Genomic DNA, 57,671 nt, shown 5'->3' on the forward strand with positions numbered 1-57,671 from the left:
ATTAGCGTATTCATCTCACCGTCGGCGGTGTCTGGGGCTGTCGGGATGATTCCGGACCGGCAGAGGTGTCGTCGTCATCCTGGGACTCCTTGTCCCGGTTGGGCGGGGCGCCGAAAGTGACGTCGATGTCTTGGAAGCCAATGCTGCGTTGAGCTGTGGCCTGATCGGTGTACGCCTGGCGGTCGGCATCGGTGAGGTCGACATCATCGGTGAACGGGGTCAACAATGCCCGCGGATGCAACCGATCAACCCGCACCACGTTGATCTCCACGCACAGCACCACCACGGTGGCGGTCAGGTACAGAAACGCCAGCATCCCCAACACCAACGCGAACACCCCGTTGGTGGCGCTCGCACTCTTGACAACGTGCCCGACGTACACGGCGCCGAAGGACTGCAAGAGCTGCCAGCCCAGCGCGGCGATCACCGCTCCCGGCGCGACCTGTCTGACCGACAATTCCCGATCGGTGCTAACGCGGAACGCGAAAAGGAACGCCGCCGCGTTCACCGCGATCGACGCCGCCAGGACCGCCACCTTGACCACGGCGCCGAACGCCCCCGCCCCGCCGCTGATCGCCGAAAGCACCGTGGTGCCCAGCAACGCTCCGCCGACGGTGACCAGCAGCAGCAGGCTGCGTCCCCGCGCCACGAAGGGATCGGGCCGTTTGTTCTTCGGGACCGCCCAGAGCGTGTTCATGGCGTTTTGCAGGGCTTGGCCGACCCCGAGACCCCCGTACAGCGCGCCTAGTACCCCGACGACCACCCCGGTGATGCCGCCGCTGAGCTGTTTGGGTTGCCCAAGTTGCGACCCGATCACCGGAAACTGACTCAACGCCGAATGCAGCACTTGATCGTGCACAGCCGGATGACCGACCAGCACCCAGCCCAAGACCGTCGACGACAAGAGCAGCAACGGAAACAGCGAGACGAACGCGTAGTAGGCGATCAACGCCGACAGATAGCTGCCCTGATCGTCGATGTACTTGTAAAGCACCGCCAGCGGAAACCCGAGCACGGGATGGCGCCGCTGCAACTCATCCAGGCGGTTGGTTATCCCCATTAGCCGTCTCCGCTCCCAGATTCGCCGACTGGCGCAAATGTGTAGTGGCGCGTACCCACCCGGTGACGGTATGAACCTCACACGATCGGCAACCGTGGTCGTGTCGCGCGCCCGCGTCCGGTTCACGAGGGTGGCGCACCCCGCACGTAGCAGCTGCTATTGCCTCCCTAAGCGGTTACCGCTGGTTCCGTGAACCTGTATGGGTTCTTACATGTTGTGCTACAGCATTTTTCGTTATCTACCGATTCCCGACAATCATCATGCGGCTGCGTTATGGCCCCTCCCAACCGATTCGGGCCGCCGTCGTTAGCGGATCGAATCGCCGCCACCGTTTACTCACGGTCGTCCCGGGTACGTTTCCGTCGTCTACCGTTATGTGTTTAAGGTGTCCGCATTGTCTTTAACGTTGTCCTGCGGCATATTTTGCGCGTACTTCGTCCTCGAAAGCAGACATCGCGACCGTCATCGCCGATGTGTTGTCAGACAGACATTTTCAGTTTGCTGATCTTCGCAACTTCTTCATCGAGTAGCAGGCGGCGCCAACTGCTTTGCCAGGTAAGGCGCCGTACGGCTGTGTTTCGCACCTGCCACCTTCTTTGGCGGTCCCGCCGCAACGACCCGGCCGCCGTCGCTGCCGGCTCCCGGTCCCAGGTCGATCACCCAGTCCGCACCCGCAACCATCCGCATGTCGTGTTCGGCCACCACGACGGTATTGCCCGCGTCGACCAGGCGGTGCAGTTGCCGGTCGAGCAGATCGACGTCGGCAGGGTGAAGCCCGGTGGTTGGCTCGTCGAGGACATAGAGCGTATGCCCCCGTTGGGGTCTCTGCAGTTCGGAGGCGAGTTTGATCCGCTGCGCCTCGCCGCCTGACAGCTCGGTCGCAGGTTGTCCGAGACGGAGATATCCGAGTCCGACCATCTTCAGTGTGGTCAGACTCCGCACTGCGTTGGCGACGTCGGCCAGAAACTCCGAGGCCTCGTCGACGGTCATCGCAAGGACGTCGGCGATCGTGTGGTCGCGATAGCGCACCTCGAGTGTCTCGTCGGAGTAACGCGCTCCGTGGCACGCCGGACAAGTGGCGTATGTGCCTGGCAGGAACAATAATTCGACCGATACGAATCCCTCTCCCTGACAGGTCGGGCAGCGGCCTTCGGCCACGTTGAACGAAAACCTGCCCGCCGTCCACCCGCGCCTCCGCGCCTTTGAGGTCGCAGCGAATTCGCGGCGCACGGCGTCGAACAAGCCGGTATAGGTCGCCAGCGTCGAGCGCGGGGTGCGTCCGATCGGGCGCTGGTCGACGGATACCAGCCGGTTGATCTGCTCGACCCCTGCTGCCGTCACGCCGGCGCTCGCGTCGTGATCGAGATCGAGGATCCCGGTGTCGGCTTCGTTGTCGTCGGATTCGGCCGGCTCGACACCGCGTCTGGTGCCGAGGTGGCGGTTCACGACATCGCCGAGGACCTTGACGACGAGCGTCGACTTGCCGGAACCGGACACGCCGGTGACGGCGGTGTAGACGCCAAGTGGCAGGTCCACGTCGAGGTCTCTTAAATTGTGGAAGCAGATTCCGCGCAGCTGCAGCCGCCCGGACTGCGTGCGGGGCTGACGAGACGGCGGCCCGGCCTCCTCGAAGAGGTATCTACGAGTGACCGACTCCTCGATGTCGACGAGCCCTGGCACCGGCCCGCTGTAAAGCACCTTTCCGCCAAACTCTCCCGCCCCCGGTCCGACATCGATGATCCAATCGGCACGGCGTACCACGTCCATATCGTGCTCGACTACGAACAACGAATTGCCCGCGCGCCGCAGGCGATCAAGCACGTCCAGTAGCGGTTCGGCGTCCGCGGGGTGCAGTCCAGCGGACGGCTCGTCGAGCACATAGAGCACGCCGAACAAGCCGGCGCGCAGTTGAGTGGCCAGCCGCAACCGCTGCAGTTCACCTGGTGACACCGTCGGAGTGCGACGATTCAACGTGAGATAGCCGAGGCCGAGATCGATGAGTATCTGCAGGCGTGCGACGAGGTCGGCGGCGATCATGGTCGCCACTTCCGTCAGCTCACCGGATTCCGTGGACTCGTACGCGGCGGCGGCATCGGTCCGAGAAGCCGTCGGGCGCAACGTGTCAGCGAGGTCGGCCAACGGCATCGCCACGTAGTCGGCGATGGTTTGCCCGGCGAAAGTCACTTGCAACGCCTCCGGCCGCAGCCCGGAACCGTCACATAGTGGGCACTCGACGCTGTCGACGAATTGCAGCACGCGGCGACGCATCATCGCGCTGTGGGAGTTGGCCAGCGTGTGGCGGACGTGGCGTTCGGCGCTGGAGAACGTGCCGTTGTAGTAATAGTCGGCCTGCACGGGATGCTGGCCCGGATCGATTTCGACTGTTGGTTGCTCGTCGGTGAACAGAATCCAATTGCGTTGACGCTTAGCAAGTTTTCGCCACGGCTTGTCGATGTCGTACCCCAGCGTGACGAGAATGTCGCGTAGGTTTTGGCCCTGCCACGCACCCGGCCAGGCGGCAACGGCGCCTTCGCGGATGGTCAGCGACGGGTCGGGTACCAGTGTCTCTTCGGTCACCCGATGGATCCGCCCCAGCCCGTGGCACTCGGGGCAGGCCCCAACCGCGGTGTTCGGGGAGAACGCATCGGAGTCCAGTCGCTCCGTGGCCCCCGGCGGGTAGGTTCCGGCGCGGGAGAACAGCATCCTCAGCAGATTCGACAGGGTGGTGATGGTACCGACCGTCGACCGCGACGTCGCCGAACCCCGGCGCTGCTGCAATGCGACAGCGGGCGGTAGCCCGGTGATGTCATCTACCTTCGGCGCGCCGGTTGGCAAGAGCAGGCGACGCGCGTACGGAGCGACCGATTCAAAGTAGCGGCGCTGGGCCTCGGCATAGATGGTCCCGAACGCCAACGACGATTTGCCGGACCCGGAGATCCCGGTAAATGCGACCAGCGCATCACGCGGCGCTACTACGTCGACACCTCGTAGATTGTGGACCCGCGTCCCGTAAACGCGCACGAAAGGATCGATGTCTTCCGTGCTTCGGTGGGACATCTCTGTCATCGCGCTCAGATGAGTACCCATGCTGCGGCCGCACAAGCATAATGTTTGCTGCTCGATCGCGGGGTCCGGCGTAGCAATCGTTCCCCGTTGGCTACGTGCCGGGAGTTGTTGCTTGTTCACCGAAGCCTAGTCAATCCGCGCACGGACTCGGCGTGTCGCCGGACCTTGCTGATCTTCGCTGCATAAGTCCAGTTCAGACGATTTCCTCGTTCGGCCGCACCCGCCGCCTCAGGCTGACATCCGTCTCGGGCGAGAGCCTCTGCCTGCTCGCGGGTTACCCGGTGGCTCCGAGGATCAGCCGCACAGTCTCCTCGGGCCGGTCCCAGTGGGGGAAGTGGCCACAGTCGGAGAACCAGTGCAGGGAGGCGTCGGGAAAGGCTCGCATCGCGGTGTCGGCTTCGCTCGGCAGGGTCACGCGGTCGTTGCGACCCCAGCCGATCGTGACCCGCCCCTTCAACGAACCTGCCGGTGCACCTTGCTGTTTGGGCCCGTGCACCAGCGCTCGCACCGCGTCGTTCAGGCTCGGAGAGCTGTTGAAGTTGCGCAGTTCCCCCAGCACCAGATCCGCGGGGAGTCGCCACGGTTTGGCGGAGAACTGCAGCAGCAGCGCGGTGCGCCCGACGGCGCTCTTGGTCAGGGCGGGCAGAAGCGGTTGAATGCGCTTGACCAAGGCGAGCGACGGGCCCACGGTGGCGCCGAAGATCTTGACCTGCCGGTCGGACCAGAATCCTCCCGGATCGAGCGCGACTACGTCACCGGCATGACCGCGGCGGGCCAAGTCAAGCACTATGCGAGCGCCCATCGAACTACCGACCACGTCGACGCCGCCGAGATCCTGCTCCGCGATGAAATTCTCGACGGCATCGGTGAGGGAGGCGATGGAGACTTCACTGGTCAGGGGTGGGCTTTCGCCGAAGCCGGGAAGGTCGATGGCGATCACCGTGCGTTCGCGGGCCAGGGCAGGCACGACGAGGTCCCAGTTGTGCAGGTTGGAGATGCCGTGGACGAGTAGGAGCGGTTTGCCTGATCCGGTGCGAATTGAATGCATCCCCAGGGGATACCCCGGCCAGACGAGTTTATCGGCTCGACATTTCCTCGCGGAGTAGACCTCTGGGCACGATGACCTAAGCCGTACCGCGGTGCGCACACCGAATCTGACGTTTGTCGCCGCTTTTGCAGAATCGCCGACGCGCGAGCCCTGCGAATCGCCCGCGAAGCGGCTTGCAGCTACCGGTGGTGACTGTCCTGGAATGCGGCGACCATCGCGGCTACCCGTGGGTCCGTGCGTAGCTGTTCCAGGCTGTGCGGCAGCGGGATTCGCCAGTTAGGGTATTCGTCGACAGTGCCGGGCAGGTTGGGTTGTCGAGGTTCGGCGAGAACGTCCAACGGCGAGACCAATTTCAACCGGCTCGGCGTTGCGGCGAGCAACCGATGCATGGCCGCGATGATCGTAGCTTCGTCCGGCTCGGACCCGTTGTCAGTCGGCGGCAGCAGACCTTCGGAGCCCAGCAATGCCAGCAGCTCGGTTCGTTCCCGCTCGGCGGCGGCCAACTCGGCCGGCACGTCGTCGAGGAGGCCGCGATCAGCGCGCGCACGCACGTGATCGCCCCGCAGAAATCCCGCAGCGGTGGGTAAGTCGTGGGTGGAGATGCTCGCGGCTGCGCGCTGCGGCCACTTGGCAGGCGGCAGCAGCGGTTGGTCGGGCGCGGCCTCGTCGCGGACGAACCAGGACACGGCGCATCCGAGCATGGCGTTGTCCGCCAGCGCCTGGGTGACCTCCGGTTCCACGGTGCCCAGGTCCTCGCCGATCACGATCGCGCGCGCCTGGTGTGCAGCTAGCGCTAACACGGCCAGCATTACGTCGGAGTCGTAGTGCACGTAGGTGCCGCGATCAGGGCCGTCCCCCGGTGGGATCCACCACAACCGCCACAAGCCGGCGACGTGGTCGATCCGCAGACCGTCCGCGTGAGCAAGCACAGCGGCCAGCATGTCGCGTAGCGCGCCGTAGCCGGTGGCGGCGAGGCGGTCCGGACGCCACGGTGGCAGCCCCCAGTCCTGGCCGGGCGGGGTGTAGTTGTCGGGCGGCGCCCCGACCGTCACCCCGGTGGCCAGCACGTCGGCCAAAGCCCACGCATCAGCGCCGTCGGCGTCGACCCCCACCGCGAGGTCGTGTATCACCCCCAAGGCCATGCCAGCGGCGTGCGCGGCGTCCCGAACGCCGACCAACTGCTCGCTACACCGGTGTTGAATCCACGAGTGGAATGCGACCCGTGGCGCCAGCTCCCGGCGCGCCGCAGCCACCGCCGGCCCAGCGACGTCACGCAGCGGCTCGGGCCAGCGGCTCCAGCGGCCCCCATGGCCTTCGGCCAGTGCGCAGTACGTGGCCCAGTCAGCTAGTCCCGGTAGTGGCGAGCCGCCGTCGCCGGATGGCCGACCCTCGGCGCGCCAAAGCAATTCCAGCGCCGCCCGTTTCGCAGACCAGACGAGGTCGTAGTCGATGCGCTCGGTGCTTGCCGAAACCCGCAACGCGTCCACTTCCGCGCGGGTCTCGGGATCGGCCCGACGGTAGGCCTCGAGATCCTCGATGCGCAGCGCAAGTGGATTGGCGAAGCGCCGGCTCGAGGGCGTGTAGGGCGACGGCTGCACCGGATGCGTCGGACCGGGGGCGTGCAGCGGATTCAGTAGGACCGCGCCGGCATGGTGCTCGGCGGCGGTCCAATCTATGAACTCCCGCAGGTCTCGCAGATCACCCACGCCCCACGAACCGGCCGAGCGAAGTGCGTAGAGCTGCAACATCCAACCCCAGGTGGCCGGCGGCGTCCGCAGCCGCGGCGGGGCGGCCACCAGTGTGGCTTCTTGGCCGTCGCTGGTGTGAAGCCGGTACCAACCAGGCGACAGGTCACCGGGCACCTCCCCGCGCAGGGCCGTCTCGACGCCGTCTTCGGCTACCAGCAGGGCCGCACCGGGTATCGCCCGCGCATGCCCACCGACCCGCACCGCTATTGTCGGCGCGAGACGATCGACCCGACCGTTCTTGGTGAGGCGGGCTAGCTCGCGGCGCCGATCAGTCTGGCTGCGTGCGTCAACCTCCAGTAGCCCAAGCACTTTCACGACCACATCGAGGTCGACCTCGACCAGCTCGCGTCGCTCGTTGCGATAACTGGTCGCTACCCCGTGGGCGGCAGCCAACTCGCGCAAATCTTCGGGCACCGGTTGAGGCGTCACTCGACGAACCTTTCAGACGTCGCCCAGCCGAATGTCATCCGCAGCCGGACTTACACCTCGCCGCTATACCCACTCCGCGAACTCTCACACGGTCGACCCGTTGCTGTCCGCCAACCTGTTGAGCCTCAACTTTTCTCGGCGACGGGACATCATTCGCGGAAGCTCGAACTCGTGGCGCGGAGTCGATCCGTTGCAACGACCGCCGGGGCGTCCTCACGAGGCGACGGGGGTTGTCTCCGATGCAGGGTTAGGGGCTCTTGTAACTACCCGCGCCAGCCGGACGCGGGAAGCGGCCAGGCCCAACTGCAGCGCGCCGCCGATAACGTTTGTCACCGCGAATGTAAAACAGTACCGGCGATGGACGTCCTTGCGATCTCGGACAGCGCTCCGCCGGACGTCCTTCTTCCGCGCCACGCCGGCCAACTGTTGCGGCACCGTGCGAACGGTGCCTGATCCTTCAATCAGACTTCTAGACAACTCTTTAGGCCCAACGCGGCCTCGGCGCGTGGCTCGTGAAACATGTGCAGTCAGGGTCGCGCAAACATACCGCGCTCGTCCCGGCCAACACTTTGTTATGTGTTTACATCTGAGCCATGAAGTGTCACACTATCGTCTTGGGAGGTGGTCGCACGATGCCGACCGTCATGAGTCGTACTCTGTTACCTGACAGCCTTATAAGCCGCGTCGACCTACGGTCTCTGCACGAGGATGGACTCCGTGGCTTCCCTGCCGCGCAGGGGTTTCGGCGATGAAGCACTTCGAGGTGGACGGTGTCGACTCGGAATTCGGTGCCGACAGCAAGTGCGCGAGACTCTCGCGCTCGCTCGGGGCGATGGATTGCACCGTCGCTGTCATCGCGGACGACGTCGCAGACATCGTGCACTCCGCTGGCGGGTGGATCTTCGACCGGGTCCGGGCCGGCTGGCGGGTATCTGCGTGGACCACTTCGCCTTGTGATCTCACTCCGCTAGTGATCCTCGGAGTCAGGCCGACCTCGATTTACACATCGTGGCTTGCGGAATTGTCCGAGGCACAACCTGCCAGCCTCGCGATTCAGAGCGACTTGTTGGCACCGGAGAGTCCGCTCAACATCGAGGTCCAGGAATTGATGCGGTGCCCCACGACTGAGGTCACCGTCTGGGGTGACGGAAAGCTGTTGTCCGAGCGTCAATTCCAACCTGTACAGCACACGCTGAGTCCGGCAGCGCGGCGGTTTAAAAAGCATGCGCTGGAAAGGGTAGAACGCTCACCGGCAACAGACGAAACGGAATACTTTCGATGCCGCGCACCCTGGTATCCGCTCGACGGAGGAGCTGATCTTCAGCAGGTCAGCGCAGACCAGCCGACAATTGTCCAAGCGAACTAACGAACCAGGAGTACCCGGCACGCGTTTGCGTCCAACTGTGCGCAACGGCAGACCACGTCGTGGCTAATGCCAGAGTAGACACGCGCTATCGAACGTTATCCAAAGCAGGCAGCTTGCCCGCGCTGACCACCGACTGCAGCTCGGTGTACTCGGCCAGACCCTCCTCGGCGAACTCGCGCCCAATTCCGGAATGCTTGAATCCGCCGAACGGACAGGAGATGTCGAGCATGTACATGTTGATACCGTAGGTGCCGGTGCGCACCTGACCGGAAATCTCCAGTCCGTGCGCGACATCGTTGGTCCACACCGAACCAGCCAGGCCGTAGTCACTGTCGTTCGCGATGCGGATGGCGTCCCGTTCATCGGTGTACTTGATGACCGTGAGCACGGGTCCGAAGATTTCTTCGCGCGCGATCTTCATCTCGTTGGTGGCGTCGGCGAACAATGTCGGTCGGACGTACCAACCCCGCTCCCTCGGTGAATCGTCGCCGCCAACAACCAGTTTCGCGCCCTCGGCAACGCCGGCACGAATGTACTCCTGCACGCGGTGTTGCTGACGTTGGGTAACCAGGGGGCCGATATCAGTCTCGGAGTTAAACGGGTCCCCCACCACCAGCTCCGACATCAGGTCGGCCAGCGCGTCGACGAACTCGTCATGCTTGCGCTCGCTCACCAGAAGCCGAGTCTGAGCCACACACGCCTGACCATTGTTCATCAGGCTGGCCATCTTGAGGCCGGCGACTGTCTTCCCGATGTGCGCGTCATCCAGAATGATGGCGGCAGATTTGCCGCCGAGTTCGAGGCTGTATCGCTTGAGCTGTTCCCCGCACAGCGACGCGATGCGCTGTCCGGTCACGGTATTTCCAGTGAAGGCGATCTTGTCGACGCCAGGGTGGCGTACCAACTCCTCGCCTACCGCACGGCCGCCGGGTACCACCGAGACAACACCCTCAGGCAGGCCGATCTGCTCGGTCATCTGCGCAACCCACAGCGTGTCTAGAGGCGTCTCCGGGGCGGGCTTGATCACCACGGTGCATCCGGCAATGAGCGCGGGAATCAGCTTGGGCATCAGCAGGTTCTGGGGCACGTTCCAGGGGATGATGATCCCCACCACGCCTACTGGCATCCGGCGCAGATGCACGTCGCCGAGAACGCCCGTGCGGCGCTCAGTCCACGGGAAGTGTCGCGCGGTTTGCGTCGCGAGGTGCATCATCGATGCCGCGCCGGCGGCCTGTCCGAGTCGGCTGAAGCTCGTTGGCGAACCCATTTCGGCGGTGATCAGATCCGCCATGTCATCGATGTGGGTCGAGTACACACCGGCCAGTCTCTCAACCGCCGCGATCCGTTCGGCGTGGCTCAGCCGTGGCCATGGACCCTCGTCGAACGCTGTGCGTGCCGCGCGAACGGCCGCGTCGACGTCGGGACCACTGCCGGCCGCGGCGTGGGCGAGGACCTCCTGGGTGTGCGGCGACACCACGTCGATGCGGCCTCCACCGGTTGCGTCCTGCCACCGTCCACCAACGAATATCTGTTCGTAGGAAGGAACTTTCACCGCATACCGGCCGACTCGGCGTAGGAGCGCTCGGCCCAGCGCCGAAATTCGGTGATCGCCGACTCACCGCGGGCAAGAGCCGGCTTGTCACGGTATATCTTTGCCTCCCAGATGGGGATGTCCTGCTCGATCTGCGTGCAGAAATCGCGCGCGAATCCCAGACCCATACGGGATTTGTCACCGGTCTCCGGGTCAAGGGCGACGAAGAAGGTGTACCGCGCGTCAACGTATTCACCGTCGATGGGCGTGACTGTCAGCAGGGTGCACGACCGGCCCAATCCTCGGTGCCGCACGACGTCGATGCCGATGCCGAACAGTTCAGAATCCACCGCGCCCGAAACCGGGCCCCGGGGGGTCTCGAAGTTGACCTCGGCGACCGCACGAAAGAGGTGTCCATCGTGTTCAACGTTGAGACTACCGAAGTCCGAGACACCGTGAACGGTCGCGAAATGCGCGATGTCAACCGTGTTCTCGAACACTTCCTGCGGATGCGATCGAAACTTCCAGCGGGCTGACTCAGGCGCGTGAAACGCGAATGCGGCGTCTTCGGCCTCGGGGACCGTCGGCAGTTCCCACTCGGGGTCACCGGCCTCGGGCGAATGCCAGACGAAGACCATCCCCGCCCTCTCAACCGTCGGCCACGCCCGCAGTTTCGCCACCCGGTTGGGTGCCTTCGTATACGGGATTTCGACATTGGCCCCCTTGCCGTTGAACGTCCAGCCGTGGAACGGGCAGATCACGCAGTCCGCCCGCACCGTTCCTCCGGCCGAGATGTCCGCGCCCAGGTGCGGACAGTAGGCGTCGAGCACGTAGGCACTTCCCGATTCCCCTCTATAACAGACTAATTGGCGACCGAAGTAGTGCAGCGAGATGACTTCTTGCTCGGCTACGTCACGGCTGTACGCCACTTGGAACCACCCCTTCGGGTAGTTCGAGAACGGGAAGCGCTGTGCCACCTCTGACATCGCACCACCTTTCCAGACGGGGCCCGTTAGACCTATAGCGCTAACATAGCAATAAAAGACAGATCGAACGAAATTTGTAACGTCTGCGACCGTGCGTCCTGAGGGCGGCCAATGACCGGGGCAGCTATTTGGTAATCTTAATAATGATAGCTTTTTACTGACGTGCCGATAGTTGTGTGCCCTGCGCGAGGTGGACGGCGGCGACCACCGAGCAACCGAACCGCCGCGGATGGGCAGTCCAGGATGACGATTGGGGTAGACCGCGGAACTGCGCCGCGAATGGCCTCACCGCGAATCGCCGAAGTAGTCGCCCACGAATTACGCCGCCAGATCTTGGACGGCGAACTGGCCGACGGCGACTTGCTTCCCCCACAGGCCGTGCTCGGCAAGAGCTTCAATGTCAGCCTAGTGTCGCTGCGGGAGGCGCTGCGAATACTGGAGACGGAGGGACTGGTATCGGTGCGTCGAGGCAACCAGGGCGGCGCCGTGATACGCACGCCGACAAAGGCCAGCGCGGCCTACATGCTCGGACTGCTCCTCCAGAGCGAACACGTCCTGCTCGACGACCTCGGTGCTGCGCTTCGGGACCTGGAACCAACCTGCGCGGCACTGGCTGCGCAACGAGAAGACCGGGTCAGCACCATCGTGCCCGAGATGCGACGAATTAACGTCGCAATGTCGGAGAAAATAAGCGAGGCAGCGCTTTTCACCGATCTGGGGCGCCAGCTTCACGATGCCGTTGTGCACGGATGTGGGAACTCGACGATGATAGCCGTCGTCGGCAGCCTCGAGGCGCTGTGGAGCAGCCACGAGCAACGCTGGGCGACAACGAGTGCAGCAGTCGGCGAGTACCCGTCGATGACCGAACGCAAGGCTGTTTTGAAGACACACACCTCATTGACCGACGCCGTCGAGCGCGGTGAGCCAGAACGCGCGCGGCGGCTCGCTTCGCGACACCTGGCAGACGCCCAGGCATATGTGTTGTCCAAGAACGGTTCTCAGCGCATCGCCGCGACCTCCACGCACGTCGTCATGCGCACCGACGGTGTGCACTCCTAACAACCGAAAACGGAGGGATAGATGGATTCACCCGGGCGCACCGCCCGAAACGCGGTCATTACCGGAGGCAGCGGCGGTATTGGAAAAGCCTGCGGCCGTGTGCTTGTCGAGCGCGGTTATGACGTCATACTTACTGCGCGCCGTGAAGGCCCGCTGCGTGCCGCGGCTGAGAATATCGGTGCGCGGTGGCGGGTTGCTGATGCTTCGGACCCCGCCGCGTTCGGTGCGGCAGTGGCCGAACTGACGCGAATCGACCTGCTGGTCCACGCCGCGGGCACACTTGGAGGCACATATGCACGCAAGCAGAGTGTCGAACAATGGCGAGTGATGATGTCCGCCAACCTCGACTCCTGCTTCGTCGTGACCCAAGCCGCGCTACCAGTGATGCAGCCCGGCTCTCGCTTCGTTTTCATCTCGTCCTCGGCTGCACACGAGCCGATGCCGGGCCGAACCGCGTATTCGGCATCAAAAGCCGGGATGAACGCTTTCGCTAGAGCGCTGGCTCTCGAGGTTGACCGCGATGGAATCAACGTCAACATCGTGACGCCCGGTCCAGTGGAAACTGAGATGCTACAAGACGTTCCGTTCGAGATGTACGCGGTCACGACCAGAGATGTGGCCGACACTGTTGCGTGGCTGGATACCGCGCAACCATCTGTGGACCTGCCCGAGATCCGACTCAACGCAATCACCCGCGGTCCCCTGGCGCGTCCTCCGGTCGTGCCGCTAGAGGCTCAGCGGCGGGGGGTGCGAACCTAGCTAGCCCGCAGCGGCGGCAGACGTCGCAATTATTTACCGTCGTCGTTTGCTTCGCTACCTCTGCTACGAAAGAGATTTGGATGCAGATCGGACCCAACGCAGACCAGCTCGCGCTGCGCAATTCGATGCGCGCGGTCCTGGCTGCCGAGTGCCCCTTATCACTGACGCGAGCGTCTTACACGGATTCCCAAGCGTGGCATCCGTTGTGGCACAAGGCGGTCGAGCTCAGCTGGACGTGGTTGGCGCGCCGCGGATCCGACGATGACGAAGATCCGGGCCTGGGCACGCTCGATCTGGTGCTGGCCTTGGAGGCCTGCGGGGCCGTACTCGCGCCGCTCCCGCTGCTCAGTAGCGTAGGACTGGCCGCGGGAGCGCTTCGCGCCGGCGGCGCGGCCCTGACGGAGGTTCTCGCCGAGATCGCCGACGGCCACGTTGCCACCCTGGCCGTCCAACCCGCGACGCAGCGACTGCCGGGTGTTTGTATGAGCCTGCGCGACGGTCGGGTGCGCGGAACCGCTGTCGCCGTCCCCGATGTTGAGCATGCCCGTCTCGTTGTGGTGCTATGCGACAACGGCGACACCGTATCGGTTGCGGCGCTGCGACCGGGTGACGGGGTGTTGGTCGAACCTGCCGATTCCGCCGACCCGTCGCGTCAATTGGCGACCCTGATAGTGGACGCCCCGATTTGAAGGGATGCCGCTGTTGATGCCTGAAACCCCGCACTCACCCGCCACGGAAAACCCCGTCGGGGAAACGCCGTACGGCCGTCAGCTCACGATGCGAGCGCTCGCCGAGGCGGACGGCACAGCGCTCACCGTTATCGCCAAGGACTCTTCAGAGACGACGCTGGATTGGGCCGCTCTCGAACGCGCGGCCAACCGGTGGGCACGCGCGCTGGAGTCCTCTGGGGTGACCCACGGTGCGATGGTCGCGCTGTCGATTCCCAACTCGATGGAACTCGTCGTCTCCGCCCTTGCGGCGTGGAAGGTGGGCGCGGTGCCCATCCCGATGCGATGGGACCTGCCGGCCTGGGAACACCAGCGGCTTCTCGACGTCGTTCAACCTGCGTTAGAAGTCAGCGAGGGCAACCTGGCGGCTCTGGCCGACGTCGCACGTAGCCAGGATGACACTGCGCTCCCGGACATTGTCTCGCCCGCACTCAACGGTATCTGCAGTTCCGGATCCACCGGCCTGCCCAAGATCATCCTGAACACGGCACCAGCGATGTGGAACCCGGAATTGCGCGTGCCGTTCATGGCGCAGTGGACGCCGGTGAGCCAACCACAGAAAATTCTGGTGCCAACGCCCATGTATCACACCAACGGCTTCAACACCATGAACTACCTTCTCGGCGGCGACCAGTTGGTGGTACTCGAAAAGTTCGACGCCGCACTGGTTCTTGACGTTATCGAACGACACCGGATCACGACCTTCACCGCCACGCCGACGATGCTGGCGCGCATTGCCGACATTCCCGGTGTCGAGGACCGCGACATGTCCAGCATTGAGTGGATCCTGCAGGGCGCCGCGGTCATGCCGCAGAGTCTTCTTCGCCGGTGGTTCGAGTTGCTCGGGCCGGAGCGAATCGTGCTGGCCTACGGCATGACCGAGAACCTCGGACTGACCGCACTGCGCGGGGACGAATGGCTGCAACATGCCGGCAGCGTTGGCAGAGGATTCCGCGACACCGAAATACGGGTGGTAGACGACCACGGCCGCGTCGCCGCGCCGGAGGCGTTCGGCGAGATTTACCTGCGCGCTCCGATGAACGACCAGTACCGCTACATTGGCGGCGCGCCGCCGCTTCCGACGACACCGGACGGCTTCACATCGGCCGGCGACATCGGCTATCTCGACGCCGACGGCTACCTCTACATCGCGGATCGTCGAACCGACATGATCGTCACAGGCGGCGCCAACGTGTTTCCCGCCGAAGTGGAGTCGGCGCTGATCGACCATCCCGAGATCGCCGACGTCGTAGTGATCGGTGTCGCCGATCCCCAGTGGGGACGACGCGTCCATGCGGTGGTGCAGGCATCGGACGTTGCTCGACCGCCAACCCAGCAAGACGTGATCCGCTATGCCAAGGATCGGCTCGCCGCATACAAAGTGCCCAAAACCGTCGAGTTCGTCGACGAAATACCCCGCAGCGCGGCGACCAAGGTCAACCGCTCGGCGATGGTTCAAGCACGCGGTGGCTGAACGTCGTAGTGGACTGTTGACGACCCAGACGCCGCAAGGCGTCAGCAGCGGTAGATGCGCTCCGCGTTAGCGGCGAAAAGCTTGTCCCTGTCCCCCGTGCCGAGGCCGGCGACCACCGCCGAGTAGGTGCCGTACAGCTCATCGAAAGTGCCGTGCATCGCGTCCACGGGAAAGTTACTCGCGAACAGGCAGCGGTCGACTCCGAACGCGTCGATGGCGCGCTCAAGCCATGGCGCTAACACGTCGACCGACATTGACGCCAGCGGCATCGCCAGACCGGAGAGTTTGCACAGTACGTTGTCGCCAAGGCCGGCCAGGGCGTCGATGCCCTCGGTCCACAGGGTCCGCTCGTCGTCGCTCCCGTTGCGGGGCCAACCAACATGCTCGACGACCACAACAAGGTCGCTGTGCGCCTCCAGTCCCCGAGCCACCGCAAGCAGCTGATCCGGATGCGTCATCACCTCAAACAGGAGACCCCGCTCGACCAGCGCGCGCAACACCTCGGCCGGGGGCAGCGGAGCCTCGAAAACCCCCATGGGGCGGACGCCGCGAAAGCGCGACGCCGTCAGCTGTTCGTCAACGAACGCGATTGCCTCGGCAATGGATTCGGTGTAAGGCAGGCCGCCGACGATGGCGTCGGGCTGGCCGTCAGCCGCCGCCCGTCGATCGAGTTCGAAGGTTTCCTGAATCGAGTGCTCGCCGGTGGCAGCAGCCACGTTGACCAATTTCTCGACGTTCCAACCAGCCGTCTCTGCCCGATAAGTGGGAACGTCGAACCGGCGGGCCATCCCTGAGACATCACCCATGTTCAGTTCCGCGTGGCCCGCCGACAGGTATGGGTACCAGTCGGTGCGGGCAGGATCCCACAGATGGACATGCGCATCGACGATGCGCTCAGGCCGCGGCGGTGCGGTCGTCACTGCGGCGCCACCACCTCTCCCAGTGCGTCGTCGAACCACGACGGCACCGTCGGTCCGCCGAAGTTGATGCTCCCGATCGGGCGCGGGTGGCTGCGCAACCCGAACCACCCTGCGCCAGAGACTAGTTCGGCGCCCACGAGTCCATCGGCGCTCGCGCTACTCAGCAGGTGGGCCGTCAGCACGGCTGGGACGTCGTCGGACTCAGCACTGACGGCGAACGGCAGTACCAGACCGCCGGTGGCCTCACGGCCGGCGCGAGCCAGTTGTGCCGAAGCCTGCGCTCGGCTGCGGCCACCGGCCGTGGTGGCCGCGGTGATGGTGACCAGGCGGACGGGCCGGTCGCTCGAAGAGGCCGTTTCGGCGACCGCACGAGTCCACCGGGCGTCGGCGAGGATCTGATCGACGACGCCGTCGTGCTCGGCGAGGATGCGCTTCCACCCCGAATCCGCTTCGGTGGCTGCGGCGGGTGTACCCGCGAGGGCCACCACCACGGCGTCGGGTGCGTCGAGATCGGCCAGCGCCGCCGGGTCGTTGATCCGGTACGACGACACTCCCCGTGCCTGAAGTGATTCCGACAGTGCGGCCGCCACCTCGGATCGGTCAGCGACGACAGCGCACGACCGCGCGGCATCACCCAGGAGGGGGTCGGTGGCCGACTGCTCGAACACCGATCCGAAGCGAGCGTTGCTGCCGCCGCCGCTGACCTGGCGGCTCTCGGCACGGGCCAGCGCGATGGTAGTAGCGGCCTCCACCAGATGGGCGGGGGACGGAACGTCATCGCTGCGGACCACCTCGAGCAGCCGCGGCTCGTCAATCACTGCAACTTCCGACCCAGCGGCGAACAACACCCGCCCGCGGCAGGCACCGAAACCGCCGCCTACCAGGTGAGCGCCTAGCGGGCCGAGTTGCTCTGGGGTGGGCATCGAACCCAGTGACAGTCCGCCAGTGGCCGAGCCGCCAGTCTTCGACGTCTGTCCGAGAGCGGCGGCCACCATGCGGGTGGCGGCGATCGGCGAGATGGCGTTGATTACCACTCCTGCGGGAGCGTGCCGGCCCAGCTGCCAGGTGAGTGAGGCCACGGCACGCTTGGCACAGCTGTAGGCGCCGGCGTCGGCGGATCGCCAGCCCGATCCGGAGGTGACCCCGAGGACGTGACCACGGCCGGCCGCCGCCATGAGCGGCAGGGCAGCGCTGAGCACGTTGCGGTAACCGTCGAGGTGCACCGACAGGACGCTGAGCCAGTCGTCGTCGAGACCCCGCGCGTAGCTGGTGGGACGGCTGATGCCCGCGACGTTGACTACGGCGTCGATTCCCCCGAACTCAGCTGCCAACTCGTGGAACAGTTCGCGTACACCCGATACATCGGTGACGGAAACGCGCGAGGCACGCGCGGAACCACCTGCCGCGACGATGCGGGCGGCAGTGGTGGCCTCGGTCTGCGGCAGCGGTTCGGTGCCGTCGACAGAAACGAGCGGGTCCATGGTGACCACGAAAGCACCAGTCCGGCCGGCTGTTTCGGCGATCGCGGCACCGATCCCGCCGCCGCCGCCGGTGACAACCACCACACGCTGCCGCTCGGTCACGCCAGTTCCAGCCCCTCGAAATCGCCGGACGCGAGCCACCCTTCGAGCAGTTTTCGATAAGCGAAGTAGTCACCGAATCCGCGGCCGAAATTGGTGTCGCGAGGCCTTACGCCGCCCGGGTCGCCTTCGTTGTTGATACGGGACGGCGTACAAGCAGCCATGACGGCGCTGGGGTCGATGTAGGTGTCGACGATCTGCCGTGTCCAGTCGGCCTCGGCCTCGGCGGATACGTCGAACCAACGGGCTCCCTTTTTCTCCAGCAGCGCAACGGTTTCGGAGACAAACTCGGCGCCCAACACGGCAATCTGGGTGTAGTTGACGGTCACGACCGCTTGTTGGCCGGGCGCCGGCATAACGAACATGTTCGGGAAGCCGCGGCTCATCATGCCAAACAGGCTGGCGGCGCCGTCGGCCCATTTCTCGGCGAGAGTGACGCCTCCCTGCCCGATGATGTCGTGGCCGACGCGACGCTGTAGCGGAGTGGTTTCCGCTTCGAAGCCAGTGCCATAGACGATGCAGTCGACGTCGTATTGCCGGCCGGCGACGATCGGCCCCCGGTCGGTGATCTGGTCGATGCCGGCGGGGCAGTCGACAAGGGTGACGTTGGGCCGGTTGAACGCATCGAAGTACTCGTCATGGAAGCAGGGCCGCTTGCAGAGGTAGCGGTAGTAGGGCTTGAGCGCCGCTGCGACGTCGGGGTCGTGAACCAGCTCGTCGATCCGTCGTCGGTGCTCCTCCATGATGCCGAAGTCGAGTTCCTCGGCGGTGCGGATGAACTCTTCGCTGGTCATGCCCTTGCGCCGGGCCGGGTTCTGTACCGCGGCGTAGTGATGGGTCCATCCGTCGTCGGTGAGGTCCACCTCGGCTGGGCGACCAAGCATGATCGATTGAAAGTTGTCCATCCGTGCTTTCTGCCAACCCGGCTGGAGCCCCTCGGTGAACGACGAATCGGTGGGACGATTGCCCCGCACGCCGATCGCCGAGGGCGTGCGCTGGAACACGTGCACGTGCTCGGCCGCCTCGGCGAGGGGGGGCAGAATTTGCAGCCCGCTCGCGCCCGTCCCGATCAACGCGACGACCTTGTCGCTGAGGTTGGTGAGCGCTTGACCCGGACCGCCTCCTGTGTAGCCGTAGTCCCACCGCGCGGTGTGAAATGCACGACCTGCGAACGTGTCCATGCCCGGGATCGCAGGCAGCTTCAAGAGATTCAGAATTCCTACGGCCAATACATAGTAACGACACGACAGCTTGTCGCCCCGATCGGTTTGTACCATCCAGCGTCCGGTGTCGTCTCGCCACACTGTTTGCGTGACACTGGTGTGGAAAAGTGCATCTGACACCAGGTCATAGCGCTCTGCAATCGTCTGCAGATGCTGCCTGATTTCCTCTCCGAAGGCGTAACGCCGGGTCGGGATGTAGTCCAGTTCCTCGAGCATCGGAAGGTACTGATAGGACTCGACGTCACACATCACCCCCGGGTACCGATTCCAATACCAGGTGCCGCCCATCCCGCCGGCCTGGTCGACGATCCGGATGCGCTCGACGCCGACCTTGCGCAAATGAGCGCCCGCGAGAATACCGGCGATGCCTCCGCCGACAATCACCACATCGGGTGCGTCGACGATGGGCTCTCGCGCGGTGTATGGAGTGAACGGGTCGACGCGGTAGCCGGCAACGTACTCGTCGCGGGTGAGGTCTCGGATGGCCGCGCGACCGGGAACGAGGCGCTTGTCACGCTCGGCCAGATACTTGGCATGCACGACTTCGGGGTCGAAAGCCATGGGTCTCCCTATCGACGGCAAAAGTCTACTTTACAGCTGTTGTAGCATATGTAACTAGCCTTGCCGGCCGATAGGTAACCGTTACGGGCTCCCGGCGCGCGGTAGCTTCGGACGCTGAATCCTTGGCAGCGCGTTTGAATGCTATCGCGCAACGCAATCCGCTCACCTGCCTACAACCCGATTCCGTCTGCCACCGCCTGAACTGGTCATTACACATGGCGGGCAAGATGTCACCAGAATTGGGGTTGCCCACATTCATCAGTCGTGCACCGAAGCCCTGACACCGGCGATGATTATGTCCAGTCCGGCGCGAAAACGCGCGGCGCCCCCACGTTTGCCACGAGAGCATCGAGTTCGCCATAGGCCCGCCGGCCTAGGTCAATACCGAAAGCTTGCCCACGGGAAGCAGTTCCACCATGACGCCGTCGGGATCCGTCACGGTGGCGGCCATTCCGCCACCTGGTGTGGACATCATGCGCGGGCTGCCCCCAAGTCCCATCTCGTCAAGCCGGGACAGCACCGCGGCCACATCGACCTGCAGCGAAAGCAGGAAGACGCCGCGGACCGGCAGACCCGGTTGCGGTTGCGCCTCGGCGACGCTGGGCAATCCGAGGTCGAGCAGCTCGACCATTCCGGAGTCCGGCTGCTCGGCGTCGCCGAGGAACACGGTGCGCACTGCTTCGGTGTGGACCCCCAGAAGCGACTCCAGGTTGGCGTTGAGCACCTTGTCCGCCAGGACGGTCAGCTCAAGACCATCGCGATAGAAGCGCAACGATTGCTCCATGTCGCAAACGCAGATCCCGGCGTGATGTGTGGTGCTCACGGAAGCGAAATCCCCTGTGCGAGGCCGCGTTCGCGCGTCTCACCAAGCGCAGATGTCTCCGCATCGCCGAGACCGCCGTTGCCGACGAGATCGGAAACGCGGGTAAGCAGACCGCGCAGTTGAGGCGCCGACCGTCGTCGCGGAAGGCGAGCTTCTGGCCGATCGAGTCGAACTGCTCGAACTCGACGGGTCAACACTTCGTCAAAATTATGCTTACGGCGTGGCGGTTTGGGTGGATCTCCCTGGCAGAGCGCTTCGATGTCCGACGCGACTTTTCCCTCGATGTCGCAGAGTCTGTCCTGCGCGTGTCGAGGCGCACTGGTGTCTTTCGAGGACGGAGTGGCAACAGAAATGAACTGGCTGCAGACGGTGGCGTACTTTAGGTTGGTCAGCCGCCACCTGAACAAAATGCTTATGTCGAACTCCCACGCGATCTTGCCCACCACCAAGCCCGTCATTGATCGCCGGCGCTGCGTCGAGCGACTGGCACCGTGTGACTGATGTCCGGGTAGCCAAGTCGCGATGAAGACCGACTCAGTGTGACATTATAGGCTCTCTATGTAAAGCGATTGGACGGTGGCTTTTAATGACAACGGACACCGAACCGTCGATGCGGCGCCGCATCCTCGACGCTACTCATATCGTCCTGTCACGAAGCGGACACCAAAATCTGCAACTCTCTGAAGTCGCCGCTGAGGCCGGCGTCTCCCGCCCCACTCTGTATCGCTATTTCGGCTCGAAGGAAGGTTTGCTGGAGGCGTTCATGCTGTACGAGCAGGACATCTTCGACGCCGGTATCGCCGCGGCGATGGCGGGCTTGAGCGGGCCGGATCGGATGGATGCCGCGCTGCAATTCATCGTGGAGTTCCAAGACTCGTTCTCGGCGCGATCAGTCGTCGACATCGAGCCCGGGCACGTACTAGCCCAGATGCGGCGGGTGATGCCGATCCTCCGCGCACGGCTGCGTCAGATCATACCCGGCAACAACGCCGACATCGCCGCGGCCGCCATCGTACGTATCGCGGTGTGCCACTACCTCGTTCAGGGTGGAACGCCCGAAGAGTTCCTGGCTGAACTGCGTCACGCCGCGGGGCTCGAACCTCGCCGTCGTCGCGTTCCGAAAACCGCAGCCAGTTGATCAGGCCGCGATGCGCTGATCCCCCGCCGTCCCACCTGCGAGTCCTCGAGGTGCGGACACGCCCAAGACACCAACCCACTTCCGGCAGGACCGGGTGTTCGATGAACCGCTCATCGCGGCACGATTGTCCGGTAACGGATCGCCGAGTTGTCACACAATTGGACCGTCAGGTCTAAGCCGTATCACGAACCCGTGGGAGAGTAGTCCGGCGTCCCACTGCGTCGTCGGTTTCGCCGACGATCAACACATCGGAGCTGTCCGGCGGCACGGACCCGATGGCAGACCGATAGTACCTCGACGGCTGTATCGCAGTGGGCGATGATATTACATATAGTTGACCCTGTGTAACAGCTCCTTTGACAAGGAACACGCTCGTTACCAACGCGCTCGGTTGCGTTTGCCATCGGTGGTCACCGTCACGGGTTGCCCGACGAGTTCACGCAACTCGGCATCGGCGAGCAGCGACCCGTCGTGGACGCGAGCCAACGCCCGCCCCTGCTCGGTATCGAGCACTACCAAGCCCTGCTGTGCGGCACCGTCGCGGCCGTGCGCCACGGTATAGGCGCATACCGTCGCGGGCCCCGACCACGTCGTGAGTAAGTCGCGGTGTGGTTGCGCGGCATCGACTTCGGCCTGCACAACGGCCGGATCGGGCGGCGCGTTGGATAGACCAGGCGTCGACGCCCAGACACCCGCGACGTGCTTGGCCATGTGCATGCCGACACCGGTGATCAGCACGCGGTCGGGACCCGGACCGTCGCATAGCCGATCGTAGGCACTGGCGATGGCGTGCATCTGGTAGCCGCTGGCCGGTCCGCCGGCATACGGAAGGCCGCCGGTGATCGTGAGTCCGCGGGGATCGTCGACGGCGAGTCCCAGTGCGTCACAGGCGAACCGGAGCGACGATGGAAAGCACGAGTACAGGTCGAAAGCGTCGATGTCGTCGAGCCCCACGCCCGCTTGTGCCAAAGCGTGTTTGCCGACGGCAGACATCGCGGCCGACTTCGACATGTCCGCGCGCGCGGCGATACTCGCTGGGTCCTCGGCGTAGGCCCACCCACTCAGGTACAAGCGTCGGTCCTCGCTGACCCCCAGCGCGTCGGCCTTTTCCCTGGTGGCCACCAGCACCGCGGCGGACATGTCGACGTCCATGACCGCGACCTCGTGTTTGGTGTAGGGCCAGCCGACGTATCGGTTATTCGCGCTCGCGGTCTTGATCGTCGCGGCATCCAACGCGACCGGCCGCCAGGCGTGCGGGTTGCCGGCGGCGACACTGCTCATTGCGGCCATCATTGCGGCGGCTTCGGTCGCGTCGTCGGCGAGGGTTTCGCCATGTCTGGCCCGGCGTGCGGTGTCCCACAGTGGGAATGTCTCCCACGCCTGGAAAACCTCGTGATTGACTTCGGCAGGATGTGGGGGCTCCCAGGGGAACGGGGATGACTTTCGGTGACTCCACGGCAGCCGGGTGCCTGCCTTCTTGGCGGCGCGCGTAGTCGCCAGTGCCTCGGCACTGCAGATCAGCGCCAGGTCCAGTTCTCCGCGCCGCATCGCCTCGGCGGTTCGGTTCGCTAACTCTTGCGGGGTGGTACCACCGATCCCCGAGTAAATGCGATGACGCGGCGCTGCGCCCAGTGCCGTCGCCAAGCGGCCCGCGGGGTCGTCGTAGGGCCAGGTCTGGCAATACACAATTTGCAGTGAATCTATTTGTGACAGCACATATTCGATGCCAGACTCGGCAGCGGCCTCGCGGGCCCGCTGCTCCCAGCTGATCAGGGGTTCCGGTGCGTCGGAGCCCCGAACGGTGTGCTGGGCGGCCCCGATGACGCATAGTTGGCGCAGGTCGCCGGCCGAGCCCATCAGGAACCGGTCCATTTCGGTGGGCGCTTCTCGGCGAACGCCCGTGGACCCTCCTTGGCATCTTCGGTGGCGAAGACCTCCTTGGAGATTCGAGCTTCATTGCGATAGGCCTCCCGCATGTCGAGCTTGAGCCCTTCCAGGGCGCTTCGCTTGGTGGCCTGGATGGCCAGCGGCGCGTTCTTGGTGATCCGCGCGGCATAGTCAAACGCCTTGTCCAGCAGTTCTTCCTCGGAAACCACAGCGTTGAGCAGGCCCATTTCATAGGCTCGCTGCGCGTCAATGAGATCAGCGCACAGCAGGAACTCCATGGCCTGGGCGAACGGTATCTGGCGGGGCAATCGCACGGTGGTCCCGCCACCCGCGAACAGGCCCCGGGCCGGCTCCAGTACGCCGAATGTGGCGTGCCGCGCGGCGATTCGGATATCCACGCCACCGAGCATCTCCATCCCGCCTGCCACGCATGGCCCGTTGACCGCCGCGATGATCGGCTTGTAGAGCTTGGTGCCTCGCAACACGGCATCGGTGCCGTCGGAGAGCGAATAGCCTTTTACTGAAGTCGCCGTCCCCGCGCTGAGTTCCTTGGCCAAGGCGGTGATCTCCGGGACGTAGGTCTTGAGGTCGGCACCCGACATGAACGACCGTCCCACACCGGTAAAGATCGCTACCCAGGCGTCGTCGTCGGACTCAAACCGCTTCCATGCCTGCGCCAGTCGGTGAAAGTGTTCGAGGTCGCAGGCATTCTTGACCTCCGGGCGGTCAAGGGTGATGAGCACCACGTGTTCCGCATCGGGACGCACTCCGAGTTCGTAATGGACCGGCACAACGGTTCCTTCTTTCCTGGTCTTGTTTGATCTTCAGGGCTAGCCAGAGGACTGCGGGTGGGCGTCGATCCTGCCGTGGGCAACGAATTCCTCGCGCAGCTCGTCGCGGTCGGCCAGGGTCATCGGGACGTATGCGGACGACCTCGGAGGCCTCCACCACACGGGATCATCGCAGAGCCACGCATCTCGCCGGAGCGGTTTCTTGTCGATTTTGCCTTGACTAATCACCGGCATCGCCGGCACCAACCGCACGAACCGGGGTGCCCATTTTGTACCGAGATCCGGCTGAGCGTCCAGGAAGGATGCGAAGGCGTCGGGGTCGAACGACCGGTCCGGCAATAGCTCGACCGCAACCAAAATCTGGTCGCCGGCAACGGGATCCGGCACTCCGACGACGGCGACAGCTGCAGCGTCCGGAAATCGCCCGAGGATGCGCTCGACGGGGCTGACGGCGAAGTTCTCCGAGTCCACCCGCAGCCAATCCCCGGCCCGGCCGGCAAACCAGAACACGCCGTCCGCATCGCGGTACGCGAGGTCACTGGACCAGAACCAGCCGCCGTGCACCCGGGCGGACTCCGCTTCGGGATTGTTCCAGTAGCCTTCGAAATCGCCGCCGGCATCGCGACGAACCAATTCTCCGATAGCTTCGGCGGCGTTGCGCATCTTTCCGTCGGAATCGAATCGGGCTACTTCGCATTCGACGCCTGCTTCGTTGACGACCGCGATATCTGCACCGGCAGGGGCGATTCCAAGTGATCCGGGCTTGTGTGCGGGCACAAGCGCGATGCCGCCCTCGCTGGATCCGTATCCACTCAGCACGGTGACCCCGAACCGCTCCTCGAATTGCATGGTGTCTCGCGGTGAGGCCTCCGGTGCAAGTACCGCCCGCAACCGGTGGTCGCGGTCGTAGGGGGTTGGCTCAGTGGCCAGGATGTACCCGAGGGCGCGCCCGACGGTGCTGGTGAACGTGACGCCGTGGGATCGGATGTCGTCCAGCCATGCGCCCGCCGAAAAACGATCGCGCAGAACTAACCGGCAACCGTTGGCCAGCGCGGGAAACAGCGCGGAGTTCAACGCATTCCCGTGTGCCAGGGTCAGCGCACAGTACAGCACCACCTTCGATCCGACACTGAGTTGTCCTGCCGTACCGGCCAGCCGTGCCTGGCTGCACTTGGCAGCCTTGGGTGCCGAGGTCGAACCGGACGTCAAGAGCAGGAACAGCAATGCGGACGGCGGCGGATCCTGATCCGGTAGTGAGACATCTTGAAACTGCGCCCACGGCGCGTCCTCGACCCGCACCGCATCGTCGATAAGGTCCCCGTAGGCCGCGTCGGCGACAACGAATTGGCATGCGGTGTGGTCGATGTCGCGCGCCAACTCCGCACCGCGTCGCGTCGAATTGATTCCGACGATGCAGGCCCCGGCCAGTGCCGCACCGAAGATCTGAAAGACATACTCCGGCACGTTGGGCAGCAGCACCCCGACGTGCGGTGGACGCGCACGGTCCAGGGTTGCGCGCATCCATGCCGCCCGTGTCGCCGCCTCGGCGACCACTTCACGCCAGGTCCACGACTGCTCCTGGAAGATCAGCCCCACGTTGTCGTCGTCGGCGCGTGCCCGGACCATCGCGGCCACCGTCTGCGCCTGCGTATCCGGCGGCGTGTCGGTCCGATTCGCCTCGACATCGTTCTTGATCATGTCGGTCTTCTTCCGTCAACGAATACCGTGTATGCGCATCGAGATCGCTATTTGACCAACGGGTCTCGGGGCAGACCGAGCAGCCGCTCGGCAATCGTGTTGCGGATGATCTCCGAGGTGCCACCGGCGATGGTCAGGCAGCGGGCATAAAGATACTTGCTCCTCGGTGAGCGGCAGCATCGAACTGCTCACGGCGAACCTGCGCATGAAGCGACTCGTCGAATTGCCATCACGCCCTCCGGCAGTCATGCGGTAACTGTTATCGTTGTTCTTACCGTAACGATAGCAAGGTGCAGATGGCAGCCCGGGATAGCCTGGCGGGCGTTGTCGGGAAGGCATGTTTTATGAAGCTGAACGACATGGTGTTGGTAAGCGTCGACGATCACGTCGTGGAGCCTCCGGATTTGTTCAGGGGACGGCTGCCCGCGAAATATATCGACCGCGCACCGCAGTTCGTCACTAATCCGGACGGCACAGATGTCTGGAAGTACAACGGGGAGACCGTCGGCAATGTCGCTCTCAACGCGGTTGCCGGACGCCCGAAAGAGGAATACGGCATCGAACCCACGTCCTTTTCGCAGCTTCGTAAGGGCGCCTACGACCACGACGAGCGGGTCAAGGACATGAGTGCCAACGGCGTCCTTGGTTCACTGTGCTTTCCGTCCTTCCCCCAGTTCTGCGGACAGCTGTTTGCCCGCACCGAGGACAAGGACGTCGCGCTGGCGATGGTCGAGGCCTACAACGACTGGCATATCGACGAGTGGTGCGGCAGCCATCCAGGACGGTTCATCCCTTGCGCGCTGCCGGCGATTTGGGATCCGCAAGTGATGGCTGCCGAGATCCGGCGGGTTGCCAAAAAAGGTTGCCACGCACTGACGTTCAGCGAGAACCCGTCCAAGCTCGGCTGGCCGTCCATCCATTCGGATCATTGGGATCCGGTGTGGCAGGCCTGCAGCGAGGAATCTGTTGTGGTGTGCATGCACATCGGTTCGTCGTCGCAGCTGACCATCACCTCGCCGGATGCCCCGATGGATGTGATGATCACGCTGCAGCCGATGAACATCGTGCAGGCCGCGGCCGATCTGGTGTGGTCGAAGACGCTGCGCAAATATCCCGATCTCAAGGTGGCGTTGTCCGAGGGCGGCATCGGCTGGATTCCGTACTTTTTGGAGCGCATCGACTACAACTACGACCGCCATCACGCTTGGACCGGCCAGGACTTCGGCGACAAACTGCCCAGCGCGGTCTTCAACGAACATGTGTTGACGTGCTTCATCGACGACAAGTTCGGGCTAGCCAGCCATGAGCATCTGAACATGGATATGGTCACCTGGGAGTGTGACTATCCACACTCGGACTCCAATTGGCCCGAGTCGCCCGAGATCTTAGAGCAGTCCGTATTGGGACTTTGCGATGACGACATCGACAAGATCACGCACGTGAATGCGATGCGACACTTCCAATACGATCCGTTCGCGGTCCTCGGAGGCCGTGACAATTGCACGGTTGGTGCGCTCCGCAAGCAGGTCGAAGGCCACGACGTCGCGATCCGGGCGCAGCGGCGTTCAGGTGACGACGGTTCGCATTCGACCAATGCAACCGATTTGATCAGGCTGGCAATGTCACAGTCGGACTAGCGTCCGGAGAGGCTACAACCACCCGGATTGGCCGACAGGCTCCGTCCAATGGCCAATTACGGTAAGGGCTACCGTTGTCGGCACCACTCGTCCCGTAGTATTGAGCCCGAACTGCCGAGCACGAGGTGGTCCCACAACACTGGAGTGAAGATGGCCGAATCCAGCGCAGCGATGGAGTCCGCTTCATCAAACGCGCGCGGCGCCAAGGCAAAGCGCCGCCCTCGTGGATCGCTTGATCTCGAGGAAATCATCACTGGTGCATTCGAATTGGCCGAGGAGGTATCGATCGCCGGCCTGAGTATGCCGGTCCTGGCCAAGCACCTCGACGTGCCGGTCACCAGCATCTACTGGCACTTCCGTAGAAAAGATCAGTTGCTCGACGCGATGACCGAACGCGCTACCCGGCAGTACCACTTCACGAATCCGTTTGTCGACGGCGGCACCTGGCAAGACGCATTGCGAAATCACTTTCGCAAGATGCACCTTGTGTTCCGGGAGAATCCGGTGCTCTGCGAACTCGTTCTGATGCGCACCGGAGAGCTCAGCCCGGAAGCGACCCACACCTCGGTCAACAACCTGGAAACGGTGATCAGGACGATGGTGGATGCGGGCTTCAGCCCGGACGATGCCTTGAGCATCTACCTCGCGCTGTCCGCGCACAGTCGAGGCACCTCGATGATCGAACAACTCAATGCCGGTCAACGCCCCAGGGGTATCCGACCACCCACCGGGGTGCGGACCGATCATCCATTGCTATACGAGCTCGAATACCGGGGCCATTCGATCGACCAACTCGAGTTCGAGTTCACCCTGGACGCAATCATCGCCAGAGCCGAGGACATCCTTGCGCACTCCGGCAGGAAGAGGCGCTCCCGCAGCAAGTAAGTGGCGCCGTCGCGTTCATTAGCGCGAATATTTCACGCTTCCGGTTCGGGCCCCGTCACCGCGCCACCCGAACCGGCACATTGTGCCAGCCGATCACGTTGGTCATGGCGACGCGCTTGAGGCCTTCCCGCACGACCTCATAGCGCGGCATGAAGTCGAGCAGTCTGTCCAGCGCTACGGCGCATTCCATGCGGGCCAGCGCGGCGCCCAGACAACTGTGCACCCCGTAGCCAAAGCCGATGTTCTGCGCCTCGCTGCGGTCCCGGTTGATATCGAAGGTGTCTGCATCGGTGAAGGTCCGCTCGTCCCGATTGGCCGAACCCACACATAGTAGAACAGCATTTCCGGCGGGAATCGTCGTACCGTGCAGCTCAACGTCTTTCATGCTGTACCGGACCAAATACTGGGCTGGTGCTTCCCAGCGCAGCAGCTCCTCCACCGCCGCGGGAATCCTGCTGCGATCATCCAGCAGCATCTGCCACTGGTCCGGATGCTGGAAGAACGTCACTGCCGCATTGCCAACCAACTTCGTCACCGTCTCGGCACCAGCGCCACCCAATAGCGAGGCGAAGCCGGCGATCTCGACATCGTCGAGTTTGGTTGTTCCACCGTCTCGCTCGAGCTCGACCGCAATCAAGTCGCTGATCATGTCTTCCTGCGGCTCGGCGCGCCTCTCCTGGATGATGTTGTAGTACATCAGTCCGGTCTCGATACCGGCCTGGATCCCTTCCTCCGGCATTTGGACCTTGCCGTATTCCCGCTCGAGTTGTTTGTCGAGCAGCAGCCGCACCTGCTGCCGGAGCTCCACTGGTACGCCCAGCATCTGGGTGATGACCTCGACCGGGAACAGTGCGGAGAAGTCCTGCACCACGTCGAAGTCGTTGGGGTCCACCGCGGCAAGGAATCGATCGATCTGGTCCACGACCATTTGCCGTTGACGTTCAATAGCGCGCGGAGTGAAAACCTTGTTGACCAGACCGCGCATGCGACGGTGCTCGGGCGGATCCATCATGATGATCAGGGGAGGCGCCGGATTACCGGACTGAACCATCTCTAGATCGATGCCGCGCGTCGAGGAGAAGGTCGCAGTGTCTTTCATTGCGGCCGCGACGTCAGTGTGCCGGGTCAGGGCATAGAAGTCGTACTGTTCGCTGTAGTAGACCGGTGCCTCGTCGCGCATCCGCCGATATGTGGCGTACGGCGTGTTGAAGAAGTCACTGGAAAACGGATCGAAGACGACTTTAGACGTGGTCAACGTAACCTCCTGCGGTGCAACTTATTTCGACGATCTTTGACGCGGACGGATTAATCCTGGAATGTTTGTCTGCTGCGCGCCACGACCGATGCAGCGTCGGTGACGCCACAAATAGTGCCGACCCGTCGCTAGCGCCTCCGGCCAATGCCCGATCACGCCGGCGGTGCCGGGGATCGCCGTCGTGAAGTCGGACTCCGAGCTCTCGATCATGCCCGCACCTAGTCGCAACTACCTGGCATGGACATCCCTCCGTTACCGCGCGGGCCAGCCGTCCGGGCATCACTGCGAAATCCCACGCGCTCGATTGACACAACGTTACCGTAAGACATACGGTTGTCGGCGACAACGGCGGTGCCAAAGCCCAGCTTCCAGAGTTTGTACTGGGGTGGATTTCGTCGGCCGCGGCACTACCCGGGATACTGGCGGGAGGACAGCGCTGCCATGGACGCAAACGTTCGGCCTGTCCCGATTCCCGATTCGGTCAGCGAGTTCTACTGGGAAAGTGCTAAACAGGGACGGCTCGCCGTTCAGGGGTTCCAGGGACTGGACGTCCTGCAACACCCGCCGAGTCCCGTGCCCGAGGTCGTCGGTGGCGGTCCCGACGGGGCTGTTCCGGTGGCCGTCGAGGTGAGCGGGCAGGGGACGTTGTTCTCGTTCACGATTCTGCGGCAGTCCTTCCATCCCGGTTTCATCAACGCGGTGCCGATGATGATCGGCCTGACCGAACTCGATGATGCACCCCGCGTTCGGATACTGACCAACATCGTCGAGGCGCAGCCTGACGAGTTGAGAGTCGGAATGCCCATGGAAGTCGTCTTCGAAAGTCGCGGCAACATGGCGCTTCCCCAGTTCCGGCCGCGGCGGGGTTCAGTGCGGGCATTGGGATGACGCTGCAGAAAGCAGCCGTCGTCGGCGTCGGGTACTCGTCGGTGCACCGTGAGACCGGTGTCGACGGTCGCGCCCTTGCCGTTGCCGCGGCGCGCTCCGCTATCACTGATGCCGGACTGCGGCCGCGCGACGTCGACGGAGTGTTTGAATACGCCGGCCACGAACAGTCCTACGACCTCGCACGGATGCTCGGCATCGAAAACCTGGTTGCCTACGGTGATTTCAGCCCGCGTGGACCAGCGGCCCTCGGGTCGGTGCTCGGTGCGCAGATGGCGGTGTTGTCCGGCTCCTGCGAGGTCGCCCTTGTGGTCCGGTCCGTCACTCGCGAGTGGGGCCGGATGTCGGTGGAGCGGGCGCTGCCCCAGCCGGCGGGAAGCTGGCAGTGGGATCTGCCCTACGGGGTAGCCGGCGGGATGATCCCGATCATGGCGATGAAGATGCGCCGACGGCTCGAGACCCTCGGCGGCAGCCAGCAGGATTACGGACATATCGCGGTGAACGCGCGGCGCTGGTCAAGCCTCAACGAGCGCGCGGTCGCCCGCGATCTGTTGACCATGGACGACTATCTTCGGCGCGCGCATGATTTCTGATCCACTCCGGCTGTTCGACTGTGACTATCCGGTTACTGGTGCCAGCGCCGTTATTGTCACCACGCCCGAGCGCGCGGTCGACACAGCAAAACGTCCGGTCTGGATCGACGCGGTGGCGATGGGTACGGGCTGGAAGCCGGACTGGACCTACACGAACGATTTCCTGTTCGGCGGAACGCAGCGCTGCGCGGAGACAATGTGGAAACGCGCGTCGGTCACCGTGGCCGATGTCGACGTGGCGCAACTCTACGATGGGTTCACCCACATCGCGCTGTCCTGGGTCGAGGCGATGGGGTTTTGCGGGGTCGGTGAATTCGGTGATTGGGTCGATGGCGGATCGACCATCGGACCCGGCGGGAGCCTGCCATTGAACACCCAAGGCGGCCAGCTGGCTGAAGGCCGACTACACGGCCTCAGCTTTCTCGCCGAAGGTGTGGCCCAGCTGCGCGGCGAGTGCGGCCCTCGGCAGGTCGAGGGAGCCGAGGTCGCGGTGGTCGCCAATGCCCACGGTCCGCAGTGTGCGTCGATGGTGCTGACCACATGAGTTGTCTCAATGGAATTCGGTCGCGAGGCCGGCATGACAGGGACACCTGCGGCGTATGCGCCGGCACCCAATCGGCCCGGCAGAACGGCATCGAGCGGGACAATCTAATCGACCTCCGCTGAGTGGTCGCGAAACACTGGATAGGTTGAACAAAGGAGCTAATAGTGGGCAGAGTTGAGGGCAAGGTCGCCGTCATCAGCGGTGCGGCACGCGGGCAGGGCCGGTCGCACGCCCGGTTGTTGGCCGCCGAGGGTGCCGACATCATCGCGATCGATCTGTGCAAGGACATCGCCACCAACGATTACCCTTTGGCACGCCCGGAAGACCTCGACGAGACCGCTCGACTAGTCGAGAAGGAAGGCCGCAAGGCGTACACGGCGATTGCCGATGTGCGCGACCGCGCAGCACTGGCGGCAGCGGTCGACGCGGGGGTGGCCGAGTTCGGCAAGCTCGACATCGTGCTGGCCAACGCGGGGATCGCTCCATTGACCAAAGGTGGTCCTCAGCAGGCGTTCGTCGATGCCGTCGACGTCGACCTGGTCGGGGTACTCAACCTGGTGCATTGCAGCCTGCAGCACCTCAAGGCGGGCGCATCGATCATCGCCACCGGATCATTGGCGGCATCGCTGGCGTCGCTGAACACCACGGGCATGGACGCAGGCCCCGGCGGCGCCGGCTACGGCTTCGCCAAGCAGGTGGTGTCCCACTACGTCAACAACCTCGCGCTGCAACTGGCACCGGGGTTTATCCGGGTCAACGCCGTTCACCCGACCAACGTCAATACCAACATGCTGCACAGCGAGCCGATGTACAAAGCGTTTCGGCCGGATCTCGAGAACCCGACGCGCGAAGACGCCGAACTGACGTTCCCTGTCATCAACGCGATGCCGGTTGCCTACATCGAACCCGAGGACGTCAGCGAGGCGGTGCTGTTTCTGGCCTCCGACGCCGCGCGGTACGTGACCGGCCAGCAATTGCGCGTCGACGCCGGCGGTGCGCTCAAGGCCATTCCTTGGTCGGGATAGCGAGCATGCGCTGATATGAAGTTCGGCATCACCCTGGCCCGCGCACACCCGTCGTTGTGGCCCAAGCTCACTCAGCGCGCCGATGACCTTGGATTCGAGTCGGTATGGCTTCCAGAGCATTTGGTGCTGCCCGTGAAGATGGCGGGCAGCCCCCATCACGGCGACGAGCATCCGCCGATTCCGCCGCAGATGCCGGTGTTCGACGCCATGAACTACCTGTCGTTTCTGGCCGGACAAACTAGGAACATCCGGTTCGGCACTCAGGTGTACAACATCGGACTGCGGCACCCGTTCGTGAGTGCCAGGGCCGCCGCGACGCTCGATGTCGTATCCGGCGGGCGGTTCGAGTTCGGCGTGGGTGCCAGCTGGCTACGGGAGGAGTGGGACGCCGTCGGGCTGGAGTTCCGCAGCCGCGGAGCTCGAGTCGACGAAGCACTGCAGGTCTGTCGAGCGCTGTGGACGGAACAGGTGGTGTCCCATCATGGCCGGTTCTTCGATTTCGACGACGTGATGTTCGAACCCAAGCCGGTCCAGGCCGGCGGCCCGCCGCTGCACATCGGCGGCGACGGCCAGTCGGCGCTGCGGCGGGTCGCCCGCTACGGCGACGGCTGGCTGCCCATGAACCACTCGCTGGAAATGCTGCCGGACTCGCTGGCGATGCTGCACGAACTCTGGGCGGAGAGCGGCCGGGCCGAGCGACCGGAGATCTCAGTCGGGCTGCCGGTGGACACCGTCGACGACGTGAAGCGGATCGCCGACGTCGGCGTAGACCGGCTCATCCTCAGCCCTTGGCGCCGTACCAGCGAGGCGCTCGACGCAATCGCGCGCTTTGCCGCGGAGATCTTAGGGCGGCTGTGATTTCACACGCGTCCGCGGAAAATCGGCCGTCGGGTCGGAGGCCGTCATGAGCGAACGCGGTGCAATCCTGCGAGCCGTGGGGGAGCCGCTGCAGGTCGAGGAGATCACGCTCGCACCCCTTGCGCCAGAACAGGTTCGGGTGCGTATCGCTGCGAGCGGTGTGTGTCACTCCGACCTATCGCAGGCCACCGGCGCACTGCCGGCGGGAACGCCCTGCGTGTTGGGTCACGAAGGTGCGGGCGTCGTCGAGGCGGTGGGCTCCGATGTGCGCCAGGTAGCGCCGGGAGATCACGTAGTGATCGCGTGGGTGGCGGCGTGCGGTCAGTGCTGGTTCTGCCTGCGCGGCGAAGTTCATCTGTGCCGCAACGCGATCCGCGATACGTACTCGATGCCGTACGCTACTGACACGGCTGGCACGGCACTGTTCACCTCAATGGGGGTGTCCAGCTTCGCAACCGCGACGAACTGCCTGGCCCGTGCCGTCGTCCGCATCGATGCCGACATTCCGCTCGAGATCGCATCCCTGATCGGCTGCGGAGTTGCTACCGGAGCCGGCGCCGCACTCAACACGGCACCGGTTGAACACGGCAGTTCGGTGGCGATTATCGGGCTCGGCGGGGTCGGGCTGGCTTCGCTGATGGCCGCGAAGGTGCGGGGCGCCGCGGAGATCATCGCCGTCGACCCGGTGGCCTCACGGCGGGAGGCCGCGGTAGCGCTGGGTGCCACCCACATCGTCGACCCGACAGACAGCGACGTCGTCAAGTCGATCCGCGCGATCACGGGGCGGCGCGGAGCAGACTACATATTCGAAGTAGTCGGTCGCCAAGCCACTATCGAGACGGCGGTCGAGGCCACCCGCCGCGGTGGGACGACATGCATCGTCGGCGCCGCACCGCCCGGCGAGACGCTCTCGTTGTCGGCCTATGACCTCTACATGCATGGAAAGTCGTTGGTGGGATGCCAATACGGCTCGGTGGTGCCCGGGCGCGACTTTCCGTTGCTGCTGAATCTGTGGCGAACGGGCAGGCTGCCGCTCGAGCAGCTGATCACCGGGCGTATTCCGCTCGACGAGGTGAACGGAGCTTTCGACGATCTGCGCACTGGCCGTGGAATACGATCCGTCATCGTCAACGAATGAATAGGTGCACACCCTTGACCGCAACAGACACGTCGACACACGCTGACTGGCGACGCTACCCATTTCAGCTGGTACCCGGCGACGTCCAACTCGATTTTCCCGAGGCCGAAGGCACGCATCCGGACTACCAATCCGACACCTGGTATCTCGCAGGTCATCTGACCGGCCCGGAATCTGGCCGCCGGTTTGCTTTCATCACGATATTCAACCGAAACCGTCCCGAGCACGAACTGGTCGCCGACTTTCACACGTTTGCCCTGTTCGATCTCGACCGCGGCGGTTACGGCACCTTCACCGATTACGACATGCCGCCAGCGAACCTCAAGCCCGAATCGGTACACAAATTCACCAGCGCCGAGGGCCATCTTGATCTGCGCTACGACAGCAGCGCCGGCACGTCCACTTGGACGGCGTGCCGCGACAGTGCCGGCGAACTCATCCCCTACACGTACGACTTCGCGGTGTTCGGACGCGACAATGCAGGAGCCGCAATGGAATTGCGACTGCATCTGACACCGTCGAGGCCCCCCGTGCCGGTCGGGGGACCGCAGCACAACGGCAAGATCGTCGCGTGCCTGCAGGACGACACCTACTCGTATTTCCAGACCGGACTGGAGATGACTGGAACGTTGTGTTGGGGTGATGTCACAGAGGACGTGGAGGGACCGTCCGGCCACATCGATCGGCAGTGGTTTCCCCGCTATGCCGGCGGCGGGGCACCGAGGGCGAGATGCGCGCCCAGGCACACCAGTGGCACACCATCAGCCTCGATACCGGCGTGGACCTCAGTGTGTGGCGCCAATTCGACCGTCGCATCGGTAACGCATTGGTTCCTTTCACCGGGATTACGGCCTCTTACGCCGACGGCACACCACCGGAGTGCGCGGAGGACCTGGACGTCACGGTCACCGGTTACGTGCGCTGGCCCGACGAGGTTCGCAGTCTGGTACCTCCGCAGGCAAAAGCCCGGTATCTCCCTGTGCGGCACGCGTTACGGTCGGCGAACCTCGACCTCGATTTGACCGGTGAGCCACTGATCAATGCGCCCGCGCACGCCCTGCCGATCGAATACCTGGAAGGCCCTTATCGCTATCACGGCACGATGCGCGGTATGCCCGTCACCGGCGCCGCATTCTACGAGGCGACCGACACCATGTACCGCGACTGGGAATTGATCGATGTTCTGGCCACCCAGATCGCAGCCAACAGGGCTCAATACGCGGCGCTGTCGACGGCCGTCAATGAGGCGCGCTCACTGATCGCGCGCCGCGACAACTCGATTACATTGGCCTTTCTGGACCGCCAGGTGCGGCCATTGCTTGCCGTCCTGCCCGACGAAGTGGCCCACGAGCTGATGGAGATCCTCGACGCCTTGGCCGACGCGGTGCGGAACGATCTGAGGTAGCGGCCCGATTGAGCATGGTTTCGATGTCTGCAGCTGGAATGATCACCGGGCAAATCTTTTGTGCACTGCGCGCTTTCGCGCCGCCAGGACGGCCTTTCGCTCTGTGGGGGTGACGATTGTGGTGTCGACGGGCAGAGCCGATGCGATGTCGTCGAATTTCACGACCGTGGCATTCGGTGTCGGGGCACTCTCCGTCCTCACGCAGCGCAGGATCATCGCACCGTTGCTATGACCCGCTGTGTCAAGCCAATTCGCGACACCGGGGTCGCGCCCCGACACCACTACGCGCACCAATCCGTCGGAATCGACGACCGCTTGGTGGGCATTCAGGCTGGACTGGTGGCGCCCGTAGTGGATGGTTTCCCACCACGGGTTACCGAGCGAGTAACTCCAGTAGACGCCTTCGGGCGGTTTCACATCGAGAATCAATGCTTCGTCAGGGGCAAGTGCCCACCGGCCGATCACCGGCCGGTTTTCGGCGGCAGCACCCATCGAACTGCGGTCGATCCCCGGCAGGAAGCCGTTGACGGGTGGGGCGGCGCCGAAGGCGAGAAAGAACTTGGTGTTGTCGTGGACGAAGTCGCCGAGTGCGACCAACTGCCGTGATACCGCCACAGCCAGATCGACCGATCGGTCGTTTGCCTCGACCGAGGCACCGATCCGTTCGATCTGTAGTGACGACGGCACTTCGGTTTCCCAGTCGTAGAAAAAGTGCCGGATGATCAGCGTCGGATGGTCACCGTCCAAAGGCATCCAATTGCCGCTGTGCTTTTCGGCGGAAAGTATGACCTCGAAGTTGCCGCTGTCGTCCACCTGGAGTTCGTCGACCAGAGCATTGGCGGTCGAGGCGATTCCGTTCATCGTCTGCAGTCCGACATATCTTGCGGTGCCGCGATTCCCGAACAGCCGGTAGGTCTCGCCGCCGCGCATCGCGGCTCCGGTGTAGAAACCGTCCGGGCATTCCATTCCCCATGTGATCGAGTCATCCACCCCATTGGGCTGAATGCTCAGAATCGGGTCGGGGTCGACGCGCAGCGCCAAGTCGATCCCGGCGGCCAGTAGCACCAACAGGTGCCGCATACCGGCCGCCAGGTCGAGCTTGTTGCCGGTGACTTCATCGGACTCAACGACCTGCGCCGCGGTCTTCAGCCGTTCAAGCAAATGCGACCAAGCCTGCTCCAACCCCTGCTCTTTGTCATCCGCACTACCCGACAGCGATGCCTCCACTATCGAGAACGGCAACCAAGCCATCGAATTCTGCTCATCGGCCATGTTTCCTCCGACTCTGCCGGTTCATCCCGGCACCACTTTCGAAAATAATGTTTTCACTTAGTAGCAAGGACTCTCATACCTATCCCTAGGGATGTCAACGCCCAATGTGTAGGCATGGGCGTTCAGAACGTGCAGAATCGGCACCGCGCTGGGATTCGCGGCACGGCCGACCGACGGGGATGAGGCTTTCCGGAGCGCACAGCCATCGCAGATTTATCGTCCTACTACACGGCTTTGATCGCGTCGGGGAAATGACGCGCAAGCGTCCTGTGCACCCCGTCGCGCCAATGGACCTTGCAGGCGCCGATCAGCTTCTCGCGGTGTATGTTATCCGAGGCAAACGAGTCGAAGGTGAGTTCGGATTCTAGGTATTGTGGTGTCGCACAGGTCAGTTCGCCGATGTAGTCACAGAGTTCGCGGTGCGACACCGCGTCATTGCCGGCCCAGTTGATGATGGTGACGGGTAACGAAGCGATGTCGAAGAGCGGGCCGCTCGCCTGCTCGGCAATGTCGTCTTCGTGAATTGGGGAACCCCAGTTGTCGAATCCGAACGGCACGCCGATGGGTTGGTCCGCGAGCATCTGCTGGCAATACATCACCGGCACACCGCCGTGGCTGGCCATCCCGTACCCGATGTTCATCCGAGCGATGGTGCTGGGTAGATCCAGCATGTGGGCCGCAGCGTGCACGACACCCTCACACGCGATTTTCGCGACCGGATAGCTCGGCATATACGAGGCCAGGCCACCCAGCGGATCGGTCTCGGCATAGAGGTGGCCGGGCTCTTGCGGTTCATAGACGGCCGAGGCCGACACGAAGACGAAGGATTCTGCTTTCCGACAGTGCTGCATCAATTGTCCGGTGCTTTGGGTGTTCACCCGCACCGCGACGTCGTGCACCGGTTCTGCGATCAGGAAAGCGGCGTGCAGGACGTGGGTGAAATCGTCGGGCATTTGCGAGAAGTCACCCGAATCGAGCGACCATGTGCAGGTCTTGATCCCGGAGTCCTCCAATTCCCGCTTCAACGCGGGGTCACTGAAGCGCGCAGCGCACCAGACCTCGTTGTCACCGACCAGCCGTTCGGCGATCGGTCGACCGATCTGTCCGGTCGCACCGGTGATGAGTATTTTCTTGTCCGACAACAATATTGCATCCCAACTGTGAGTTGTATCAACCATTCCGGTTCGCCGAAGCGCCGCGTCGGATCCGCACGATGGAGATGTCTTGACGCAACACTCCACAGCCCCTACCAGAGCACCTTGATCCTCACTTTCGCTCCCGCACATGGTGACTCGGGCTCAGAAGAATGGGGAGCTTCATCGTCTCCCTCAACAGGGTGGACGCACCCATCTGCACATCGTCGACAATTTCGTAGTGCGGCCAGCGCCGGAGAACTTCAGTAAAGACGACTTTCGCCTCGAGTCGGGCCAACTGGGCCCCGAGGCAGAAGTGTTCGCCGATCCCGAACGCAAGGTGCGGGTTCGGTGAACGCGTGACATCGAACTCACTTGCGTCCGAACCGAACACCGCTTCATCTCGATTAGCCGCGGCATACAGCATCACCAGATACTCGTCCGCGCCCACGTCGGCACCGGCCAACGTCACCGGGCACGTCGTGGTGCGCGCCATCGCGACGATCGGCGTAATCCACCGCAACATCTCTTCGACCGCTGTGGGAATCAGCGACTCGTCCTCAACCAGCCTTGCGCGTTGCTCGGGATGGTTGGCCAGCGCGACCAATCCGCCGCTGATCAGGTGGCGAGTCGTCTCGTTACCGGCGACCAACAGGCTCATGCAGAAGCCGAGCTGCTCAGCCCGTGTCAGTTCGGCGTCCGCGGTGATCGCGGTGAGCAGGTCCTCGGGCGGATCTGGTTCGGTTGCCCGCGCATCGAGTTTGGCATTGAAGTACGTGAAGAAGTCGATGGCGACCATCGCCCGCGGGTCCGTTGGATCGGTTGCGGCCAGTGCGATCGCGTCCGACCAAGCGCGAAACGTCGGCAGATCCTCGGCCGGCACGCCCAGCATCTGCGCAATCACCAGGATCGGCACAGGTGCGCTGATGGCATCCACGGCGTCGACCGGCACCGCGGGATCGATCGCGCCAAGCACGTCGGTGACGATCTGCTCGACGACCGGTGCCAGCTGAGCCACCTTGCGACCAGTAAATGCCCGATTGACGATGCGGCGCATCACGACATGGCGAGGTGGGTCCACATAAAGGATGGATTCGGCGCTGGTCACAGTCCGCTTGAGGTCGCCGATCAAAACGCCTTTAGCCGAGCTGTACGTGGCGGGATCCTTGCTCATCTGCACGATCTGTTCGTGTCCGGTCACCGCCCAGAACCCACCCTCTGGATGCACGGCGACGGGACAGGACCGCCGCAGTTCGGCCAGGTCGCGATCGGGTCCGCGTCGCCAGAACTCTGGATCATGGACACGCGGAACGTTCATCCTTTTCCCTCCTCATACCGACGGCTGCAACGCCAACGGTAGTGACAACGGTAAGCATATAGGAACCTGCCCGGCATAGGAACATACGAGCCGGCCCGTCGAGCCCTTGGCGCAGATCCTGCTGATGCTCGTCGACGACACCGCGCGAACACATTTCGATCACCGACGGTGACGTCTCGTGCCTGCTGGCGCCGGCGGGCGGCCAGGTCGAGTCGACCAAGAGCTCAGACGAAGTCTGAGCCGCCGTCTACGTTGACCGTCGCACCGGTGACATACCCGTTTCGCCGCGAGGCCAGGTAGGTCGTAACGGACGCGATTTCTTCGGGCAGCCCAGCCCGACCCAGATCGCACGGTTGGTGAAAGTTGTTGTCAATCCACGTCATCACATCGACGGGGTTTGTCGCGTCCAGCCCGTCTGCGGCCAGAATATCCTTCAGGTTCTCGGTGAAGCTGGCGGTGACGATGGTGCCTGGACACACGCAATTTACTAGAATGCCGTCCGTGGCAAGGCTTTTCGAGAGGTTCTTGGTCACGCTGCTCAACGCAGCTTTCGACGCGGTGTAGGCAACGATCCGTGGATTCTGTCGCTGGATCGAGTGCGCTGACAAGGTGACGACACGGGCCCATTCCGCGGCCCGCAGCATGGGCAATGCGGCGCGGATCGAACGCACGCCGGACATCGTGCCCAGCCCGAACGCGGCGTCCCACTCGGCGTCATCCATCTCCTCGAAGTAGCCGTCGCCGGGGCCGATGGTATGGACAAGGCTGTTGAGGGAGCCCCAGCGTTCCCGGACCTGTTCGAATCCTGCCGCGATGGAGTCGCCGTCGGCCATGTCCACGCTGATGCCTACGGCATCGGGCGCCCCGGCGGCCAGGAGTGCTTCCGTGGCGGCATCGAGGGCATCTCGACCGCGGGCCATCACCGCCACCTTCGACCCTTCGGTGGCCAGCGTCTCCGCGATCGCCAGACCCATACCCTTGCTGCCGCCGGTCACGACGGCGGCTGAACCAGCCAAACCTAGGTCCATTTTTTCCTATCTCCTTATATGTACACCTGTTGAGATGCGTTGTACTTCAGCGGATTTGCATTGGCCGCGGGGTGCTCACGACGGCTTGGATGGTCTTCGCGGCGACGCCGAGCCCCCGGAGGCAGAAACGCTGTACGTGATCCCGGATCTCATTGAAATCGCAACCCGCAGTGGCCCATTGGCGTTCGATGTTGGACCACACGACGCCCTGGATCGACAGCGCCTCGATCTCGGGGTCGATGTCGCTGAACAGTCGCGCGTCCCTTCCGCGTCTGAGCAGCTCGACGAGCGGGCGCAGGATCTCGCGGTATGCGGGTCCGACCAGTTCCGGGGCAGCGAACATCTGCGATTGCGCCTCCCGCGACAGCTGGCGCAGGTCCGACCGGATCTCGACGTTGAACGCCAGGTCCAGACGACCGTCGATCCAGGCGGCCACGGCGCGGACGGCATCCGGGGCGGCCGCCATGAGCGCCTCGAGCCGTTGCACCTCGGCGCCCGCCATCTCGAGGAACAACGCCGACACGAGCTCGTCCTTGGAATCGAAGTGCCGGTAGAACGCCCTGGTACCCAGCTGCGACCGGCTGAGCACTTGGGCGATGCTGAGGGCACTGACGCCGTCGTTGCGCACGATTTCGGTGGCGGCGGCCAGGATCGCGGTACGGACCCGGGGATCGGGCTCTAGCTTTCGTCGTCCGCGAAGATTAGCGGTTTCCATGTCGCGTGTTCTACGCCGAACGCGCTGTCACGCAGATGCGTCGTAGGTGGCGAGGTACTCACCGAAGGCATCGTGCACCTGTGCCTCGGTCAACCCGTAGTCCGCCAATTCGTAGGTGTGGGTGCCGCGCTGGCCGGGCTTGTGCCCGTCGGCCCATTCCTGCACCTTGGCGCGCGCTTCATCGGTGAATGTCAGGCCCAGCTTCTGGTAGCTGTCGGCCACCGTCTTGACCGAATCGTTCTGCAGATCCGCGAACGACACGTCTGCGAAGCGGTCGTCACCGAATTTTTTCCGGAAGTCCATCGCGCGGCCGATGCCCTTGACCCACCAGGCCAGCTGCTCGGCGCCCAATTCGTGTGGATCCTTGCGGTCGCTGCTCCAGCTGCGGATGTAGGAGATGAGACTGCACACCGATCCCAGCACCTTGGCCGGATCCCGATGGCTCCATAGGAACTTCGCGTTCGGGTACGTCTCGACGAACGCTTCGAGCGCGAACATATGCACCGGTGTGCGCAGGTGCCACAGATTCGGTTTGCAATGCCACTGCAGCAACTTGAGAACCTGCTCGTGAAATTGGTAGGTCTCGCGCATGTCGGTGTCCATCAACCACTCGACGTAACTCGGGACGCGGACCACACCGTCGAAGTGATAGGTGCGGAAGCTCATCCCCATCAGGTCCTGGCACTCCGTCGCGGCCTCGGGCCCCGTGCTCATCATCGCCTTGAAGTCCGGGAACATGCTGTCAATCATCGCGATGCCCTCAGCCGCCTGCGCGATCCGCGGATCGCTGTACTGTGTCGCGGCTTCTGGAGGGGGTGTGGGCGCCTGCGATTCCCACGTCCGCAGCGACCGGAACTGCGGATCGTTGGCCACCAACTGTCCCAACGCCGTTGTGCCCGTTCGTGGTAATCCAAGGATGACCACCGGGCCCTCAATCACCTCGTCGGCGATCTCGGGATGCTGCTTGTAGGTGTCGATGATCTTCAGCCGCTGGATCAGCGCATTGCTGATGGTCGCGTGCTGCATCACCCCGCCGAGATCGTTGAGATCGGCCTCATTGTTCAACGCGTCGGTCGTCCGCTCCAGACCTTCGCGATAGTAGGACGAACCGAAATCGTCGAGACCGGTTGCGGCGCGTGCCCCTTCTTCGAGTTCATCGGCAGACAAGCTCATCGGTAAAACCTTTCGTGTACGGCGCGGCGACGCGCTTCAATGACTCCGGCGCGCTCGTCGGGGTCGGTCATCTTGGTGTCGGCGGGCAGCGCCGACAAAACCTCGTTGAATGCCACAACGCGCGTACTAGGCACGGGGGCGGTTTCGGTGCGGACACAACGCAAAAGCATCGCTCCATTGCTGTAGCCGGCAGTGTCCAGCCAGTTCGCCACGCCAGGGTCCCGCGAAGCGAGCACGAAGCGGGCGACCCCGTCGGGATCGACAACCGCCTGATGCCCGTTGAGGCTGGATTGGTGGCGTCCATAGTGGATTGTCTCCAGCCACGGGTTGCCCAGCGACATACTCCAGTAAACGCCCTGCGGCGGCTCGACCTCCAGGATCAGCGCCTGGTCAGGGTCCAGTTCGAATCGCCCTATCACTGGCCGATTTTCGGCCGCCGCACCCATCGAGCTCATGTCCATCGGAGCCAGGAACGCGTTCGCTTCGGGCATCGCACCGAAGTCGAGGAAAAACTTCAGGTTGTCGTAGACAAATTCCCCCAGCGCGTAGAGCTGACGCGAGACTGAGACGTCCAGATCGACTGAGCGATCCTTCCGCTCGACTGGATCGCCGATGCGCTCGATCTGCAGTGCGGCAATGGTCTCAGAGTCCCAGTCATACAAGAAGTTTCGAACCGTCAGGGTGGGATGATCACCGGCGAGGCTGAGCCAGTTTCCTTCATGCTTCTCGGACGAGAGGATCGCCTCAAAGTTTCCGTCGGCGTCCACGTCGAGCTCGTCGACGAGACAGTTGGTGATAGCGGTCATGCCGTCCATCGTCTGCAGGCCGACGTATCTTGCGGTACCTCGGTCTCCGAAAAGCCGATAGGTCTCGCCCGCCCGCAGGTTGGCGTTCATGTACACGCAGTCGGGGCACTCCAAACCCCACGTGACGATGTCGTCCATCTTGGCGCGAGTGATCGCTAAAACCGGATCAGGGTCTACCCGTAACGCCACGTCGATTCCGACCGCGAGCAACACCATCAGGTGGCGCATGCCCGATGCGTAATCGATCCGGTTCTTGTTGACAGTTGCCGACACCACCAGTTGCTCGGCCGAAGCTAGGCCCTCCTGCAGATGCGCCCACGCATCCGCGAGTCCAATGGCCGGACTACCCCCAGACAACGCGGTCTCGGAAATCGTGTGGGGCAACCAGGCCAGCGGATTCTTCCACGCCGTCGGCACCTGATCGTCAACCAAGGATTGGTCCGCCTCTCAAACGCTGTTTTCGAAAACACCATTTTCGATGGTGCGCACTATCACATCCGGCGGGGCGGCTTGTCAAACAAGTCGATGTCGTCGAGATCCCCTGTCAGCCGTTCAGGACAACGGGCAGCTTGACCGGACCGCGAATCGACGGCGTGTTGAAGTACGCGAGACCGGTTGTCGCGACGGCATATTGCGGAAAGCGGCCAAGTAGCTCTTCGAACGCGACCTTGGCTTCTAAGCGCGCCAGGCTGGCTCCCATGCAGTAGTGAATCCCACTGCCGAACTCAATGTGATTGAGCCCACGACGATGAATGTCGAAGTGTTCTGGCTCGCCGAAAACCCGAGGATCACGATTGGCCGCAGCCAACAGCAACAGCACCTTCTGGCCCGCGGGGATGACCTGACCGTGTATCTCGACGTCCCGTGTCGTTGTCCGTGTCAAGGTGGGCACTGGACCTTCGAATCGCAGAACTTCTTCCAACGCGCCCGGTAGCAGTGAGCGGTCCGACACGATCTGTGCCCTCGCGGTGTGATGCTTCCCGAGTAGCAGCGCCGCATTGCCCAGCAAATTCGTGGTGGTCTCGTTGCCCGCGATGAGCAATAGCGCACAAAAGCCGAGGATCTCATCGTCGGTGAGCATCGCGCCGTCCACCGAGGCGTGGACCAAAGCGGTTATCAAGTCATCACGCGGCGCTTTGCGGCGGGCTTCGATGACGTCGCCGAAGTAAGCAAAAATTTGTTGATAGTTGTCTTGCAGCGAGGCGTAATCTCCTGCCGCGGTGGCCATGATCCCGTTAGACCACGACTTGAACAGGTCCCGGTCAGCCGGGTCGATGCCAAGCATGTCGGCGATCACCATGATCGGCAGTGGGGCGGTGAACTCGGCGACCAGGTCAATCTCGCTTTCGGCGTCCGCGACGTCCAGGAGGTAGCGTGTGGTTTGACGAATCGAGTTCTCCAGCAACGCGATTCGCTTCGATGCGAACGCGCTCAACATAACCTTGCGCAGTGTGGCCTGGCGGGGCGGATCCATGAGGATGATCATCGGTTTGATTCCGGTAAAGCCGTCGAGGGTGATGCCGGCACCCGACGAGAACGCCGACCAATCGCGCAGGGCTTGCTGTATGTGTGCGAACCGGCTGATCGTCCAGAACCTCGGGCGTTCGTTCAGGTGCACCGGCCGTTCTTCGCGCAACTGCGCGTATACCGGATGGGGGTTGCCGAGGTGGGAACGGGAATACGGATTGAAGTTCATAGTCATTAGATCCGCGGCTTCTTCCAGCAAATTGAACCCGCTGTGGCTGCCAACCGTCGTCGAGAACGAACCAAGATGGCTGCGGGATCGCTCGTTTGGCCCGCGGGCCATTCGCGGATCGCTGCGACCCGTCCCGTGCGACCGATTGACACAACGTTACGGTAAAGCATACGGTTGCCAGCAACAACGGCGACGCCAGAGCCCAGCTTCTTTATTTTTTTACGGGTGGATTCCGTTGACCACGGCACGACCTGGGAGACTGGCGGGAGGACAGCGCTGCCATGGAAGCAAACGTTCGGCCGCGTACGATTCCCGACTCAATGTACGAGTTCTACTGGGAAAGTGTTAGACACAGACGGCTCGCCGTTCAGGGGTGATTGTGTCGCATCGATTACGCCTACGTTCGAAGCGAATTGGATGGCGACGACTTCCGCGTCACGACTTGGAGCACCGATCGTCGCGCGGCGTCGAAGATACGATCGCCCATGCTTGCGTGATCCGAGCCTTTTCTTCGCTGTTCTACAGCGAACCTCGAACGCTAAACCCGTCCTCGGACTATCGGGGGTCTCCGAGCCGGATGCATCGGTGAATCGGTGGTTGTGAGCATGGTCGGGCACGTCGTGGGCACTTTTGTTGGGCGATGGTACGTCTCGGTATCCGGCTTTGTGTTCCTAGTGTTGGCGGTGCGTCACATCGGTGTCCTACGCACTGCCATCTACGCGACGATAGCGATCGCCGTCGGTGCGCTCGCCGAGAACTCCTCGGTCCTGGTCGGCTTTCCCTACACCCGCTACACCTTCAACCCGGAGCTGCGCAGCCGTGAGTTGTGGATCGGCGAGGTTCCGCTGATGGTGCCGCTCAGCTATGGAGTCTTGGCCTACTTCGCTTTCTGCACCGCGCGGCTCATCGTCTCCGGCCCTTACACCACCCGAGGGCGCCAGCCAGTCCTGGAATTCGTGCTTGCCACGGTGCTCGCGACCTGGGCGATCTGGATCATTGACCCCGTCAGCCGGCTCGGGCGCTATTTTTTTCTCGGCGAATTGTTCCAGTACAACGGCCCGGGCTTCTGGTTTGGCCTGCCGCTCGGCTCACAGGTCGGGTTCTTCTGCACTGCGGGGTCTCTCGTCGCCGTCCTCACCGTGATGATGCGCCGTGAACCGGCCACTGCGGTACGGCGGTTGAGTCGCCACCCTCGCCTGCCTACGCTGCTGACCTACGTCATCCAAGTGTTGTTTATGGCTGGCGCCGCGTTCTACGCGGCGCGCACACACGACGCGGCCGTCGCGGTAGCTCCCGACGCACTCGCTGGTGCGACGCTGATCATCGGAATTCCGGTGGCGCTGGTGGTGGCGATCTACTGGCGCTCGCTACCGCATCCTGCCGAACCACCGCCAAAAGCCGACATGGTCGCAGTTACCCACCACCAGCAGGAAGAGAGCTTCTGATATGGCCGTCCAGCAGCACCGGTTGTTAAACGACCTCACCGCACGATCCGACGGCAGTCAGACCGACGTAGATGCCGCGGTCGTGTTCGACCCGGACTTCTTCGCAGCGCACGGCGCGCCATATGAGGCGATGGCACGGCTTCGCGCGACAGCGCCAGTGCACCCGGTGGACCTCCCTGGCATCGAGCCGACGGTGTGGCTGTGTACCGGCTACGACGACGTCCGCGCGGTCAGCCGTGACGACAAGACGTTTTCGTCCCGTTTCGGCAACACCCTGGTCGCGGTGGAGATGGTGGAGACCTCAGCAATGCTGCCGGGCATCGACCCGCCCCGCCACACTCACTTCCGCAAGCTGATCAACCGAGGGTTCACCCCGCGCAACGTGCTTCGCCTGGAAAACAGCATCCGGCAGACCGCTCGGGCCATCGTCGACGTGGTAGTGCAGAAGGGTGAATTCGACGCCGTCCCGGACGTCTCCTCCGCGATCTCGCTGAGCGTGATCGCTGAAGTCATGGGGGTGCCCCAAGCTGACCGTCACCAAATCTTCCGCTGGAGCAACGCCATCGGGAGCCTGGGCATCGAAGATGAGGACTACGCGCCAGACCAGGGTGCGATAGGGACCGCCGTGCACGAGATGTTCAGCTACTGCCACGATCTGGTGGCGCGGCGCCGCGACGAGGGACTGACCGACGACATCCTGTCCGCCCTGCTGACCGCCGAGGTCGACGGAGTCGGACTCAACGAAGACCAGCTGAACGAATTCTTTCTGCTGCTGTCCGTCGCCGGCAACGAAACCACCCGCAACACCCTCAGCCATGCCATTCTGGCGCTATCCGAGCATCCCGACCAGCGCGCAGCACTGGCCGCGGATCCGTCGCTGATCCCGGGTGCCATCGACGAGATGTTGCGTTGGGCCACACCTGTTTTGCACTTTCGCCGCACAGTGACGGTCCCGACGCAGCTTGGCGGTCAACAACTCGATGTGGGCGACTGGGTGGTCATGCACTATCTGTCGGCCAATAGGGACGAATCAGCATTCGAACAGCCACAGAAATTCGACATTCGGCGCACCGACGCCGGGGAGCACCTGGCATTCGGCGGCGGCGGCACCCACTATTGCCTCGGTGCTCAACTGGCCAAACTGGAGATGCGGGTGATGTTGGAGGAACTCTATGCGCGGCTGCCCGATCTGGAAGTGACTGATGCGCCCACGCGGCTGCGATCTTAAGCGCCTGCCCTGCTCGACCGGGATATAGCCTCTCACAATATGAAGAGGCTTCTGGGTGTTCCGCAGCGCTGAGGGGGCGCGCGATGCGTATGCATCGGCCAGGCCCTGTGATGACTGACGTGGCCGTTGAGTGGACGTGTCTTCGACGAGCCATGCTCAGTCCGCCGGATGGCGAAAGACCGAACGGTGAGCTTGTTGTCCGAACGGGAAAGCCGCTCCGATGAAGCGGCTCAGCGGTTCGGACGCCATGCTGCTGTACAGCGAGACCCCCAACGTATACACCCACACCTTGAAGGTCGCCGTCGTCGAATCGACGAGCTCTGACAACCCGTTCTCCTTCGAGACGTTCAAGGAGATCGTGCGGCAGCGGCTCGATCTGATGGAACCATTGCGATACCGACTTGTACAGACACCCCTTCGACTACACCATCCCATGTGGCTGCAGGGCTGCGACGTCGACCTCGACTACCATCTGCGCAAAGTAGAGGTTGCCGACCCGGGAGGTCGGCGAGAACTCGACGAGCTTGTCGGACTGATCGCCGGCTCCCCGCTGGATCGCAGTCGCCCGCTGTGGGAGTTCTACTTCGTCGAAGGCCTCGCTGGTGGCTGCAGCGCCGTCGTCGGAAAGGTTCATCACACGCTGGCCGATGGTGTGGCTTCCGGGAACATGATGGCCCGTGCGATGAATCATTCGGCGCATGCAGCGGCAGCGCGACGTGAGCCGGTAACCGCCGAAAGCCTCCCCAGCAAGGCCGCCATGCTTGGGGCCGCAGGACGCGATCACCTGCATCAGATCGGCAGGCTGCCACGCTTGATCGGTCACACCGCAGCCGGTCTCGCACGTCAACGATCCCGGTCGAAGAGTCGCGGCGAGCACCCTGGGCTCGCCAGCGGGCTGCGGGCGCCGCAGACCTTCATCAACCATGTCGTGTCGCCGCGGCGCACTTTTGCGACAGCGACCCTGGCCCTCACCGATGTGAAACACGTCAGCAAGATTCTTGGTATCACGATCAACGACCTGCTCCTAGCCATCTGCGCCGGCGCTCTGCGGGAGCTGTTGATTCGCTACGACGGGCATGCCGAACTGCCATTGATCGCCTCGGTGCCCACGTGTCTCGACATGTCGATGAACCGGATCAGCGGTAACGAGTTAGGCGGACTGCTGGTCTCTCTCCCGGTGCAAGTCGCCGACCCGCTGGAGCGCACCCGATTGGTAGACATTGCGACTGGCGTCGCGAAGGAGAATTACCTACTTGTCGGTCCGGATCTCATGGCGAACTGGTCGATGTTCCTGCCGACGGCGATCGCACCGTCGGTGTTCAGATGGTTGTCCAAACGCAAGCCGACGGTCAGCTTATTCAATTTGCCCATCTCCAACGTTCCCGGTCCACGGGAACGAAGCGGCCTCGGGGCATTTTCGCTCCGCGAGATCTACTCGGTCGGGCCGCTGGTCGCGGGCAGCGGGCTGAACATCACCGCGTGGAGTTACGTCGACCAGTTCAACATCTCTGTGCTCGCCGACGACGCGACCCTGCGCGATCCACATGAAGTCACCAACGCGATGCTGCGCGCCTTTCGTGACATCCGTTGCAGCGCAGGTCTTCCCGGTGAGATTAGCACCGTTGACACAGCGATGGATCAAGTCTGTCCGCTTGTTTAGCCATCGCCCAGCTCATCCAATTATTGGAAAACGCCGCTGTGCCGCCAGCCGGTCGAGCGCCTCCTGCATGCGGGTGCGGATGAGAGCGTCCACCGCGGCGACGTCCGGGTCGCTGCCGAACTCGTCAACGACGTCGATCGGGTCGAGCACTTCAGTGATGATCTTTGTCGGCATCGGAAAGTTCGGCGGCAGGCCTACGCTGAAGCCGAACGGGAAGCCGAACGACACCGGTACGACATCGGTACGCACCAGCTTGTCCAATCGCAGTGCTTTAGCCAACCGATGGCCACGGAGGAGAAACAGCTGACTTTCCTGCCCGCCGATCGTGACGGCGGGCACAATGGGAACCCCCGCGTCCACCGCTGTGCGGACATAGCCTTTGCGGCCGTTGAAGTCGATCTTGTTTGCGGACGTGAACGGCCGGTAGACGTCGTAGTCCCCCCCGGGGAAGGCAATCACTACACCACCGGTGCGCAGCGCGGCCACAGCGTTGTCCCGATGTGCCGGAATAAAGCCGATGTTGATCAACATATTGCCGACGCTGCCCTGAAAAAGCATGTCGTGACTCAATGTGTAGAGGCGTCGCTCGTAGCCGAACTCTTCGTAGAAGTCGACGGCGAGGATTGGCACGTCCATCGTCATCAGCCCGCCCGAGTGATTGCCCACCACCAGCGCGGCTCCGCCAGGCAGCCGATCGAGCCCCCGAGTCTCAGACCGAAACCACCTCTTCGCCACTGGCCTGACCATTCCGACGACGCGCTTGACGAGGCCGGGATCCCATTCGGTCAATTCGCCGTCTGTGAGGAGGCGCGTCATGCCGGCGTCACGACACGATCGGGTAGTGGCATCATCACCGACGCACCCGTGGCGCAGGTATTCCTGCCGCGTGGCTCCCCGGCTTTCACCGCGTCAGGGCAATGACAGGCAGGCGAGCTGTGCATCCTCGTCATCCGCTTCCGTCCTCACGCCGACCGTCGCAACATGTCACTCCAGGAAAGACATGCGAATTTGCGATGCCGCAACATCAACGGTAGTGACAACGGTAAGCATATATCAGCATGCCGCCCCTCGGAACCATGCAACAGCGCGACTGCCCGACAGCATGTCGACTAGGTCGAATTTTCGGCGCTGACCGGCGGTGCCAGTGCCGACGACCCGCGTGAGGTCACCGAGGCGGTCGTCGATGAATTCGTCGTAATCTGGTGTGGTGCATGGCTTTTGAGAAGCTGGCGGACATCGCGGCGCGCTGGCTCAGTCCTATTGGCCCTATGCGCCGAGCGGGAAACTGCTGCGAGTTTCGGTTGGCTTCTTCGCAACGGTTTCACATTCAACGCTCATAGCTGACCGTCCAGCAGGGCATGCAACTCACGGCGGGCGATCTTGCCGGTGCTGCAACCAAGGCGGCATACCTCACATCGCCTTCGCGGCCGCCTCGGCGACAGTCGTGTCTTGTTCGCCCGTGCCGCCGCTGACACCGACCGCCCCGACGACCTGGCCGTTGTGCCGCAGTGGCACACCGCCGGCGAAGATCATGATCCGACCACCATTGGAGACGTGGATTCCGTAGAACTGGTTGCCCGGACCCGCATTTGCCGCGAGATCCTCGGTCGAGATTTCCAAGGCACGCGCAGTGAACGCCTTGTTGATCGAGATGTCGATGCTGCCGATCCAGGCGCCGTCCATCCGCACGTGGGCCACCAGGTTGCCGCCGGCATCGACCACCGCAATGTTGGACGGCGACTCGATCTCAGCCGCTTTGGCCTGTCCGGCGGCGATCACCCGCTGCGCATCGTCGAGGGACACCGAGGTCTGGTTCACTGTCATGGCGCACCCGCCCCGGTCTTGGCGAACTGCTCGACGATGGCCCGACAGAACGCGGGGAGGTCGTCGGGCGAGCGGCTCGAGATCAGGTTCCCGTCGATTGCGACCTCTTCGTCCACGACCTCGGCACCAGCGTTGCGCAGGTCAGTCCGCAGACTCGGGAACGAGGTGAGCGTCCTGCCTTTGGCTACACCGGCCTCCACCAGGGTCCAGGGACCGTGGCAAATCACCCCGACCGGCTTTCCCGAACCGACGAAGTCGCGCACGAACGACACCGCCGCCTCATCAATTCGCAGCTTGTCCGGGTTCACTGTTCCACCCGGCAGCAGCAAGGCGTCGTAGTCGTCGACCGCAGCATCGGACACGGCCCGATCCACCGTGAACGTGCCGGCCGCTTCGAGGTCGTTGTTGCGTGCCTGGATTTCGCCGGTCTTCGGCGACAGCAACTCGGTGTGCCCACCGGCTTGGTGCACCGCCTCGCGGGGTCGGTCGAGTTCGACTCGTTCGACGCCGTCGGCGGCTAATATCGCGATCCGCTTGCCCTGCAGTGTTGTTGCCATCGTTGCGCTCCTCTCGGTTGGGGCCGGCTCACGGATGGAGTACGACTTTGGTCCATCCGTCTTCGCGGGCATCGAAGTGTTGATAGCCGGACTCGGCCTCTGCCAGCGGCAGCTCGTGGGAGACGATCCAGGACGGTTTGGCCCGGCCCTGGTGGATCAGGTCGCGCAGCTGCCGGTTGTAGTGTTTGACGTTGGCTTGCCCGGTGCCCATCTTTTGGCCCTTGAACCAAAATTTGCCCATGTCGAAGGCGATCTTGCCTTGGCGCTCCAGTTCATTGGGCCCGTTTTGGTCTTGGGGCAAAAAGATGCCCACCACGCCGATGTGGCCGGTGAAGCGCACCGAGTCGACGAGCCGGTTCAGCGTCATCGCCGCATCCTCATGCCCCTGCGGGTCGTGCGCCTGATACCCCACACACTCACAACCTTTGTCGGCGCCTCGCCCGTTGGTCTGATCGAGGACCTGTTCGACCGGGTCGCCGGTGGAGTCGTCAATCGGTATGACGCCGATCTGCTCGGCCAGCCGCAGCCGGTCGGGGTGGCGGTCGACGATCATCACCTTGCTCGCGCCCTGGAGCATCGCCGAGTACGCGGCCATCAAACCGACCGGCCCGGCCCCGTAGACCACTACCGAATCGCCGGGCTGCATGTCAGCCAGGCGGGTGCAGTGCCATCCGGTGGGGAAAATGTCGGACAGCATCACGTAGTCGGTTTCCTTGTCCTGGGCGTCCTCGGGCAGCCGCAGACAGTTAAAGTCGCCGAACGGCACCCGCAGATACTCCGCCTGCCCGCCCCAGAACGGCCCCATCCCGGCGAAACCGAATGCGGCGCCGGCCATCTGCGGATCCGGGTGCACCGTCAGGCAAAACGCGGTCAAGCCTTCCTCGCAGTTGCGGCAAAAACCACACCCAATGTTGAACGGCAGGCACACCCGATCCCCGACGGAGACCTTCACCACCGCAGCACCCACCTCGGCGACGATCCCCAGGTTCTCGTGACCGAGCACCATCCCCTGCTCCAGATCGGTGCGGCCCTCATACATGTGTAGATCCGATCCGCAAATGTTGGTACTGGTGATACGTACCAGCACATCGGTCGGCTGCTCAATCCTCGCATCGGGCACATCTTTCACGTGCACCTCACGAGGCCCGTCGTACACAAGCGCTTTCATCTCGACACTCCCTGCTTTGCGGCGTTCCCGGTTGATGACCCGGCCCGGCGGCCACAGGAGGTTACCTAGTGGGCGGCCGACCGAACGAAGCGTTCGGCTGGGCGGCAGACGTCCCCGGCGCCGCGCACATGAGGCGTACCAAACTAGAGGCGAATCAACATGTTTCGCTTCCGCTGACGAGCAAGCATTGCCTTCGATGCGTCGCGCTACGTCCTCCTTGCACTCTCCTCCTTCCACGCCTGGATTGGAAGGCGGGATAAGGGCTTCCTCGGGATTGCGCTCGAGCACCACTCGTTCCGTGGCCCCGGGTGTATGATGCTGCACCCTGTCCACCACATCGAACAGGAGACCCGACATGGCCACCAAGGCGCTGCTGGTCCGACTCGAAGCCAAACCCGGCAAGGAAGACGCAGTCGAGGAATTCCTGCGATCGGCGCTGCCACTGGTCGAGCAGGAGCCCGGCACGAAACCATGGTTCGCGGTACGGTTCGGCCCCTCGACGTTCGGCATCATCGACGCTTTCCCAGACCAGGCCGCCCGCGAAACACATCTCAATGGGCCCGTCGGCAAGGCCCTCGGCGAACGCGCCGACGAACTCTTCGCCGCGGCGCCCGAAATCAGCAACCTCGACGTCCTCGCCAACAAACTCTGAACCACCACCACAAACAAGCCCGCCCGCACAAGGTGGTCCGAGTGAGGACATATATCGAACTGGCGGCGAAACCCGTTGCGGGTCAGGATCGTGCCGTACAGAGGCCGACGCCTAAAGAGGCGATACGACCGCTCAAACATCCCCAACCCTGGCTCGCGCTCATGTGCTGCAAGCTCAAAACGGCTGCTAGACGCGGGTCGCTGCGGCCACCCCAGCCTAGATAATCTAGAAGGCGCTACTCGCTAATCTTCGTTGCATCTCGACACCGAGATGCAGCGAAGATTGACAAGACACGCCTGGCTACTTTGACAAAACTTCGGCGTGTCGCGGGAGCTTGTTAATCTTCGCTGCAAAAGTCCACGTCAGAAGCAACTCTGTGGGCACGACGAAGAGCCCAGCTCTCCAGAATGCGGACGCATCTCATCATTGGCGACCGGCGAATAGTTGGCCAATCCATGTCCCGCAGATGTCTCAGAATGAGATGTCCTCCAGCCACGGCATTCCGCCGGTCCAGTAACACTGGAAGAACTCAGGCGGATGTGCGCTCAGCGCTGAGCGGATTCCGCGGGCTGTTGACAGCGGCGACGGCGCGTAGGCATCCCCGAAGATCACCGCCTTCAAACAATCCCTGAGTGGAAGGTTGACCGGGGTATCAAGCTCGGTGTCGTCAAGAGCGTAATCCAGAACAGCTAGACGGAGCTCAGTCTCATACTCCCAGTCGGTGTTCTTGGTCATGTGTAAGCCCGACATCTTGTAGCGGCGTTCGACAAACTCGTGCAACGCCTGGTCTAGAGTAGCGCGGTCAGCGAAGCCGCCGGTGACATCGAGCTGAATCGGCTTATCTATGTACTGAATTCGCCCCCAGATGCGTTGGCGGCCAACCTTGATTGCGATGCCGTCGTCCAGAGCTTCGCATACTGCAGGGAAATCGAGGACTAGGCAGACGCCTTGGTGCGAATTGCATAGTGTGCCCACACAGGCGCTTTCGCCCAGCCGCGGTGAAACAGCGATCCGGGTTCGGCCGCAGATGTGGGGCCGAAGGTTTACTTCGATCCTTTTCCGCCGGTGGGCGGTTTTTGCGCCGAGCCGCGGGGCTGCGGTTTTGTGGCCGCGATCCGAGGGCGTTGGTGGAACTCTTTGGTCTGGCCGCCGGACCTAAAAATCGAATTCGCCTTCTTACCTGATGCCGAACTCTGCGCGTTCGTGATGAAGGGAAGGTCGGTCATGGCTGCTCTCCTGGGTTCAAAGCCGGCGAGTAGTAGTGTTTTCGACTTATCCACTTAAAGCCTTCGTGCGGGCTGATCGAAGCAACTTCTACCGGTCCTCCTACAGTATCCGGGCCCATCCGGTATCTTGCATACCCCTCTGTGGTCTCAACCATGAAACGAGCCAGGGCGATTGCGTCGGGCAGCGGCATACCTTCCTGGACGGGATCGAGGTGGAATGCGCCTAGCGTCGTCTCTACCTGGGCTTTCGCCGCGTCCGGGGTTGCTCCGCCCTGGATGCCGGCGGTGATAAACATGTCTGCGAGCCGGTCGTCATAACCGTTGAAAAGGCGATTGACGGCCTCGGGTTGGGCATAGGCCCGGAAGCCGTACTGATTCTCGGTTAAAACCTGTTCTGGCTCTGGCTCGAGCTCCTTCCCAGCGAAGCGGAGCAGCCATGCTTCGGCTTGGGCGCTGTCTGAGGACATGCCCGCGACCAGGTATCCAAGTTCGTTGGGCCATTTGCTTAATCCGGAACCTCGCGCGGCTTGTGCAAACATCCGGGAAGCCCGCTGAGCTATGTCTTCGATGTTGTAGCTGGTGATGTCGATCGGGCCCTCGGAGTAGAGGGGATCTCGGCCCATTAAGCCGAGCCGAAAGCTCTTTGATAGCGACGAAATGCTGGCTGGCCCAACGACTCCCAGGCCCCATGTCATAGCTGCCATCGGCACGTCGCGGTGCAAGTGGAAGATTTTGTCGGCGTTGTTGTACACCTGATCGGTCTTGCCGATCCCCAAAATGCCCTTGCGCGTTAATGTCGTCGCGGAGTCGGTAGCAAGCACAATGCCGTCGAATACTTTCACGTAGACGGCTACGGTCACGTCACGAATATGGCACACAGATTGCCCTGTCACCCGCAAGACTTGCTCGAAGTCCCGCTGCGTGTGTCGGCCAGTCTCTCCCAAGAGAACTGGTGCGATCGCCTGACGCGGATAGGACGGCCGCGCTCGTCCGCGGGATCAGGCGAGCCAGTCCGCCACTGCACGCAAAGACGCTGCGATTGACCTGGAAATCCTCGCATAGCGAAGAAGCTGGCCGGCCTGGGATGGCGCGGGAGCCAATGCAATTCGCCTATCACCCGCAGCAGTCTGACCCTCGTAGGGGCAATGCGCGCCACTGACGGTGCTTGGACGATCCAACGTGTGGACTGCGAGCTGATATCGCAGCGGATACGGCACCCCTTCGCGGCCGGGGTGGGCAGTCACGCTCGCGAACTGAGCCAGGAGGGCCGCGCTGACAGACGCCGAGTAGAGCGCCACGTTGGGCAAGCCTGCGATTGGTTGGCGGCCGGATTGTTCAATGTATGCGGGATCATCGAGCTTCCCCTGTAGGTCCAGCTGCAGGTCAGTGGGGTTGAGCTGGCCGCTGCACAACAGGCATGGCCGCTGAGGAACAAGGGTGTGCGCGCGCCAGCTTCCCGATCTCATAGTGCCGTCGTCGAACGTCTGGATGGCCAGTCCTCCGTCGATCACAGGAATTAGGTCGGCGTACGCGACGCTGTTGAGCACCGCGCGTGGCCAGGGGCGGTCGACACAACAGATGATGACGTCGTAGTCCAGGGCGCGGTGGAAACCTTCCTTCGTACACACATTGATCGGAAACCGTTCGAACTGTGGGTGTTCCGCCGTCGCGGCTCTAAGCATCTCTCTCACGGCGACGTCGACCTTGGGTCTGCGGCGCCTAGCGTCGGCTCGAGTTGCACCTACCATTCGATCGAGATTGATCTTTTCGACAACGTCGGGATCCATGACGCCGATGTTGATGATGCCGGCGGCGGCGAGCCGTAGTGCGACGTCGAGGCCCACGCTGCCGACACCTACGACCAGCACCCGCATGCGGGCGATGTCAGCCTGAGTCTTCGGGCCCCATGCAGCGATTCTGCGAGCCTCCGATTCCGACGGTGGCGGTGGAGGACGGAGTCGTTCGTTGAACGACACTTCCAGCTTGGGTCCGACGACCCGGACCGTCTCGGCCCAACGCGGACGTGTCGACGTGTGTGGCCACAGCCGCGCCGACCAGGTGCCGTCACCCGCCAAAGTCATTCCGGTGAGTGCCAATCCGGTGTACTCGAACGCGATGCGGGCGGTCTCGTGCTCGGTGTCGTGATCGGTGCGGCTCAGTGCCTGCCAGCCCCAGCCGTCCGGGTGGGAGTGCATCATCACCAGGCCGTGACCGTGCTGAGCCGCCTGTGCTGCGGCCCGAAGAATGTAGCGACCGCTGAAGGATGCGTTTCCGTGCACCGTACGGTCACCATGCTCGGGGTGCACCAGGGTGTGGATCAGCATGGTGGTCCGTCCTGCGCCGGTGGAGATGGTGCAGGTCGCTAGGAGCACGTCCTCTTGGCCGTCGTCGCGTAATAAGTGCTGGCAGGCCTGATCGGCGACTTCGCCAGACATAGCGACCGAGTAGCGCATTTAAGCTGGCTCCGTCGCGGTTGTCAGTGCGCCCCGGACGTGGGCCAGCCAGCCGCGGGCGGCTGGCGACGAGGTGTCCCAATGTCCGATGTCGCGGGAGTGGCGTTGCCAGCCAGTCAGACAGTCGTCGGTGTTGATGTTGCTGTGCGCGAAGGTCACTGAAGTCGGGAAGTGCAGCCAGTGTGGTACCGCGAGCGGCCATGAATGCAGTTCGCTG

The 57,671-nt window shown here is 63.3% G+C and carries 50 protein-coding genes and 2 pseudogenes (1 of these 52 only partly in view); 19 read left to right on the forward strand and 33 right to left on the reverse strand.

Annotation, left to right across the window (positions count from 1 at the left end):
• Positions 1-10: 10 nt before the first annotated feature.
• The 4 genes from ACQY5A_RS26150 to malQ all read right to left on the reverse strand — a co-directional run bounded on the left by ACQY5A_RS26150 (position 11) and on the right by malQ (position 7,351).
• Positions 11-1,060: a YihY/virulence factor BrkB family protein gene (locus ACQY5A_RS26150; protein WP_428343127.1), complete on the reverse strand. Its 1,050-nt coding sequence runs from the start codon at positions 1,058-1,060 to the stop codon at positions 11-13.
• Positions 1,061-1,579: 519 nt separating this feature from the next.
• Entirely contained in the window at positions 1,580-4,126 is a 2,547-nt protein-coding gene (locus ACQY5A_RS26155) for an ABC transporter (RefSeq protein ID WP_428343128.1), read from the reverse strand.
• Positions 4,127-4,400: 274 nt separating this feature from the next.
• Entirely contained in the window at positions 4,401-5,174 is a 774-nt protein-coding gene (locus ACQY5A_RS26160; RefSeq protein ID WP_428343129.1) for an alpha/beta fold hydrolase, read from the reverse strand.
• Positions 5,175-5,353: 179 nt separating this feature from the next.
• Positions 5,354-7,351 carry a 4-alpha-glucanotransferase gene (malQ, locus tag ACQY5A_RS26165; RefSeq protein ID WP_428343130.1) on the reverse strand — a complete coding sequence of 666 codons (1,998 nt, stop codon included), beginning with the start codon at positions 7,349-7,351 and terminating at the stop codon, positions 5,354-5,356.
• A gap of 748 nt (positions 7,352-8,099) precedes the next feature.
• Between malQ and ACQY5A_RS26170 the strand changes: the two genes are divergently transcribed.
• The gene (locus ACQY5A_RS26170; protein ID WP_428343131.1) at positions 8,100-8,717 is read left to right on the forward strand and encodes a hypothetical protein; all 618 of its coding nucleotides are present in this window, start codon (positions 8,100-8,102) and stop codon (positions 8,715-8,717) included.
• 85 nt (positions 8,718-8,802) lie between these two features.
• Here ACQY5A_RS26170 and ACQY5A_RS26175 read toward each other — a convergent pair whose 3' ends face one another.
• Together ACQY5A_RS26175 and ACQY5A_RS26180 are read right to left on the reverse strand one after the other, a co-directional pair.
• The gene (locus ACQY5A_RS26175) at positions 8,803-10,269 is read right to left on the reverse strand and encodes an aldehyde dehydrogenase (RefSeq protein WP_428343132.1); all 1,467 of its coding nucleotides are present in this window, start codon (positions 10,267-10,269) and stop codon (positions 8,803-8,805) included.
• Positions 10,266-11,234 (reverse strand): Rieske 2Fe-2S domain-containing protein, encoded by a 969-nt coding sequence (locus tag ACQY5A_RS26180; protein ID WP_428343133.1) that lies wholly within the window; start codon positions 11,232-11,234, stop codon positions 10,266-10,268. The genes ACQY5A_RS26175 and ACQY5A_RS26180 overlap by 4 nt, the downstream gene beginning before the upstream one ends.
• A gap of 243 nt (positions 11,235-11,477) precedes the next feature.
• Here ACQY5A_RS26180 and ACQY5A_RS26185 point away from each other — a divergent pair, with 243 nt between their 5' ends.
• The 4 genes from ACQY5A_RS26185 (at position 11,478) to ACQY5A_RS26200 (ending at position 15,254) form a co-directional block, all read left to right on the forward strand.
• The gene (locus ACQY5A_RS26185; RefSeq protein WP_428343134.1) at positions 11,478-12,293 is read left to right on the forward strand and encodes a FadR/GntR family transcriptional regulator; all 816 of its coding nucleotides are present in this window, start codon (positions 11,478-11,480) and stop codon (positions 12,291-12,293) included.
• Positions 12,294-12,314: 21 nt separating this feature from the next.
• A complete protein-coding gene (locus tag ACQY5A_RS26190; protein ID WP_428343135.1) occupies positions 12,315-13,052 on the forward strand; it encodes an SDR family oxidoreductase in 738 nt (245 codons plus the stop codon).
• An 80-nt stretch (positions 13,053-13,132) separates the two neighbouring features.
• Entirely contained in the window at positions 13,133-13,741 is a 609-nt protein-coding gene (locus ACQY5A_RS26195) for a hypothetical protein (protein ID WP_428343136.1), read from the forward strand.
• A gap of 16 nt (positions 13,742-13,757) precedes the next feature.
• Complete coding sequence (locus tag ACQY5A_RS26200; RefSeq protein WP_428343137.1) at positions 13,758-15,254, forward strand: class I adenylate-forming enzyme family protein; 1,497 nt, start codon at positions 13,758-13,760, stop codon at positions 15,252-15,254.
• Positions 15,255-15,295: 41 nt separating this feature from the next.
• Here the strand turns inward: ACQY5A_RS26200 and ACQY5A_RS26205 are convergent, their stop codons facing one another.
• The 5 genes from ACQY5A_RS26205 to ACQY5A_RS26225 form a co-directional block, all read right to left on the reverse strand.
• The gene (locus tag ACQY5A_RS26205) at positions 15,296-16,174 is read right to left on the reverse strand and encodes an amidohydrolase family protein (RefSeq protein WP_428343138.1); all 879 of its coding nucleotides are present in this window, start codon (positions 16,172-16,174) and stop codon (positions 15,296-15,298) included.
• Entirely contained in the window at positions 16,171-17,757 is a 1,587-nt protein-coding gene (locus ACQY5A_RS26210; protein WP_428343139.1) for an SDR family NAD(P)-dependent oxidoreductase, read from the reverse strand. Before ACQY5A_RS26210 ends, ACQY5A_RS26205 begins: the two co-directional genes overlap by 4 nt.
• Entirely contained in the window at positions 17,754-19,538 is a 1,785-nt protein-coding gene (locus ACQY5A_RS26215; protein WP_428343140.1) for a flavin-containing monooxygenase, read from the reverse strand. Before ACQY5A_RS26215 ends, ACQY5A_RS26210 begins: the two co-directional genes overlap by 4 nt.
• A 373-nt stretch (positions 19,539-19,911) precedes the next feature.
• Entirely contained in the window at positions 19,912-20,361 is a 450-nt protein-coding gene (locus tag ACQY5A_RS26220; protein ID WP_428343141.1) for a VOC family protein, read from the reverse strand.
• Positions 20,358-20,807, reverse strand: coding sequence for a hypothetical protein (locus ACQY5A_RS26225; RefSeq protein WP_428343142.1), 450 nt, complete (start codon positions 20,805-20,807; stop codon positions 20,358-20,360). Before ACQY5A_RS26225 ends, ACQY5A_RS26220 begins: the two co-directional genes overlap by 4 nt.
• A gap of 140 nt (positions 20,808-20,947) precedes the next feature.
• Between ACQY5A_RS26225 and ACQY5A_RS26230 the strand changes: the two genes are divergently transcribed.
• A complete protein-coding gene (locus ACQY5A_RS26230; protein WP_428343143.1) occupies positions 20,948-21,499 on the forward strand; it encodes a TetR/AcrR family transcriptional regulator in 552 nt (183 codons plus the stop codon).
• 375 nt (positions 21,500-21,874) lie between these two features.
• Here ACQY5A_RS26230 and ACQY5A_RS26235 read toward each other — a convergent pair whose 3' ends face one another.
• The 4 genes and pseudogenes from ACQY5A_RS26235 to ACQY5A_RS26250 form a co-directional block, all read right to left on the reverse strand.
• On the reverse strand, positions 21,875-23,371 hold the full coding sequence (locus ACQY5A_RS26235) for an acetyl-CoA synthetase (RefSeq protein WP_428343144.1): 1,497 nt from the start codon (positions 23,369-23,371) through the stop codon (positions 21,875-21,877).
• Entirely contained in the window at positions 23,356-24,132 is a 777-nt protein-coding gene (locus ACQY5A_RS26240) for an enoyl-CoA hydratase-related protein (RefSeq protein WP_428343145.1), read from the reverse strand. The genes ACQY5A_RS26235 and ACQY5A_RS26240 overlap by 16 nt, the downstream gene beginning before the upstream one ends.
• 84 nt (positions 24,133-24,216) lie before the next feature.
• Complete coding sequence (locus ACQY5A_RS26245) at positions 24,217-25,875, reverse strand: AMP-binding protein (RefSeq protein WP_428343146.1); 1,659 nt, start codon at positions 25,873-25,875, stop codon at positions 24,217-24,219.
• A 47-nt stretch (positions 25,876-25,922) separates the two neighbouring features.
• A pseudogene (locus tag ACQY5A_RS26250) lies at positions 25,923-26,030 on the reverse strand (acyl-CoA dehydrogenase family protein); the annotation flags it as partial.
• A gap of 189 nt (positions 26,031-26,219) precedes the next feature.
• Between ACQY5A_RS26250 and ACQY5A_RS26255 the strand changes: the two are divergent.
• Positions 26,220-27,512, forward strand: coding sequence for an amidohydrolase family protein (locus ACQY5A_RS26255; protein WP_428343147.1), 1,293 nt, complete (start codon positions 26,220-26,222; stop codon positions 27,510-27,512).
• A gap of 150 nt (positions 27,513-27,662) precedes the next feature.
• On the forward strand, positions 27,663-28,397 hold the full coding sequence (locus ACQY5A_RS26260; protein WP_428343148.1) for a TetR family transcriptional regulator: 735 nt from the start codon (positions 27,663-27,665) through the stop codon (positions 28,395-28,397).
• A gap of 55 nt (positions 28,398-28,452) precedes the next feature.
• On the opposite strand, the gene ACQY5A_RS26265 is transcribed toward ACQY5A_RS26260, so the two are convergent.
• Positions 28,453-29,652: a cytochrome P450 gene (locus tag ACQY5A_RS26265; RefSeq protein ID WP_428343149.1), complete on the reverse strand. Its 1,200-nt coding sequence runs from the start codon at positions 29,650-29,652 to the stop codon at positions 28,453-28,455.
• A 441-nt stretch (positions 29,653-30,093) separates the two neighbouring features.
• Here ACQY5A_RS26265 and ACQY5A_RS26270 point away from each other — a divergent pair, with 441 nt between their 5' ends.
• The 7 genes and pseudogenes from ACQY5A_RS26270 (at position 30,094) to ACQY5A_RS26300 (ending at position 36,100) form a co-directional block, all read left to right on the forward strand.
• Entirely contained in the window at positions 30,094-30,540 is a 447-nt protein-coding gene (locus ACQY5A_RS26270) for a Zn-ribbon domain-containing OB-fold protein (protein ID WP_428343150.1), read from the forward strand.
• Positions 30,537-31,130 (forward strand): hypothetical protein, encoded by a 594-nt coding sequence (locus ACQY5A_RS26275; RefSeq protein WP_428343151.1) that lies wholly within the window; start codon positions 30,537-30,539, stop codon positions 31,128-31,130. The genes ACQY5A_RS26270 and ACQY5A_RS26275 overlap by 4 nt, the downstream gene beginning before the upstream one ends.
• Positions 31,120-31,674, forward strand: coding sequence for a thiolase family protein (locus ACQY5A_RS26280; protein WP_428343152.1), 555 nt, complete (start codon positions 31,120-31,122; stop codon positions 31,672-31,674). Before ACQY5A_RS26275 ends, ACQY5A_RS26280 begins: the two co-directional genes overlap by 11 nt.
• Positions 31,675-31,838: 164 nt before the next feature.
• Entirely contained in the window at positions 31,839-32,699 is an 861-nt protein-coding gene (locus tag ACQY5A_RS26285; RefSeq protein WP_428343153.1) for a mycofactocin-coupled SDR family oxidoreductase, read from the forward strand.
• Positions 32,700-32,714: 15 nt separating this feature from the next.
• Positions 32,715-33,557, forward strand: coding sequence for an LLM class F420-dependent oxidoreductase (locus tag ACQY5A_RS26290; RefSeq protein ID WP_428343154.1), 843 nt, complete (start codon positions 32,715-32,717; stop codon positions 33,555-33,557).
• A 46-nt stretch (positions 33,558-33,603) separates the two neighbouring features.
• Positions 33,604-34,695, forward strand: a complete 1,092-nt coding sequence (locus tag ACQY5A_RS26295) for a Zn-dependent alcohol dehydrogenase (RefSeq protein WP_428343155.1) — start codon at positions 33,604-33,606, stop codon at positions 34,693-34,695.
• Positions 34,692-36,100: pseudogene (locus ACQY5A_RS26300) on the forward strand (lipocalin-like domain-containing protein). Before ACQY5A_RS26295 ends, ACQY5A_RS26300 begins: the two are co-directional and overlap by 4 nt.
• A gap of 42 nt (positions 36,101-36,142) precedes the next feature.
• Here the strand turns inward: ACQY5A_RS26300 and ACQY5A_RS26305 are convergent.
• From ACQY5A_RS26305 to ACQY5A_RS26340, 8 genes are all read right to left on the reverse strand, one after another.
• Positions 36,143-37,372, reverse strand: coding sequence for a DUF1214 domain-containing protein (locus ACQY5A_RS26305; protein WP_428343156.1), 1,230 nt, complete (start codon positions 37,370-37,372; stop codon positions 36,143-36,145).
• A 224-nt stretch (positions 37,373-37,596) separates the two neighbouring features.
• Complete coding sequence (locus tag ACQY5A_RS26310) at positions 37,597-38,550, reverse strand: NAD-dependent epimerase/dehydratase family protein (RefSeq protein WP_428343157.1); 954 nt, start codon at positions 38,548-38,550, stop codon at positions 37,597-37,599.
• 88 nt (positions 38,551-38,638) lie between these two features.
• Positions 38,639-39,823: a cytochrome P450 gene (locus tag ACQY5A_RS26315; protein WP_428343158.1), complete on the reverse strand. Its 1,185-nt coding sequence runs from the start codon at positions 39,821-39,823 to the stop codon at positions 38,639-38,641.
• Between the two features lie 224 nt (positions 39,824-40,047).
• Positions 40,048-40,851 carry an SDR family NAD(P)-dependent oxidoreductase gene (locus tag ACQY5A_RS26320; protein WP_428343159.1) on the reverse strand — a complete coding sequence of 268 codons (804 nt, stop codon included), beginning with the start codon at positions 40,849-40,851 and terminating at the stop codon, positions 40,048-40,050.
• Between the two features lie 46 nt (positions 40,852-40,897).
• Entirely contained in the window at positions 40,898-41,566 is a 669-nt protein-coding gene (locus tag ACQY5A_RS26325; RefSeq protein ID WP_428343160.1) for a TetR/AcrR family transcriptional regulator, read from the reverse strand.
• Between the two features lie 27 nt (positions 41,567-41,593).
• Entirely contained in the window at positions 41,594-42,739 is a 1,146-nt protein-coding gene (locus tag ACQY5A_RS26330) for a sulfotransferase family protein (RefSeq protein ID WP_428343161.1), read from the reverse strand.
• The gene (locus tag ACQY5A_RS26335) at positions 42,736-43,938 is read right to left on the reverse strand and encodes a DUF1214 domain-containing protein (protein WP_428343351.1); all 1,203 of its coding nucleotides are present in this window, start codon (positions 43,936-43,938) and stop codon (positions 42,736-42,738) included. Before ACQY5A_RS26335 ends, ACQY5A_RS26330 begins: the two co-directional genes overlap by 4 nt.
• Before the next feature lie 151 nt (positions 43,939-44,089).
• Positions 44,090-45,241 (reverse strand): cytochrome P450, encoded by a 1,152-nt coding sequence (locus ACQY5A_RS26340; RefSeq protein WP_428343162.1) that lies wholly within the window; start codon positions 45,239-45,241, stop codon positions 44,090-44,092.
• A gap of 605 nt (positions 45,242-45,846) precedes the next feature.
• Here ACQY5A_RS26340 and ACQY5A_RS26345 point away from each other — a divergent pair.
• From ACQY5A_RS26345 to ACQY5A_RS26355, 3 genes are all read left to right on the forward strand, one after another.
• Entirely contained in the window at positions 45,847-46,686 is an 840-nt protein-coding gene (locus ACQY5A_RS26345; RefSeq protein ID WP_428343163.1) for a carotenoid biosynthesis protein, read from the forward strand.
• A 1-nt stretch (position 46,687) separates the two neighbouring features.
• Positions 46,688-47,914 (forward strand): cytochrome P450, encoded by a 1,227-nt coding sequence (locus ACQY5A_RS26350; RefSeq protein WP_428343164.1) that lies wholly within the window; start codon positions 46,688-46,690, stop codon positions 47,912-47,914.
• Between the two features lie 220 nt (positions 47,915-48,134).
• Positions 48,135-49,574: a WS/DGAT/MGAT family O-acyltransferase gene (locus tag ACQY5A_RS26355; protein ID WP_428343165.1), complete on the forward strand. Its 1,440-nt coding sequence runs from the start codon at positions 48,135-48,137 to the stop codon at positions 49,572-49,574.
• 12 nt (positions 49,575-49,586) lie between these two features.
• Here the strand turns inward: ACQY5A_RS26355 and ACQY5A_RS26360 are convergent, their stop codons facing one another.
• From ACQY5A_RS26360 to ACQY5A_RS26375, 4 genes are all read right to left on the reverse strand, one after another.
• On the reverse strand, positions 49,587-50,390 hold the full coding sequence (locus tag ACQY5A_RS26360) for a lysophospholipid acyltransferase family protein (protein ID WP_428343166.1): 804 nt from the start codon (positions 50,388-50,390) through the stop codon (positions 49,587-49,589).
• Between the two features lie 594 nt (positions 50,391-50,984).
• Positions 50,985-51,398, reverse strand: coding sequence for a GlcG/HbpS family heme-binding protein (locus tag ACQY5A_RS26365; protein ID WP_428343167.1), 414 nt, complete (start codon positions 51,396-51,398; stop codon positions 50,985-50,987).
• The gene (locus ACQY5A_RS26370) at positions 51,395-51,955 is read right to left on the reverse strand and encodes a type 1 glutamine amidotransferase domain-containing protein (RefSeq protein ID WP_428343168.1); all 561 of its coding nucleotides are present in this window, start codon (positions 51,953-51,955) and stop codon (positions 51,395-51,397) included. The genes ACQY5A_RS26365 and ACQY5A_RS26370 overlap by 4 nt, the downstream gene beginning before the upstream one ends.
• Before the next feature lie 28 nt (positions 51,956-51,983).
• Entirely contained in the window at positions 51,984-53,123 is a 1,140-nt protein-coding gene (locus tag ACQY5A_RS26375) for a glutathione-independent formaldehyde dehydrogenase (RefSeq protein ID WP_428343169.1), read from the reverse strand.
• A 355-nt stretch (positions 53,124-53,478) separates the two neighbouring features.
• Between ACQY5A_RS26375 and ACQY5A_RS26380 the strand changes: the two genes are divergently transcribed.
• Positions 53,479-53,775: a putative quinol monooxygenase gene (locus ACQY5A_RS26380; protein ID WP_428343170.1), complete on the forward strand. Its 297-nt coding sequence runs from the start codon at positions 53,479-53,481 to the stop codon at positions 53,773-53,775.
• Between the two features lie 471 nt (positions 53,776-54,246).
• Here the strand turns inward: ACQY5A_RS26380 and ACQY5A_RS26385 are convergent, their stop codons facing one another.
• The 5 genes from ACQY5A_RS26385 to ACQY5A_RS26405 form a co-directional block, all read right to left on the reverse strand.
• Complete coding sequence (locus ACQY5A_RS26385; protein ID WP_428343171.1) at positions 54,247-54,750, reverse strand: hypothetical protein; 504 nt, start codon at positions 54,748-54,750, stop codon at positions 54,247-54,249.
• Between the two features lie 68 nt (positions 54,751-54,818).
• Positions 54,819-55,001, reverse strand: a complete 183-nt coding sequence (locus tag ACQY5A_RS26390) for a hypothetical protein (RefSeq protein WP_428343172.1) — start codon at positions 54,999-55,001, stop codon at positions 54,819-54,821.
• The gene (locus tag ACQY5A_RS26395) at positions 54,998-55,861 is read right to left on the reverse strand and encodes a hypothetical protein (protein ID WP_428343173.1); all 864 of its coding nucleotides are present in this window, start codon (positions 55,859-55,861) and stop codon (positions 54,998-55,000) included. Before ACQY5A_RS26395 ends, ACQY5A_RS26390 begins: the two co-directional genes overlap by 4 nt.
• A 138-nt stretch (positions 55,862-55,999) precedes the next feature.
• The gene (locus tag ACQY5A_RS26400) at positions 56,000-57,436 is read right to left on the reverse strand and encodes a ThiF family adenylyltransferase (protein WP_428343174.1); all 1,437 of its coding nucleotides are present in this window, start codon (positions 57,434-57,436) and stop codon (positions 56,000-56,002) included.
• Positions 57,437-57,454: 18 nt separating this feature from the next.
• On the reverse strand, positions 57,455-57,671 hold the 3' portion of the coding sequence (locus ACQY5A_RS26405; RefSeq protein WP_428343175.1) for a hypothetical protein. Its footprint extends 152 nt past the window's final position; only the last 217 of its 369 coding nucleotides appear in the window; the start codon falls outside the window, past its right edge — the gene reads right to left on this strand; its stop codon occupies positions 57,455-57,457.

The sequence above is a fragment of the Mycobacterium sp. genome (assembly GCF_965277065.1).
Lineage (GTDB): Bacteria > Actinomycetota > Actinomycetes > Mycobacteriales > Mycobacteriaceae > Mycobacterium.

What these genes read in the sequence shown, in the direction of transcription:
- ACQY5A_RS26150 (WP_428343127.1), bottom strand. Translation starts at nt 1,060, where the DNA reads ATGGGGATAACCAACCGCCTGGATGAGTTGCAGCGGCGCCATCCCGTG.
- ACQY5A_RS26380 (WP_428343170.1), top strand. Translation starts at nt 53,479, where the DNA reads ATGGCCACCAAGGCGCTGCTGGTCCGACTCGAAGCCAAACCCGGCAAG.
- ACQY5A_RS26360 (WP_428343166.1), bottom strand. Translation starts at nt 50,390, where the DNA reads ATGACGCGCCTCCTCACAGACGGCGAATTGACCGAATGGGATCCCGGC.
- ACQY5A_RS26245 (WP_428343146.1), bottom strand. Translation starts at nt 25,875, where the DNA reads ATGATCAAGAACGATGTCGAGGCGAATCGGACCGACACGCCGCCGGAT.
- ACQY5A_RS26345 (WP_428343163.1), top strand. Translation starts at nt 45,847, where the DNA reads ATGGTCGGGCACGTCGTGGGCACTTTTGTTGGGCGATGGTACGTCTCG.
- ACQY5A_RS26340 (WP_428343162.1), bottom strand. Translation starts at nt 45,241, where the DNA reads ATGAACTTCAATCCGTATTCCCGTTCCCACCTCGGCAACCCCCATCCG.
- ACQY5A_RS26185 (WP_428343134.1), top strand. Translation starts at nt 11,478, where the DNA reads ATGACGATTGGGGTAGACCGCGGAACTGCGCCGCGAATGGCCTCACCG.
- ACQY5A_RS26180 (WP_428343133.1), bottom strand. Translation starts at nt 11,234, where the DNA reads ATGTCAGAGGTGGCACAGCGCTTCCCGTTCTCGAACTACCCGAAGGGG.
- ACQY5A_RS26400 (WP_428343174.1), bottom strand. Translation starts at nt 57,436, where the DNA reads ATGTCTGGCGAAGTCGCCGATCAGGCCTGCCAGCACTTATTACGCGAC.
- ACQY5A_RS26155 (WP_428343128.1), bottom strand. Translation starts at nt 4,126, where the DNA reads ATGACAGAGATGTCCCACCGAAGCACGGAAGACATCGATCCTTTCGTG.
- ACQY5A_RS26275 (WP_428343151.1), top strand. Translation starts at nt 30,537, where the DNA reads ATGACGCTGCAGAAAGCAGCCGTCGTCGGCGTCGGGTACTCGTCGGTG.
- ACQY5A_RS26200 (WP_428343137.1), top strand. Translation starts at nt 13,758, where the DNA reads ATGCCTGAAACCCCGCACTCACCCGCCACGGAAAACCCCGTCGGGGAA.
- ACQY5A_RS26230 (WP_428343143.1), top strand. Translation starts at nt 20,948, where the DNA reads ATGACAACGGACACCGAACCGTCGATGCGGCGCCGCATCCTCGACGCT.
- ACQY5A_RS26290 (WP_428343154.1), top strand. Translation starts at nt 32,715, where the DNA reads ATGAAGTTCGGCATCACCCTGGCCCGCGCACACCCGTCGTTGTGGCCC.
- ACQY5A_RS26260 (WP_428343148.1), top strand. Translation starts at nt 27,663, where the DNA reads ATGGCCGAATCCAGCGCAGCGATGGAGTCCGCTTCATCAAACGCGCGC.
- ACQY5A_RS26350 (WP_428343164.1), top strand. Translation starts at nt 46,688, where the DNA reads ATGGCCGTCCAGCAGCACCGGTTGTTAAACGACCTCACCGCACGATCC.
- ACQY5A_RS26305 (WP_428343156.1), bottom strand. Translation starts at nt 37,372, where the DNA reads ATGGCCGATGAGCAGAATTCGATGGCTTGGTTGCCGTTCTCGATAGTG.
- ACQY5A_RS26160 (WP_428343129.1), bottom strand. Translation starts at nt 5,174, where the DNA reads ATGCATTCAATTCGCACCGGATCAGGCAAACCGCTCCTACTCGTCCAC.
- ACQY5A_RS26170 (WP_428343131.1), top strand. Translation starts at nt 8,100, where the DNA reads ATGAAGCACTTCGAGGTGGACGGTGTCGACTCGGAATTCGGTGCCGAC.
- ACQY5A_RS26365 (WP_428343167.1), bottom strand. Translation starts at nt 51,398, where the DNA reads ATGACAGTGAACCAGACCTCGGTGTCCCTCGACGATGCGCAGCGGGTG.
- ACQY5A_RS26255 (WP_428343147.1), top strand. Translation starts at nt 26,220, where the DNA reads ATGAAGCTGAACGACATGGTGTTGGTAAGCGTCGACGATCACGTCGTG.
- ACQY5A_RS26390 (WP_428343172.1), bottom strand. Translation starts at nt 55,001, where the DNA reads ATGACCGACCTTCCCTTCATCACGAACGCGCAGAGTTCGGCATCAGGT.
- ACQY5A_RS26310 (WP_428343157.1), bottom strand. Translation starts at nt 38,550, where the DNA reads ATGGTTGATACAACTCACAGTTGGGATGCAATATTGTTGTCGGACAAG.
- ACQY5A_RS26370 (WP_428343168.1), bottom strand. Translation starts at nt 51,955, where the DNA reads ATGGCAACAACACTGCAGGGCAAGCGGATCGCGATATTAGCCGCCGAC.
- ACQY5A_RS26280 (WP_428343152.1), top strand. Translation starts at nt 31,120, where the DNA reads ATGATTTCTGATCCACTCCGGCTGTTCGACTGTGACTATCCGGTTACT.
- ACQY5A_RS26235 (WP_428343144.1), bottom strand. Translation starts at nt 23,371, where the DNA reads ATGGACCGGTTCCTGATGGGCTCGGCCGGCGACCTGCGCCAACTATGC.
- ACQY5A_RS26330 (WP_428343161.1), bottom strand. Translation starts at nt 42,739, where the DNA reads ATGAGCTTGTCTGCCGATGAACTCGAAGAAGGGGCACGCGCCGCAACC.
- ACQY5A_RS26320 (WP_428343159.1), bottom strand. Translation starts at nt 40,851, where the DNA reads ATGGACCTAGGTTTGGCTGGTTCAGCCGCCGTCGTGACCGGCGGCAGC.
- ACQY5A_RS26355 (WP_428343165.1), top strand. Translation starts at nt 48,135, where the DNA reads ATGAAGCGGCTCAGCGGTTCGGACGCCATGCTGCTGTACAGCGAGACC.
- ACQY5A_RS26295 (WP_428343155.1), top strand. Translation starts at nt 33,604, where the DNA reads ATGAGCGAACGCGGTGCAATCCTGCGAGCCGTGGGGGAGCCGCTGCAG.
- ACQY5A_RS26315 (WP_428343158.1), bottom strand. Translation starts at nt 39,823, where the DNA reads ATGAACGTTCCGCGTGTCCATGATCCAGAGTTCTGGCGACGCGGACCC.
- ACQY5A_RS26325 (WP_428343160.1), bottom strand. Translation starts at nt 41,566, where the DNA reads ATGGAAACCGCTAATCTTCGCGGACGACGAAAGCTAGAGCCCGATCCC.
- ACQY5A_RS26195 (WP_428343136.1), top strand. Translation starts at nt 13,133, where the DNA reads ATGCAGATCGGACCCAACGCAGACCAGCTCGCGCTGCGCAATTCGATG.
- ACQY5A_RS26270 (WP_428343150.1), top strand. Translation starts at nt 30,094, where the DNA reads ATGGACGCAAACGTTCGGCCTGTCCCGATTCCCGATTCGGTCAGCGAG.
- ACQY5A_RS26190 (WP_428343135.1), top strand. Translation starts at nt 12,315, where the DNA reads ATGGATTCACCCGGGCGCACCGCCCGAAACGCGGTCATTACCGGAGGC.
- ACQY5A_RS26375 (WP_428343169.1), bottom strand. Translation starts at nt 53,123, where the DNA reads ATGAAAGCGCTTGTGTACGACGGGCCTCGTGAGGTGCACGTGAAAGAT.
- ACQY5A_RS26215 (WP_428343140.1), bottom strand. Translation starts at nt 19,538, where the DNA reads ATGGCTTTCGACCCCGAAGTCGTGCATGCCAAGTATCTGGCCGAGCGT.